The organism is Klebsiella sp. CN_Kp073 (genome assembly GCF_040065495.2).
Taxonomy (GTDB): Bacteria; Pseudomonadota; Gammaproteobacteria; order Enterobacterales; family Enterobacteriaceae; genus Klebsiella; species Klebsiella aerogenes.
This window is the reverse complement of sequence record NZ_CM198051.1, coordinates 4,346,394-4,404,064: the sequence shown is the minus strand read 5'-3', so window position 1 is coordinate 4,404,064 and position 57,671 is coordinate 4,346,394. Positions and strand designations below refer to the sequence as shown.

47 protein-coding genes (2 of these 47 cut by a window edge) are annotated in these 57,671 nt (G+C 56.6%); 26 read left to right on the top strand and 21 right to left on the bottom strand.

Annotation, left to right across the window (positions count from 1 at the left end; genetic code table 11):
• On the bottom strand, positions 1-1,326 hold the 5' portion of the coding sequence (locus ABLV66_RS21235) for an ATP-binding protein (RefSeq protein ID WP_045397299.1). The gene continues 300 nt to the left of window position 1, outside the view; the window shows 1,326 of its 1,626 coding nt (coding positions 1-1,326); its start codon is at positions 1,324-1,326; its stop codon lies off the left edge, out of view.
• Positions 1,327-1,800: 474 nt separating this feature from the next.
• On the opposite strand from ABLV66_RS21235, the gene ABLV66_RS21230 reads away from it, so the two are divergent.
• Both ABLV66_RS21230 and citX read left to right on the top strand, forming a co-directional pair.
• Entirely contained in the window at positions 1,801-3,165 is a 1,365-nt protein-coding gene (locus tag ABLV66_RS21230) for a 2-hydroxycarboxylate transporter family protein (protein ID WP_015368284.1), read from the top strand.
• Positions 3,166-3,334: 169 nt separating this feature from the next.
• Entirely contained in the window at positions 3,335-3,874 is a 540-nt protein-coding gene (gene citX, locus ABLV66_RS21225) for a citrate lyase holo-[acyl-carrier protein] synthase (RefSeq protein WP_015368283.1), read from the top strand.
• A gap of 62 nt (positions 3,875-3,936) precedes the next feature.
• Here the strand turns inward: citX and rluA are convergent, their stop codons facing one another.
• From rluA to araB, 6 genes are all read right to left on the bottom strand, one after another.
• The gene (gene rluA, locus ABLV66_RS21220; RefSeq protein ID WP_063413970.1) at positions 3,937-4,596 is read right to left on the bottom strand and encodes a bifunctional tRNA pseudouridine(32) synthase/23S rRNA pseudouridine(746) synthase RluA; all 660 of its coding nucleotides are present in this window, start codon (positions 4,594-4,596) and stop codon (positions 3,937-3,939) included.
• Positions 4,597-4,608: 12 nt separating this feature from the next.
• A complete protein-coding gene (rapA, locus tag ABLV66_RS21215) occupies positions 4,609-7,515 on the bottom strand; it encodes an RNA polymerase-associated protein RapA (RefSeq protein ID WP_045376408.1) in 2,907 nt (968 codons plus the stop codon).
• Positions 7,516-7,646: 131 nt separating this feature from the next.
• On the bottom strand, positions 7,647-10,004 hold the full coding sequence (gene polB, locus ABLV66_RS21210; protein WP_348876878.1) for a DNA polymerase II: 2,358 nt from the start codon (positions 10,002-10,004) through the stop codon (positions 7,647-7,649).
• A gap of 79 nt (positions 10,005-10,083) precedes the next feature.
• Positions 10,084-10,779 (bottom strand): L-ribulose-5-phosphate 4-epimerase, encoded by a 696-nt coding sequence (araD, locus tag ABLV66_RS21205; RefSeq protein WP_047078147.1) that lies wholly within the window; start codon positions 10,777-10,779, stop codon positions 10,084-10,086.
• A gap of 184 nt (positions 10,780-10,963) precedes the next feature.
• Positions 10,964-12,466 carry an L-arabinose isomerase gene (araA, locus tag ABLV66_RS21200; RefSeq protein WP_015368279.1) on the bottom strand — a complete coding sequence of 501 codons (1,503 nt, stop codon included), beginning with the start codon at positions 12,464-12,466 and terminating at the stop codon, positions 10,964-10,966.
• Positions 12,467-12,476: 10 nt separating this feature from the next.
• Positions 12,477-14,186 (bottom strand): ribulokinase, encoded by a 1,710-nt coding sequence (araB, locus tag ABLV66_RS21195; protein ID WP_063447206.1) that lies wholly within the window; start codon positions 14,184-14,186, stop codon positions 12,477-12,479.
• A 336-nt stretch (positions 14,187-14,522) separates the two neighbouring features.
• On the opposite strand from araB, the gene araC reads away from it, so the two are divergent.
• Positions 14,523-15,368: an arabinose operon transcriptional regulator AraC gene (gene araC, locus ABLV66_RS21190; protein ID WP_045389966.1), complete on the top strand. Its 846-nt coding sequence runs from the start codon at positions 14,523-14,525 to the stop codon at positions 15,366-15,368.
• A gap of 128 nt (positions 15,369-15,496) precedes the next feature.
• A complete protein-coding gene (locus ABLV66_RS21185; protein ID WP_047042724.1) occupies positions 15,497-16,264 on the top strand; it encodes a DedA family protein in 768 nt (255 codons plus the stop codon).
• Here the strand turns inward: ABLV66_RS21185 and thiQ are convergent.
• From thiQ to sgrR, 4 genes are all read right to left on the bottom strand, one after another.
• Complete coding sequence (thiQ, locus tag ABLV66_RS21180) at positions 16,251-16,952, bottom strand: thiamine ABC transporter ATP-binding protein ThiQ (protein ID WP_047065227.1); 702 nt, start codon at positions 16,950-16,952, stop codon at positions 16,251-16,253. The two genes, ABLV66_RS21185 and thiQ, sit on opposite strands and share 14 nt — an antisense overlap.
• Positions 16,936-18,546: a thiamine/thiamine pyrophosphate ABC transporter permease ThiP gene (gene thiP / locus ABLV66_RS21175; RefSeq protein WP_047042718.1), complete on the bottom strand. Its 1,611-nt coding sequence runs from the start codon at positions 18,544-18,546 to the stop codon at positions 16,936-16,938. The genes thiQ and thiP overlap by 17 nt, the downstream gene beginning before the upstream one ends.
• Positions 18,522-19,505, bottom strand: a complete 984-nt coding sequence (thiB, locus tag ABLV66_RS21170; protein ID WP_348876877.1) for a thiamine ABC transporter substrate binding subunit — start codon at positions 19,503-19,505, stop codon at positions 18,522-18,524. The genes thiP and thiB overlap by 25 nt, the downstream gene beginning before the upstream one ends.
• A gap of 288 nt (positions 19,506-19,793) precedes the next feature.
• Positions 19,794-21,449 (bottom strand): HTH-type transcriptional regulator SgrR, encoded by a 1,656-nt coding sequence (sgrR, locus tag ABLV66_RS21165; protein WP_289576187.1) that lies wholly within the window; start codon positions 21,447-21,449, stop codon positions 19,794-19,796.
• Between the two features lie 87 nt (positions 21,450-21,536).
• On the opposite strand from sgrR, the gene sgrT reads away from it, so the two are divergent.
• Positions 21,537-21,689, top strand: coding sequence for a glucose uptake inhibitor SgrT (gene sgrT, locus ABLV66_RS21160; protein ID WP_015704385.1), 153 nt, complete (start codon positions 21,537-21,539; stop codon positions 21,687-21,689).
• 163 nt (positions 21,690-21,852) lie between these two features.
• Positions 21,853-23,037 carry a sugar efflux transporter gene (locus ABLV66_RS21155; RefSeq protein ID WP_047042711.1) on the top strand — a complete coding sequence of 395 codons (1,185 nt, stop codon included), beginning with the start codon at positions 21,853-21,855 and terminating at the stop codon, positions 23,035-23,037.
• 45 nt (positions 23,038-23,082) lie between these two features.
• Here ABLV66_RS21155 and ABLV66_RS21150 read toward each other — a convergent pair whose 3' ends face one another.
• Positions 23,083-24,393 carry an MFS transporter gene (locus tag ABLV66_RS21150; protein WP_047042710.1) on the bottom strand — a complete coding sequence of 437 codons (1,311 nt, stop codon included), beginning with the start codon at positions 24,391-24,393 and terminating at the stop codon, positions 23,083-23,085.
• Between the two features lie 230 nt (positions 24,394-24,623).
• Here ABLV66_RS21150 and ABLV66_RS21145 point away from each other — a divergent pair, with 230 nt between their 5' ends.
• Positions 24,624-25,520, top strand: a complete 897-nt coding sequence (locus ABLV66_RS21145) for a LysR family transcriptional regulator (protein ID WP_045389984.1) — start codon at positions 24,624-24,626, stop codon at positions 25,518-25,520.
• 37 nt (positions 25,521-25,557) lie between these two features.
• Here the strand turns inward: ABLV66_RS21145 and aroD are convergent, their stop codons facing one another.
• The 9 genes from aroD to leuL all read right to left on the bottom strand — a co-directional run bounded on the left by aroD (position 25,558) and on the right by leuL (position 35,708).
• Positions 25,558-26,313 (bottom strand): type I 3-dehydroquinate dehydratase, encoded by a 756-nt coding sequence (gene aroD, locus ABLV66_RS21140; RefSeq protein WP_045389987.1) that lies wholly within the window; start codon positions 26,311-26,313, stop codon positions 25,558-25,560.
• A 30-nt stretch (positions 26,314-26,343) separates the two neighbouring features.
• The gene (locus ABLV66_RS21135; protein ID WP_047078143.1) at positions 26,344-27,558 is read right to left on the bottom strand and encodes an MFS transporter; all 1,215 of its coding nucleotides are present in this window, start codon (positions 27,556-27,558) and stop codon (positions 26,344-26,346) included.
• Positions 27,559-27,568: 10 nt separating this feature from the next.
• Positions 27,569-28,432, bottom strand: a complete 864-nt coding sequence (locus ABLV66_RS21130) for a shikimate dehydrogenase (protein ID WP_047042700.1) — start codon at positions 28,430-28,432, stop codon at positions 27,569-27,571.
• An 11-nt stretch (positions 28,433-28,443) separates the two neighbouring features.
• Positions 28,444-30,477, bottom strand: coding sequence for an oxidoreductase (locus ABLV66_RS21125; RefSeq protein ID WP_063413976.1), 2,034 nt, complete (start codon positions 30,475-30,477; stop codon positions 28,444-28,446).
• Positions 30,478-30,846: 369 nt separating this feature from the next.
• On the bottom strand, positions 30,847-31,452 hold the full coding sequence (leuD, locus tag ABLV66_RS21120; protein WP_045389996.1) for a 3-isopropylmalate dehydratase small subunit: 606 nt from the start codon (positions 31,450-31,452) through the stop codon (positions 30,847-30,849).
• Positions 31,453-31,462: 10 nt separating this feature from the next.
• Complete coding sequence (leuC, locus tag ABLV66_RS21115) at positions 31,463-32,863, bottom strand: 3-isopropylmalate dehydratase large subunit (protein ID WP_047078141.1); 1,401 nt, start codon at positions 32,861-32,863, stop codon at positions 31,463-31,465.
• A 2-nt stretch (positions 32,864-32,865) separates the two neighbouring features.
• Positions 32,866-33,957, bottom strand: a complete 1,092-nt coding sequence (leuB, locus tag ABLV66_RS21110) for a 3-isopropylmalate dehydrogenase (RefSeq protein WP_015368262.1) — start codon at positions 33,955-33,957, stop codon at positions 32,866-32,868.
• Complete coding sequence (leuA, locus tag ABLV66_RS21105; RefSeq protein ID WP_015368261.1) at positions 33,957-35,528, bottom strand: 2-isopropylmalate synthase; 1,572 nt, start codon at positions 35,526-35,528, stop codon at positions 33,957-33,959. The genes leuB and leuA overlap by 1 nt, the downstream gene beginning before the upstream one ends.
• A 93-nt stretch (positions 35,529-35,621) precedes the next feature.
• Entirely contained in the window at positions 35,622-35,708 is an 87-nt protein-coding gene (gene leuL / locus ABLV66_RS21100; RefSeq protein WP_020079614.1) for a leu operon leader peptide, read from the bottom strand.
• Between the two features lie 603 nt (positions 35,709-36,311).
• On the opposite strand from leuL, the gene leuO reads away from it, so the two are divergent.
• The 19 genes from leuO to ftsZ all read left to right on the top strand — a co-directional run.
• The gene (gene leuO, locus ABLV66_RS21095; protein ID WP_015368259.1) at positions 36,312-37,280 is read left to right on the top strand and encodes a transcriptional regulator LeuO; all 969 of its coding nucleotides are present in this window, start codon (positions 36,312-36,314) and stop codon (positions 37,278-37,280) included.
• 389 nt (positions 37,281-37,669) lie between these two features.
• On the top strand, positions 37,670-39,394 hold the full coding sequence (gene ilvI / locus ABLV66_RS21090; protein WP_032706640.1) for an acetolactate synthase 3 large subunit: 1,725 nt from the start codon (positions 37,670-37,672) through the stop codon (positions 39,392-39,394).
• 2 nt (positions 39,395-39,396) lie between these two features.
• On the top strand, positions 39,397-39,888 hold the full coding sequence (gene ilvN, locus ABLV66_RS21085; RefSeq protein ID WP_015368257.1) for an acetolactate synthase small subunit: 492 nt from the start codon (positions 39,397-39,399) through the stop codon (positions 39,886-39,888).
• 197 nt (positions 39,889-40,085) lie between these two features.
• On the top strand, positions 40,086-41,090 hold the full coding sequence (cra, locus tag ABLV66_RS21080; protein WP_045390003.1) for a catabolite repressor/activator: 1,005 nt from the start codon (positions 40,086-40,088) through the stop codon (positions 41,088-41,090).
• 638 nt (positions 41,091-41,728) lie between these two features.
• Positions 41,729-42,187 carry a division/cell wall cluster transcriptional repressor MraZ gene (gene mraZ / locus ABLV66_RS21075; RefSeq protein WP_015368255.1) on the top strand — a complete coding sequence of 153 codons (459 nt, stop codon included), beginning with the start codon at positions 41,729-41,731 and terminating at the stop codon, positions 42,185-42,187.
• A gap of 1 nt (position 42,188) precedes the next feature.
• Positions 42,189-43,130, top strand: a complete 942-nt coding sequence (gene rsmH, locus ABLV66_RS21070) for a 16S rRNA (cytosine(1402)-N(4))-methyltransferase RsmH (RefSeq protein WP_063413978.1) — start codon at positions 42,189-42,191, stop codon at positions 43,128-43,130.
• Positions 43,127-43,492 carry a cell division protein FtsL gene (ftsL, locus tag ABLV66_RS21065; RefSeq protein ID WP_015704398.1) on the top strand — a complete coding sequence of 122 codons (366 nt, stop codon included), beginning with the start codon at positions 43,127-43,129 and terminating at the stop codon, positions 43,490-43,492. Before rsmH ends, ftsL begins: the two co-directional genes overlap by 4 nt.
• 15 nt (positions 43,493-43,507) lie before the next feature.
• Entirely contained in the window at positions 43,508-45,274 is a 1,767-nt protein-coding gene (gene ftsI, locus ABLV66_RS21060) for a peptidoglycan DD-transpeptidase PBP3 (RefSeq protein ID WP_045390005.1), read from the top strand.
• The gene (murE, locus tag ABLV66_RS21055) at positions 45,261-46,748 is read left to right on the top strand and encodes a UDP-N-acetylmuramoyl-L-alanyl-D-glutamate--2,6-diaminopimelate ligase (RefSeq protein WP_045376465.1); all 1,488 of its coding nucleotides are present in this window, start codon (positions 45,261-45,263) and stop codon (positions 46,746-46,748) included. The genes ftsI and murE overlap by 14 nt, the downstream gene beginning before the upstream one ends.
• Positions 46,745-48,103, top strand: coding sequence for a UDP-N-acetylmuramoyl-tripeptide--D-alanyl-D-alanine ligase (gene murF, locus ABLV66_RS21050; RefSeq protein WP_045390007.1), 1,359 nt, complete (start codon positions 46,745-46,747; stop codon positions 48,101-48,103). Before murE ends, murF begins: the two co-directional genes overlap by 4 nt.
• A complete protein-coding gene (gene mraY, locus ABLV66_RS21045) occupies positions 48,097-49,179 on the top strand; it encodes a phospho-N-acetylmuramoyl-pentapeptide-transferase (RefSeq protein ID WP_004204335.1) in 1,083 nt (360 codons plus the stop codon). Before murF ends, mraY begins: the two co-directional genes overlap by 7 nt.
• Before the next feature lie 2 nt (positions 49,180-49,181).
• Complete coding sequence (gene murD, locus ABLV66_RS21040) at positions 49,182-50,498, top strand: UDP-N-acetylmuramoyl-L-alanine--D-glutamate ligase (protein WP_063413984.1); 1,317 nt, start codon at positions 49,182-49,184, stop codon at positions 50,496-50,498.
• The gene (gene ftsW / locus ABLV66_RS21035; RefSeq protein WP_045390013.1) at positions 50,498-51,772 is read left to right on the top strand and encodes a cell division protein FtsW; all 1,275 of its coding nucleotides are present in this window, start codon (positions 50,498-50,500) and stop codon (positions 51,770-51,772) included. Before murD ends, ftsW begins: the two co-directional genes overlap by 1 nt.
• Positions 51,769-52,839, top strand: a complete 1,071-nt coding sequence (gene murG / locus ABLV66_RS21030; protein ID WP_047065207.1) for an undecaprenyldiphospho-muramoylpentapeptide beta-N-acetylglucosaminyltransferase — start codon at positions 51,769-51,771, stop codon at positions 52,837-52,839. The genes ftsW and murG overlap by 4 nt, the downstream gene beginning before the upstream one ends.
• Positions 52,840-52,886: 47 nt before the next feature.
• Complete coding sequence (gene murC, locus ABLV66_RS21025; protein WP_020079611.1) at positions 52,887-54,362, top strand: UDP-N-acetylmuramate--L-alanine ligase; 1,476 nt, start codon at positions 52,887-52,889, stop codon at positions 54,360-54,362.
• Positions 54,355-55,275, top strand: coding sequence for a D-alanine--D-alanine ligase (locus ABLV66_RS21020; RefSeq protein WP_348876874.1), 921 nt, complete (start codon positions 54,355-54,357; stop codon positions 55,273-55,275). Before murC ends, ABLV66_RS21020 begins: the two co-directional genes overlap by 8 nt.
• A gap of 1 nt (position 55,276) precedes the next feature.
• Positions 55,277-56,110, top strand: coding sequence for a cell division protein FtsQ (ftsQ, locus tag ABLV66_RS21015; RefSeq protein WP_015368242.1), 834 nt, complete (start codon positions 55,277-55,279; stop codon positions 56,108-56,110).
• Positions 56,107-57,369 (top strand): cell division protein FtsA, encoded by a 1,263-nt coding sequence (gene ftsA / locus ABLV66_RS21010; RefSeq protein WP_002888625.1) that lies wholly within the window; start codon positions 56,107-56,109, stop codon positions 57,367-57,369. The genes ftsQ and ftsA overlap by 4 nt, the downstream gene beginning before the upstream one ends.
• Before the next feature lie 62 nt (positions 57,370-57,431).
• Positions 57,432-57,671 carry the 5' portion of a cell division protein FtsZ gene (gene ftsZ, locus ABLV66_RS21005; RefSeq protein ID WP_004857884.1) on the top strand. 912 nt of this gene lie beyond the right edge of the window, so the window shows 240 of its 1,152 coding nt (coding positions 1-240); its start codon is at positions 57,432-57,434; its stop codon lies beyond the right edge, outside the window.

Below are 57,671 nucleotides of genomic sequence, written 5' to 3'. Positions count from 1 at the left end.
TTCAGCGCGCTGCGTCGCTTCAATGGCGTTATCCAGCAGGTTGCCGATGATCGAGATAAGTTCCGACTCCATCAGCGACGACAGCGGGCGATCGATACGACAGGCCGGATCAAAGCTCAGTTCAACGCCTTTTTCATAAGCGCGGGTGGCTTTACCCAGCAGCAGGCCGCATAGCGTCGGCGAGCGGAAGCGCGAGGAGATGAAGTCCAGCAGCTCCTGGGCATGTTCCGATTGCGCCTGTATATAGCGAATAGCTTCGTCGTAGTGGCCCATATGCAGCAGGCCGGAGAGCGTGGTCATGCGGTTGAGCTGCTCGTGGCGCATAATGCGCAGGTTATCGACATAGCGTTTCACCTGGCTGAGCTGGGCGGTGAGGGCGTTAATTTCATCGCGGTCGCGGAAGGTGATCACCCAGCCCTGCAGCGAGTTTTCCAGCATGATGCGCACCCGGCTGGCGAGTACCGTCAGCTGGTTGAAGCGACACAGTTCATCGTGCGTATCGTTCGCCAGCATCGCGCCGCTGGCGAAGAACGGCTGCGGCGCGATCACGCTATCAATCGATTTGCCGCGCAGCAGATGCGCGGGCTGCTTAAGCCCCAGCAGGCTGCGGGCGGCGTGGTTAATCACTTCAATCCGTCGCTGGCTGTCGATAACGATAACCCCTTCGAAAATCGATTCCATCATCGCTTTTTGCTGGCGAACCAGCAGGCCAATTTCGCGCGGCTCCAGCGAAAAAATCTGCTTTTTAATACTGCGGGTAAAATACCAGGAGAAGATAAACAAGGCGATCAGCAACAGGATGGCGGCGACAAAAATATTCACTACCTTTTGCACGGTGATGCTGTCGAGATAGCTGGTCAGATAGCCGACGGAGACGATGCCGATCACCCGCCCGTTGTCATCGACAATGGGCGTTTTACTGCGTAGCGAGATGCCCAAACCGCCTTTACGGATGGTAGTGATAGTTTTGCCTTCCAGCACCGCCTGGTTATCGCCGCCCACTAAGCGGGTGCCGACCCATTCCGGGTGCACGGAATGAAACAGATGTACGCCTTTATCATCGCCGATGACGATAAAGCTGGCATCGCTGTGGGCGGCGATTTGCCTCATGAAGGCGCCGATAGCCTGCGGGTCGTGCAGACTGACCTGCTGGCGTAGATTGGGCATCAGCGCAATCTCTTCGGCCTGAATTTTCGCCCTGGCGCTCATTTCCTGATACAGCTGGCGGCTGGCGTCGAGATAATAATAAACGCCAAGCAGAGCGAATAAGATGGAGAAAAAGGCCACCAGGGAGATGAACAGCTTAAATTGAAATGAAACTTTCATAGTTATGCGCACAGTATTTGAGATGCGGCAACGATATCGTCAGCGGCCAGAAGAACAATTTATCTACTGGCGCCTATTTATAAAGGGTAATTATCCGGTTAATAAAAAAACCATAAAAACCACGTTTAGAAATCAGATATGTATCACGCTGATTAATATACCCGTCATACTTCAAGTTGCATGGGCGTTGGCAATAACTCGGCCCATCCCTGGGCCTCGCCCTTACGGGCGCAGTGAACTGCGTTCAAATTCGTTCCTGACGAATTTGTCCTCACTCACCCCAGTCACTTACTGGAGTAAGCTCCTGGGGATTCGCTGCGTCGCCGCCTTCCTGCAACTCGAATTATTTAGGGTATAGAAACCATAAAAACCATAATGACCATTAAAACTTCTTTTTTAATCTGCCTTTTCTCACATTAACGCCGTGCCAGCCCCTCTACCCTGAACAGGAATAATAACTACAGGGCTGAATTTATGAGCACCACAGACAACGCATTCTCTGCAACCCTTGAACCTATTAACAAACCGAAAGCCTCGTTGAAGCAGCGCTGGTGGCACGTGATGGATAGCTGGAAAGTGGGGATTATCCCGCTGCCGCTATTTTTGCTGGCCGGTGGTCTTATCGCGCTGGACTGCCTTGGCGGCAAGCTGCCGAGCGATATCGTGGTGATGGTGGCGACGCTGGCCTTCTTCGGTTTTGCCTGCGGCGAGTTCGGCAAGCGTCTGCCGGTACTCGGTAAGCTTGGCGCGGCGGCGATTTGCGCCACCTTTATTCCTTCGGCGCTAGTCCATTACGGCCTGCTGCCGGATGTGGTGGTTGAATCCACCACCAAATTCTATAAATCGACCAATATTCTTTATCTCTACATCTGCTGCATTATCGTTGGCAGCATTATGAGCATGAACCGCACCACGCTGATTCAGGGGTTCCTTAAGATCTTCCTGCCGATGCTGTGCGGCGAAGTTGTCGGCATGCTGGTAGGCGTCGGCGTGGGTAGCCTGTTGGGAATGGATCCGTTCCAGGTCTTCTTCTTTATCGTGTTGCCGATTATGGCCGGCGGCGTGGGCGAAGGGGCGATCCCGCTGTCGATTGGCTATGCGGCGCTGATGCATATGGATCAGGGGGTTGCGCTGGGACGCGTGCTGCCGATGGTGATGCTGGGCAGCCTGACGGCGATCGTCATTGCTGGCTGTCTGAACCAGCTTGGCAAACGCTTCCCGCATCTGACCGGCGAAGGCCAGCTAATGCCGAACCGCAGTAATGAAACCCGCAGCCTGAGCGAAAGCGAAGGATTTGGCGGTAAAACTGATGTGGCGACGCTGGCCTCCGGCGCGCTGCTGGCGGTGCTGCTGTATATGATGGGCATGCTCGGACATAAATTGATTGGCCTGCCGGCGCCGGTTGGCATGCTGTTCCTCGCGGTGCTGCTGAAGCTGGCGAATGTGGTTTCGCCGCGCCTGCAGGAGGGCTCGCAGGTGGTGTATAAATTCTTCCGCACCGCGGTGACTTATCCGATTCTGTTTGCCGTCGGCGTGGCGATTACCCCGTGGCAGGAGCTGGTAAACGCCTTCACGCTCACCAACCTGCTGGTCATTGTCTGCACCGTCTCGGCGCTGGTGGCCACCGGGTTCTTCGTTGGTAAAAAAATGGGGATGCATCCGGTCGATGTGGCGATTGTCTCCTGTTGCCAGAGTGGGCAGGGCGGTACCGGCGACGTCGCCATCCTGACTTCCGGCAACCGTATGAACCTGATGCCGTTTGCTCAGATAGCTACCCGTATCGGCGGCGCGATTAATGTGTCGTTAGGGCTGCTGTTCTTAAGTCATTTCTTATCGTGATTTAGTTCTGCGCTAACAGCAAAAACTGCCATTTCCCTCCGCAGGACGAAGAAAATTTCTTTGTCCTGCGTCCTAAATTCTGTGCAATTAGCGATACAATAGGCGGCGTTATCCGCGATAGCGACGGCAGCCCCGAGCTGCCTTTTTGATCATTAAAGGAGAGGAAAGAATGTCAGTGCATACTCCCGCCCGGGCGGGCGTCAGCATGGAAAATCTGCTGGCGGCGAAAGAGCAGCGCGCAGCCCGTCAACAAGACTGGCTCAACCATTATCAACAACCGGTCATTTCTCTCACTCTGGTAACGCCAGGGGCGGTAAAAGACAGTATTCGCTATCGCAATATGATGGGTGTTGCGCTGCAGGCCTGTGACCAACTTTTGTGGCAGCAGCGTTGGAAAACGCTCGACCGCCAGGTGTTGTGGCTCCCTACCGGCCCGGAAGCGATGTGGTGCGTTGAGCACTCCGCGGAAGAGATCAAAGCGCTATGCAGCGAACTGGAACAGAATCATCCGCTGGGACGTCTGTGGGATATCGACGTCATTTGTCCGCAAGCGGGGCTGATTAGCCGCCAGGCGCAGGGCGAAGCGATGCGCCGCTGCCTGCTGTGCGATGAGCCGGCCCACGCCTGCGCGCGCAGCCGTCGTCACGACACCGGGCTGGTGGTCGCTCGCGTTGAACAGATGATTGATGCGTGGTTTGCCCGCGATTAATCGCGTTAGCGTTAGAGATTTCCCCGGCGGCGTAGCGCAACCGGGGGCGTCCGGGTAATGACTTAAAAGTCGATCGGCGCGCGGAAGGTCATCGCGTTGCCGTAGGCGGGATGAGTGATGGTTAACGTTTCGGCATGCAGCAGCAGGCGCGGGGCCATTGCCAGCGCCTCCGGCGTGGCGTAAAAGCGGTCGCCGAGGATCGGATGCCCTAACGCCAGCATATGCACGCGAAGCTGATGCGAGCGCCCGGTAATCGGCTTCAGGCGCACGCGGGCGGTGTTGTCCTCCGCGTACTCCAGCACCTCATATTCGGTTTGCGCCGCTTTGCCGGTTTCATAACACACCTTCTGCTTTGGCCGGTTCGGCCAGTCGCAAATCAGCGGTAAATCCACCAGACCTTCCGCAGGCTGCGGATGGCCCCAGACGCGGGCGATGTACTGCTTCTTCGGCTCGCGCTCGCGGAACTGACGCTTCAGTTCACGCTCGGCGGCCTTATTCAGCGCCACCACAATCACGCCGCTGGTGGCCATATCCAGGCGATGCACCGATTCGGCCTGCGGGAAATCGCGCTGGATACGCGTCATCACGCTATCCTTATGCTCTTCCAGCCTGCCGGGCACGGACAACAAGCCGCTCGGCTTGTTGACCACCATAATGTGCTCATCCTGATACAGAATCACCAGCCAGGGATCCTGCGGCGGATTGTAGTTTTCCATCGCCATTTTCGCGTTCCGTTACTGGTGAGTGACGACGATCAGACGCAGCGCGTCCAGACGCCATCCGGCCTGCGCCAGCGCATCCATCACCTGCTGGCGGTTGCTTTCGATCGCCGCCAGTTCGTCGTCACGGATGTTCGGGTTCACCGCCTTCAGCGCTTCGAGACGCGACAGTTCCGCCGTCAGTTTATCATCGGCTTCGTTACGCGCCGCGTCGATCAGCGCCTGCGCCGCTTTGGCGATCTGCGCTTCGCCCTGTTGCAGAATCGCGTGAACGTCCTGCTGCACCGCATTGACCAGCTTGCTACCAGTGTGGCGGTTGACCGCGCTCAGCTGGCGGTTGAAGCTTTCGAACTCCACCTGCGCGGCGAGGTTGTTGCCGTTTTTATCCAGCAGCATGCGAACCGGGGTCGCCGGCAGGAAGCGGTTAAGCTGTAATTGCTTCGGCGCCTGCGCTTCGACGACGTAGATAAGCTCCAGCAGCAGCGTGCCGACCGGCAGCGCCTTGTTCTTCAGCAGCGAAATCGTGCTGCTGCCGGTATCGCCGGAGAGGATCAGATCCAGACCGTTGCGAATCAGCGGGTGTTCCCAGGTGATGAACTGCGCGTCTTCACGCGACAGCGCCACGTCACGCTCGAAGGTGATGGTGCAGCCATCTTCCGGCAGGCCCGGGAAATCCGGCACCAGCATATGATCGGACGGGGTCAGGACGATCAGGTTTTCGCCGCGGTCATCCTGGTTGATGCCGACGATATCGAACAGGTTCATCGAGAAGGCGATCAGGCTGGTATCGTCATCCTGCTCTTCGATGCTCTCAGCCAGAGCCTGCGCTTTTTCGCCGCCGTTGGAGTGGATCTCCAGCAGACGGTCGCGGCCCTGTTCCAGCTGCGCTTTCAGCGCTTCATGCTGCTGGCGGCAGGATTTGATCAGATCGTCGAAGCCATCGGTGGATTCCGGCGCGGCAAGGTAGTTAATCAGGTCGTCGTGAACGCTATCGTAGACGGTACGGCCGGTCGGGCAGGTATGTTCGAAGGCGTCGAGGCCTTCGTGATACCAGCGCACCAGCACCGACTGCGCGGTTTTCTCCAGATACGGCACGTGGATCTGGATATCGTGCGCCTGGCCGATACGGTCGAGACGGCCGATACGCTGCTCCAGCAGATCCGGGTTAAACGGCAGGTCGAACATCACCAGGTTGCTGGCGAACTGGAAGTTACGCCCTTCGGAGCCGATTTCGGAACACAGCAGCACCTGCGCGCCGGTGTCTTCTTCGGCAAACCACGCTGCGGCGCGGTCGCGTTCGATAATCGACATGCCTTCATGGAATACCGCGGCGCGAATACCTTCGCGCTCGCGCAGCACCTGCTCCAGCTGCAGCGCGGTGGCGGCTTTGGCGCAAATCACCAGTACCTTCTGCGAGCGATGGCTGGTCAGGTAGCCCATCAGCCATTCGACGCGCGGGTCGAAGTTCCACCAGGTGCCGGTATCGCCTTCAAACTCCTGATAGATCTGCTCCGGATAGAGCATGTCGCGCGCGCGCTCTTCCGCGGTTTTGCGCGCGCCCATAATACCGGAGACCTTGATAGCCGTCTGGTACTGGGTCGGCAGCGGCAGGCGAATAGTGTGCAGCTCGCGTTTCGGGAAACCTTTCACGCCGTTACGGGTGTTACGGAACAGCACCCGGCTGGTGCCATGGCGGTCCATCAGCATTGAAACCAGCTCCTGGCGCGCGGCCTGAGCATCTTCACGATCGCTGTTAGCGGCTTGCAGCAGCGGCTCGATGTCTTGTTCGCCGATCAGATCGCCAAGGGTATTGAGTTCATTATCGTTGAGCTTGTTGCCTGCCAGCAGCAGGGCGACGGCGTCGGCGACCGGACGGTAATTTTGCTGTTCTTCAACAAACTGTTCAAAATCGTGGAAGCGGTTTGGATCCAGCAGACGCAGGCGCGCAAAGTGGCTCTCCATGCCCAGCTGTTCCGGCGTCGCGGTCAGCAACAGAATCCCCGGCACGCGTTCGGCGAGCTGTTCAATGGCCTGATATTCACGGCTCGGCGCCTCTTCGCTCCACACCAGGTGGTGCGCTTCATCGACCACCATCAGGTCCCATTCGGCGTCGCACAGGTGCTCCAGGCGCTGCTTGCTGCGGCGCACGAAGTCTAAGGAGCAGATAACCAGCTGTTCGGTTTCGAACGGGTTGTAGGCGTCGTGCTGCGCTTCGGCGTAGCGTTCGTCGTCGAACAGCGAGAAACGCAGGTTGAAGCGGCGCAGCATTTCCACCAGCCACTGGTGCTGGAGGGTTTCCGGGACCACGATCAGCACGCGCTCGGCGGCGCCGGAGAGCAGCTGCTGGTGCAGGATCATCCCGGCTTCGATGGTTTTACCTAAGCCCACTTCATCGGCCAGCAGAACGCGCGGCGCGTGACGACGGCCCACGTCGTGGGCGATGTTCAACTGATGCGGGATCAGGCTGGTGCGCTGGCCGCGCAGGCCGCTCCACGGCATGCGGTACTGTTCGCTCTGGAACTTACGCGCGCGGTAGCGCAGGGCAAAGCGGTCCATCCGGTCGATTTGCCCGGCGAACAGGCGGTCCTGCGGCTTGCTGAAGGCGAGCTTACTGTCGAGCAGGACTTCGCGCAGGGTAACATGTTCTTCTTGCGTATCCAGGCGGGTGCCGGTGTAGGACAGCAGCCCATTCTCTTCATTTACTTCGTCAACGTGGAGCTGCCAGCCTTCGTGGCTGGTAATGGTATCACCCGGGTTAAACATCACGCGGGTAATTGGGGAATCGTTGCGAGAGTACAGACGGTTTTCGCCGATGGCGGGGAAAAGGAGAGTGACCATGCGCGCATCCAGCGCTACCACTGTCCCTAGTCCTAGTTCGCTCTCTGTATCGCTAATCCAGCGTTGACCAAGTGTAAAAGGCATATGTGTTCGGCTCTTTGTTCTTTAATTGCAGGCAATAGTGCATCCTCAGCATAGTTACGCTGAGGAATCAAAATTGGGTCCAGGAATGGAAAGGGCGCTATGGTACTGGATGCCGCGGTGTTAGTCACCTGTCAAAATAGCCCCAGTTGCCCTGTCACTATTGTAGCAAAGTCGTCGTTGACGAAGGGAAGGATTCCTTCCGCCACCGGCTGCAATTGCTTTGACAGATAGTGATCGTAATCGAGCGGCGACTGCTGGTAATCCACCGGCTCCGGGCCGCCGGTAGTCCAGACGTATTTAATGGTGCCGCGCTGCTGATACTGCTGCGCCCGCCCAAGCTTCGCGTTGTGTTCATCGGCAAGCCTCGCGGCGCGCACGTGCGGCGGCACGTTACGCTGGTACTCCGCCAGCGGTCGGCGCAGGCGCTTGCGATAAACCAGCTGCTCGTCGAGCTCGCCGTTCATTAGTCTTGCGATAGTCTCCCGTACATAATCCTGATACGGCTGATGGCGGAAGATGCGCAGATACAGCTCCTGTTGAAACTGCTGGGCCAGCGGCGTCCAGTCGGTGCGTACCGTCTCCAGCCCCTTGAACACCATGCGCTGGGCATCGCCCTCCTGAATCATTCCGGCATAACGCTTTTTACTGCCGGTATCGGCGCCGCGGATCGTCGGCATTAAAAAGCGGCAAAAGTGGGTTTCATACTCCAGCTCCAGCGCGCTGGTCAGCTGGCTTTTGCCCATTTCCTGCGCCCACCAGTCGTTAACATAGGCAACAAGTTTGCGGCCGATTTCCGCCGCCTGCGCTTCGCTATGCGGGCGTTTGAGCCAGACGAAGGTGGAGTCGGTATCGCCGTAGATAACGTCATAGCCCTGGGCTTCAATCAGCGCTTTGGTCTGGCGCATGATCGCGTGGCCGCGCATGGTGATCGACGACGCCAGCCGTGGATCGAAAAAGCGGCAGGCGCTGGTCCCCAGCACGCCGTAAAAGGCGTTCATGATGATCTTCAGCGCCTGCGACAGCGGCTTATTATGCTGACGCTTAGCTTCATCGCGGCCGTGCCAGATCTGCCCGACGATGCCTGGCAGGCAGTGCTTTTCGCGCGAGAAGCGGGCGCCGAGAAACCCTTCGGTGCTGTGGCGGTCATCGGGCTGTGCCAGCCCTTCAACCAGACCGACCGGATCGATTAAAAAGGTGCGGATGATCGACGGATACAGGCTTTTGTAGTCCAGCACCAGCACTGAGTCATACAGGCCGGGGCGGGAGTCCATGACGTAGCCGCCGGGACTGGCCTGCGGGGGAACTTCGCCGAGATTCGGCGCCACGTAGCCCAGCCGGTGCATGCGCGGGAAATAGAGATGGCTGAAGGCGGCGACCGATCCGCCGTGGCGATCGGCGGGCAGGCCGTTGACCGTCGCCCGTTCGAGCAGAAACGGCATGATCTCTGTCTTATGAAAGATCCGCGTCACCAGCTCGCAATCCTGTAGGTTATAGGTGGCCAGCGCCGGTTTATCTTCATGGAAACGGCGATCGATTTCGTCCATCCGATCCCACGGGTTGTCGATAGCTTTACCTTCGCCGAGCAGTTCGCGGGCGACGGCCTCGAGTGAAAATGAGGAGAAGTTCCAGAACGCCGATTTTAGCGCTTCAATGCCGTCGATAATCAGCCGGCCGTTGGCCTGGGCGAAAAAGACGCCGTTCTTAAAACCGTGCTCGCGCCACTCCAGCTCGCTATTGCCGCGGCCGAGCTGCAGCGGGATGCGGTAGCGCTCGGCGTGTTTTTGCAGGACCCGCAGATCGAACTGCACCACGTTCCAGCCGATCAGCACGTCGGGGTCGTGTTCGGCAAACCAGGCGTTGAGCTTTTCCAGCAACAGCGGGCGGCTGGCGACATAGACCAGGCTGAAGCCCACATCCGGCGGCGTAGCGGGCTCGGGGCCTAACATGTAGACCACCCGCTGGCCGCAGCCTTCCAGGCCGATGCAGTAGAGCTCGCCGTGGCGGCTGGTTTCGATATCCAACGAGACCCATTTCAGCGGCGGGCGGTAATCCGGATTAGGTTTCATGCGCGCGTTAACCAACTGCGAACCGCGCGTTTCGCCTTCCACCCAGACCGGGGCGGTGATAAAGCGCTCCATCAGGTAGCGCTCCGGCGGGCGGATATCGCCTTCGTAAACGGTGACGCCGTTTTCACGCAGCTTTTTTTCCAGCCGCATCAGCTGGCGATGGGCGCGGCAGTACAGGCCGAAAACCGGCTGGCGGTGGAAATCTTTTAACGCAAGCGGGGACAGGCGATAGCCGTTTTCACCTTGCAATAGGCTTTCAGCCTGCTGCCGCTGCGCTTCGGGGATAAACGCGACGGATTCCTGCGGCGGCAGCGTGACCTGCAGCGGGCCGTTATCGGTCGCCAGCCAGAAGGCCAGTTCCGTTCCCTGCGGGGTATCCCGCCAGTGGCGGGTGAGTAAAAATCCTGCTTGCGGCTGCGTCACGCGTGCTCTCAACGATAAAAAACCAGGCCTGATTATAGCCTGGTTTCACGATAGGTGCTGGGGTTTTATACAGGGGTGATTACTGGCCGTAGTAGGCTTTGGCCCCGTGTTTACGCAGATAGTGTTTATCGAGCAGCGTCTGCTGCATAGCAGGCAGTTGCGGCGCCAGCTGGCGGCAGAAAATTCCCATATAGGCGATCTCCTCCAGCACGATGGCATTATGCACCGCGTCTTCGGCATTTTTTCCCCAGGCGAACGGGCCGTGGGAATGCACCAGCACGCCGGGCATTTGCGCCGGGTTGATGCCCTGCTGACGGAAGGTTTCGACAATCACGTTGCCGGTTTCCCACTCATATTCGCCGTTGATCTCCGCATCGGTCATCAACCGGGTGCAGGGGACCGGGCCATAAAAATAGTCAGCGTGGGTGGTGCCGGTCGCCGGGATAGATTGCCCGGCCTGCGCCCAGATGGTGGCGTGGCGCGAATGGGTATGCACAATCCCGCCAAGCGTCGGGAATGCCTGATACAGCAGGCGATGGGTCGGCGTATCGGAAGAGGGCTTCTTGTTGCCTTCCACCACTTCACCGGTCTCCAGACTGACGACGACCATGTCGTTAGCGGTCATCACTGCGTAATCCACGCCGGAGGGTTTAATAACCAATACCCCTTTGTCACGATCGACGGCGCTGACGTTGCCCCAGGTTAAGGTCACCAGATTATGCTGCGGTAGCGCTAAGTTGGCCTCCAGCACCTGGCGTTTGAGATCTTCTAACATAGTGTGCTCCGAATAGCAGGTGAGTTGGGTTCCCCTCACCCCGACCCTCTCCCAAAGGGAGAGGGAGAAAGATGACACCGCGCCGGTTGGTTCCTTCTCCCAAAGGGAGTGGGATAAAGGCGACACCGCGCTCGGTCGGTTCCCTCTCCCCGCTGGGGAGAGGGTTAGGGTGAGGGGCGGCCTCTTAGCGTTTTGAACCGTAATAGACTTCATTCCAGCGCAGCGCGTCTTTGAACGACGGCAGGCGGGTATCGTTGTCGATGACGGTCAGCTCAATATCCTGCAGCTCGGCAAACTGGCGCATATCGTCGAGGGTTAGCGCATGGCTGAAGACGGTATGGTGCGCGCCGCCGGCGATGATCCAGGCTTCCGACGCGGTACGCAGATCCGGCTGTGCCTGCCACAGCGCGTTGGCCACCGGCAGCTTCGGCAGATCGTGCGGCGTCGCGACGGTTTCGATGGTGTTGACCAGCAGGCGGAAGCGATCGCCTAAATCAATCAGGCTGGCGACGATCGCCGGGCCGGTTTGGGTGTTGAAGATCAGACGCGCCGGATCGGCCTTACCGCCAATTCCCAGCGGCTGGACGTCGAGGATCGGTTTCTCGGCGGTAGCGATAGTCGGGCACACTTCCAGCATGTGCGAGCCCAGCACCAGATCGTTGCCGTTGTCGAAGTGATAGGTGTAATCCTCCATAAAAGAGGTGCCGCCCTGCAGACCGGTCGACATCACTTTCATGATGCGTAGCAGAGCGGCGGTTTTCCAATCGCCTTCGCCGGCAAAGCCGTAGCCCTGCTGCATCAGGCGCTGTACGGCGAGACCCGGCAGCTGCTTCAGGCCGTGAAGATCTTCAAAGGTGGTGGTAAAGGCGTGGAAACCGCCTTGCTCAAGGAAGCGCTTCATCCCCAGTTCGATGCGCGCGGCGTCCAGTACGTTCTGGCGTTTATCGCCGTGCACCTGCGCCGCTGGCGTCAGGCGGTAGCTGCTTTCATACTCATCGACCAGCGCGTTGATATCGCCGTCGCTGATGCTATTCACCACCTGCACCAGATCGCCGACCGCCCAGGTGTTGACCGAGAAGCCGAACTTAATCTGCGCCGCCACTTTATCGCCATCGGTTACCGCCACTTCGCGCATGTTATCGCCGAAGCGGCACACTTTCAGATGACGGGTATCCTGCTTCGAAACCGCCTGACGCATCCACGCGCCGATGCGCTGGTGCGCTTCTTTATCCTGCCAGTGGCCGGTGACGACGCTGTGCTGCTGGCGCATGCGCGCGCCGATAAAGCCGAATTCGCGGCCGCCGTGCGCGGTCTGGTTGAGGTTCATAAAGTCCATATCAATGCTGTCCCACGGCAGGGAGGCGTTGAATTGGGTATGGAATTGCAGCAGCGGCTTGTTGAGGAGCGTCAGGCCGTTAATCCACATTTTCGCCGGTGAGAAGGTATGCAGCCAGACCACTAATCCGGCGCATTTATCATCGTAGTTGGCGTCGCGGCAAATATGCGTGATTTCATCCGGCGTGGTGCCGAGCGGTTTCAGCACCAGCTTGCACGGCAGTTTTGCTTCCGCATTCAGGCTATTCACCACATGTTCGGCATGTTTCGTCACCTGGCGTAGGGTCTCCTGGCCATACAGGTGCTGGCTGCCAATTACGAACCACACTTCATAGTTATCAAAAATCGTCATTTTCGTATCCTTAATGGGTGAGCGCTGCCGGAGATTGCGGGGCGTTTTCCGCCTTTGCAGCCGAAGGGAGATAGTGTTGTTCCGCGCTAGCCGACCACTGCTGGTAGCGCTGATACAGTTGTTCGAAACGTTGCGCCTGCTGCGCGCGCGGCTGCAGGGTGTTTTCCACCTCGCTTGCCATGTTGCGCTGCGCGGCGGGGATATCCGGATAGACGCCAGCGGCGACGGCGGCGAAGATGGCGGCGCCCAACGCGCAGCACTGATCGGAGGCGACAATCTGCAGCGGGCGGTTCAGGACGTCGCAGCAGGCCTGCATGATGACCTGGTTCTTACGCGCAATGCCGCCGAGCGCCATCACGTTATTGACCGGAATGCCCTGATCGGTGAAGCACTCCATAATGGCGCGGGCGCCGAAGGCGGTGGCGGCAATGAGCCCGCCAAACAGCGCCGGGGCGTCGGTGGCCAGATTTAAATCGGTAATAACGCCTTTCAGCCGCTGGTTGGCGTTCGGCGTGCGGCGGCCGTTGAACCAGTCCAGTACCACCGGCAGGTGATCGAGGGACGGATTATTGGCCCAGGCTTCGGTGAGCGCAGGCAGCAGCTGTTTTTGACTGGCTTTGATTGGCTCGCGCAATTCAGGGTGCTGTTGGGCCAGCTGTTCCAGCGGCCAGCCGAGGATACGGCCAAACCAGGCATAGATATCGCCGAAGGCGGACTGACCGGCCTCCATACCGATGAAATCCGGCACCACGCTGCCGTCCACCTGGCCGCAGATACCTTTCACCGTGCGGTTGCCCACGCTCTGTTTATCGGCGATCAGGATGTCGCAGGTGGAGGTGCCGATAACTTTAACCAATGCGTTAGGCTGTGCGCCGGCGCCGACCGCGCCCATATGGCAATCGAAGGCGCCGCCGGAAATCACCACTGTCTCCGGCAGGCCGAGGCGCTGCGCCCATTCGGCGGTCAGGTTGCCGACGGGGAGATCCGCAGTCCAGGTGTCGCGGAATAGCGGCCAGGCAAGGTGGCGGTTGATAATCGGGTCGAGTTCGTCGAAGAAGCTGGCGGGCGGCAGTCCGCCCCAGCTCTCGTGCCACAACGATTTGTGCCCGGCGCTGCAGCGACCGCGGCGGATATCCTGCGGGCGGGTGGTGCCGGAAAGCAGGGCGGGCACCCAGTCACAAAGCTCAATCCACGATGCCGCGGCCTGCGCGACGGCGCTATCTTCGCGAGTGACGTGGAGGATCTTGGCCCAGAACCATTCGCTGGAGTAGATGCCGCCGATATAGCGCGAGTAATCTTCTTTACCCGGCGTGTGGCACAGGCGGGTGATGGCTTCCGCCTCTTCCACCGCGGTATGGTCTTTCCACAGTACGAACATGGCGTTCGGGTTGTCGGCGAACTCTTCGCGCAGCGCCAGCACGTTACCGTCAGCATCAATCGGCGCCGGGGTTGAACCGGTGCTGTCGACGCCGATACCGACCACCATCGCTCGTTGTTCTGCGCTTAATGCCGCCAGGACGCTTTTTAGCGCCGATTCCATCGATTCAATATAATCGCGCGGGTGATGGCGGAAGCGGTTATTCGGCCCATCGCAGAACAGCCCTTCCTGCCAGCGTGGATACCACTCTACGCTCGCGGCCAGCTCCGCGCCGGTAGCGCATTCCACCGCCAGCGCGCGTACTGAGTCACTACCAAAATCGAGGCCAATCGCAATTGCCATCTTGTTACTCCATGCTGAAATCATTCATGCAGCAACAGTAGATATCCCCGGCCAAATCCGTCAGGCCGTATTCGCTAATCTTATGGACTATATTGCTGTCACCTCGCAAAGTGTGACGCCGTGCAAATATTCGATGTGGACTTTCCTGCCGTATTTATAGACACTTTTGTTATGCGCTGGATCAACGCGAAATGCGTGCTGGTAGCGCTTTTTTCGCTCACTGTGCGGGTTTTTGTCTAAATTCCCACCGGTATCGCAGTCGCAACGGCGCGGATGGCGATAAAATGATGAATATGGACAATTGGTGTCAAAAATACCTCGTGGAGAACGACGCTTATGGCCGAAACGCAAAACGATCCGCTGCTGCCGGGCTATTCCTTTAACGCTCATCTGGTCACCGGCCTGACGCCGATTGAGGCGCAGGGTTATCTCGATTTCTTTATCGACCGCCCGCTGGGCATGAAAGGCTATATTCTCAACCTGACGATCCGCGGCGAGGGGGTGATTAACAACCACGGCGAACAGTTCGTTTGTCGCCCCGGCGATATGCTGCTGTTTCCGCCGGGGGAGATTCATCACTATGGCCGCCATCCCGACGCCAGCGAGTGGTATCACCAGTGGGTCTATTTCCGCCCACGCGCCTACTGGCACGAATGGCTCAACTGGCCGACGATCTTCGCCCAGACCGGTTTCTTCCGCCCGGATGAACAATGGCAAGCGCGGTTTGGCGAGCTCTTCGGGCAGATTGTCGATGCCGGTCAGGGGGCGGGGCGTTATTCCGAACTGCTGGCGATTAACCTGCTGGAACAGTTGCTACTGCGGCGCATGGAGGCGATTAACGAATCGCTGCATCCGCCGCTCGATAACCGGGTGCGCGATGCCTGCCAGTACATCAGCGACCATCTGGCGGACAGCCATTTCGATATCGCCAGCGTCGCCCAGCACGTCTGTCTGTCGCCTTCGCGTCTGTCGCACCTGTTTCGCCAGCAGTTGGGGATAAGCGTACTTGGCTGGCGGGAAGATCAGCGAATTAGCCAGGCCAAACTGCTGTTGAGTACTACCCGGATGCCAATTGCCAGCGTCGGCCGCAACGTTGGCTTCGAAGATCAGCTCTATTTTTCGCGGGTCTTCAAAAAATGTACCGGCGCCAGCCCCAGTGAATTTCGCGCAGGATGTGAATAAAAAGTAAAGAAAGTGAAATGATGACCCGCTTAAATGTCACAGCCAGTAAACTATTAAGACAATTGGTGGCTTGACGACGACGTGACGGCTCCGGAGAATCCGGGCTTCGTTTTTTAACCGGGTACATTATGCAGGCATTGCTGGAACACTTTATCACCCAATCCACGGTCTACTCGTTGATAGCCGTGATGCTGGTGGCATTTCTTGAGTCGCTGGCGCTGGTGGGGCTTATTTTACCCGGCACGGTCATGATGGCTGGCCTGGGGGCGCTCATCGGCAGCGGCGAAGTTAACTTCTGGCAGGCGTGGCTGGCGGGGATTGTCGGCTGCCTGTTGGGAGACTGGATCTCATTCTGGCTCGGCTGGCGCTTTAAAAAGCCGTTACACCGCTGGTCGTTTATGAAAAAAAATCGCGCGCTGCTGGAGAAAACCGAACACGCGCTGCACCAGCACAGCATGGTGACGATTCTGATTGGCCGCTTTGTCGGGCCGACGCGGCCGCTGGTGCCAATGGTCGCCGGGATGCTCGACCTGCCGGTGGCGAAGTTCGTGCTGCCGAATATTATTGGCTGCCTGCTCTGGCCGCCGCTCTATTTCCTCCCCGGTATTCTGGCGGGGGCGGCGATTGATATTCCTGCCGATGAAAACAGCGCCAGCTTTAAGTGGCTGCTGCTGGGCGCGGCGCTGCTGGCGTGGCTGGCGGGTTGGCTGTGCTGGCGACTGTGGCGGAGCGCGAAAACCTCCGGCGATCGCCTGACCCGTTGGTTACCGCGCGGACGCCTGCTGTGGCTGGCGCCGTTGATGGCGGCGCTGGCGGTAGCGGCGCTAACATTTGTTTTTCGCCATCCCCTGATGCCGGTCTACCTTGAGATCCTGCATAAGGTCATTTCGCGCTAATTCCCAACAGCGCCGAGGCGCTGCTGTTGCCGCTTAACAGATCGTCAGTGGCGCCGTCCCAGGCAATGCGCCCTTCGGCCACCACGATGGAGCGAGGCGCAATGCGCGCCGCATCCTCCACGCTGTGCGACACCATCAACAGCGTCAACTGTTGCCGCTGACAGACATCGGCGACCAGCGTCAGCATCTCCTGACGCAGCGCCGGGTCGAGCGCCGAGAAGGGTTCATCAAGCAGCAGCACCGGCTGTTGGCGTATCAGACAGCGGGCCAGCGCCGCTCGCTGCCGCTGACCGCCGGAAAGCTCGCCCGGTAGACGATCCAGCAGCGTATCCATTCCCATCTGCCCGGCTATCGCCGTGACCTGCGCGTGCTGCTCGCGGTTCAGCTTCAGGCCGGGGTGGATGCCTAGGCCAATATTCTGCCGGACGGTGAGATGGTTAAACAGGTTGTGCTCCTGAAACAGCATGGAAACCGGACGCTGCGCCGGCGGCGTGGCGTTATGCTTCTCGCCGTCGATCAGCAGGCTGCCGCTGGCCGGCGGCAGAAAACCGGCGATCAGATTCAGCAGCGTGCTTTTGCCGGCGCCGCTGGGACCGAGCACGGCGATGCGTTCTCCGCGCTCGACGCTGAGCGTAAAGCGCATCGGCAAATGCTGATACAGCCAGGTGACATCATTGAGTTTTAGCATCGCGTCCCGGTAGTTTCTCGATCAAGGTAAAAAGGATAAAGCACAGCAACAGTAGCAGGAGCGCGGTGACCGCGCCGTCCTGGCTGCGATAGGAGCCTATTTGTTGATACAAATAGAAAGGCAGCGTGCGGAAGGATTCATTGCCGAACAGCGCCACCACGCCGAAGTCGCCGATAGACAGCACGCAGGCGAAAGCCAAAGCCTGCGCCAGCGGCCGTTTCAGCGCCCGTAGCTCCACTACCCGCAGCCGGTTAAAACCTTGTAGCCCCAACGACTGACACAAAGCGCCGTAGCGGGCGGCAATATCGCGCATCGGGTTTTCCAGCACCTTCAGGGCATAGGGGATTGCCATCAGCGCGTTGGTAAAGATGACGATGCCGTCGGCGGATTCCGGCAGGCCGACGCTGTTATTGAGCAGCAGGAAAAATCCGGTTGCCAGCACAATCCCCGGCATGGCGAGGATGAGCATGCCGCTGAGCTCCAGCGTCTGCCCGGCCAGCGGCAGATTGCGGGCCCGCAGTTCGCGGCTGCTCCATAGCAGCATCATGGTCAGGATAACGCTAAGCAGACCGGCGGCGAGGGCGATACGCAGCGATGTCCACAGCGCCTGCCATAGCGCGGCTTGGCCGAGCACCTTCGGCAGATTGACGTTGAGGCCATCGACGATTACCGCTAACAGCGGCGGCAGCAACAACAATAGAGCAAGCGCGATCAGCGCGCAATCGCACAGGCGGCTATGCAGACGGTCATCGGGGTCGCGCCAGCCCTGCAGTTGGTTGGCGCCGATCGCCACGGCTTTGCTCAGGCGCTGGCTCAGCAGCACCAGCCCAAGACAGCAGACCATTTGAATAATCGCTAATAGCGCCGCCCGCGCCGGGTCGTAATCAAAGCTTAGCGCCTGATAGATAGCCAGCTCAATGGTGGTGGCCCGCGGCCCGCCGCCAAGTGACAGCACGGTGGCGAAGCTTGCGAAGCACAACATAAAAATCAGCGTAGCCACCGGCAGGATCTGCCGACGCAGCCACGGCCATTCCACCAGCCGGAAGAAGACGAAACCGCGCATGCCGAGCTGTGCGGCGATCTGCCGCTGTTCGCCGGGAATGTTTTCCAGCGCCTGCAGCAGCAGGCGGGTCGCCATCGGCATATTAAAGAACACATGGGCCAACAGGATGCCCTGTAAGCCGTATGGCGAGAAATCCCATTGCCAGCCGAGCGCGTGGAACAGCGCGGCGAGCCAACCCTGGCGGCCATAGACGCTGAGGATGCCGAACACCGCCACCAGAACCGGCAGGATCAACGTCATCGCGCACAGGCGCAGCAGCAGCGTGCGCCCCGGAAAGCGGCGGCGATACAGGGCGCGGGCGAGGAATATCGCCGGCACCACCGAAAATAGCGCCGACAAAAAAGCCTGCCAGAAAGAGAAACGAACGACGTGCCAGAGATAGCTATCGCTGAGGATCGTCTGCCAGGGGGCCTGCGGCGCTTCCAGCCACAGCGCCAGAAACGCCGCCAGCGCCACGATGACCAGTAAGCAGGCCGCCGCGGCGCCGGGGATCAGCCAGCCGAAACTTAGCGGCTGACGGCGCGTTGCCATGAACCGATCCAGTTTTGACGTTCCGCGGTGACCTGCTGCGGGGTGAACTGCAGCGTGGTTTGCGGTTTGGTTAGCGTGTTGAAGCCGGCCGGCAGCACCACCTGAGTTACCGGGTACATCCAGTTGCCGGTGGGGATCGCGTTCTGGAAGCCTGGCGAGACCATAAATTTCAGGAACTTCTCCGCCAGTTCCGGCTGCTTGCTGGCGGCGGTACGCGCGGCGACTTCAACCTGCAGATAGTGGCCTTCGGTAAAGTCCGCCGCGGCGTAATTATCTTTTTTCTCTTCGATGAGGTGATAAGCCGGCGAGGTGGTGTAGCTCAACACCAGGTCGCTTTCGCCTTTCAGGAACAGGCCGTAGGCTTCGCTCCAGCCCTTGGTGACGGTGACGGTTTTGGCCGCCAGCTTCTGCCAGGCTTCCGGCGCCTTATCGCCATACACCTTTTGCATCCACAGCAGCAGGCCGAGCCCCGGCGTACTGGTGCGCGGGTCTTCATAAATCACGCGCCATTTCTGCGGGCTCTCGACCAGCTCTTTCAGGCTTTTCGGCGGGTTTTTCAGCTTGTTTTTGTCATACACGAAGGCGAAGTAGCCGTAGTCGTAAGGCACGAAGGTGTCGTTATCCCAGCCGCCAGGTACAGTGACCGCGCTGCCCGGAACGCCGCTTTTGGCAAACAGTTTGCTCTGCGCCGCGGCTGCCAGCAGATTGTTATCAAGGCCGAGCACGATATCAGCTTTGCTGTTTTTGCCTTCCATTCGCAACCGGTTAAGCAGCGATACGCCATCTTCGAGGGCGACGTATTTCAGCTCGCAGCCGCAGTCGGCCTCGAAGGCCTTTTTCACCGCCGGGCCAGGACCCCAATCGGCGGAGAACGAATCGTAGGTGTAAACGGTCAGGATCGGTTTAGCAAAGACCGGGGCGGCGACCAGCGCCAGCAGGGGAAGCAGTTTTTTCAACACTTTGCACCTCAGTATATGGGGAGGCAAAGGATTTTGAGTAGGCCTCAAATCCCTTCGCCGGCGTTATCCGGATCAGGTTCGACGGGTATTTTCTCAGCCCATACGCTTCATCCTTCAAGCCGCATCTGCGTTAGCTTCGCGCGTTCACCCCAGTCACATAGTTATCTATGTTCCAGGGGATTCACCCGCTTGCTGCCTTGATGCAACTTGAATGATATTGCGTATGTTTATTAGCACCCCGTTGAGAACGGCGATAGTGTAATGATTTTGTTAGTTGACGCAAAGCATTCAGGGCTCCGGCGGGGCGAACCAGGCCGATTTAAAGTCAAACCAGCCGAGGGTGTTCATGCGCACGCCGCGCATACTGCGCTGGCCCTGAATCATCAGCCAGTGGTGGATCAGTGGGACAATATGCTGCTTCTCCAGCAGTTGCTGGCTCCAGGTCGCCGGGTTGAACTCCCCTGCGCGCCAGCGGTTGGCGTCTGCCTCCCAGTCGATGGGAATGCAGTGATGCATCAGCGGCACTTCATATAAATAGGCGAACAGGGAAAAATCGATCGGCAACGTGAAATTGACGCTGTTGAGCCAGATATCGCTCACCGTTTCGCCGCGATGCCAGTCATCGTACTCCAGCTCCTGAATGTTCAGCTTTACCTGATGTTCCGCCAGCAGCGCCCGCATGATCCCGCCAATGACCCGATGTTCCACATGATCGCGGTAGTAGGTGAGGGTGACTGACTCGAGGCCGGCTGGTTTTTCACAGGCATGGCTGCGGGCGTGGTGCCAGCGCGGCAGCAGACCGTAGGCCGGAAACCAGTTGCCTTGATAGTGTTCACCGGCGTGATACAGCAGGTTGGCGGGCTGGAACAGATAACTTAACCAGCGGCGCACGTCATCATTACCGCCCAGCGGGCTGCGGCTATCAAAGAGCAGGTAATAGCACCCCTCTTCCAGGCGGCTCTCTACGGCTTTTTCGCTTTCGGTATTCCCCTGCAGGGTTAAACCGCCGTTGGGTTCTTCGCTAATTTCCGGTAGCACCCAGACGTTAACCTCATCGATTAGCGCCCGGTAGCCGAAGTATTCTTCGAAGGCATGGATTTTCAACTGATTTTGATTATTGCGCGCGACCGCGTAAGGTCCGGTACCGATGGGCATACTGGAAAAATTATCCATCGTGCGCCATTCCTGCGGCAGCACCATTGCCGGGACCTGCCCTAACAGCCAGGGCAGCCAGCGGTCCGGCTGGCTGAGGTGAATATCCAGCGTCCAGGCGGTCGGCGAGACGATGCGCTCAATATGGGAAAATAGCGGCAGTTCGCTGCTGCGCTGTAGCGAAGAGATAACGTCGGCCATCTCCAGCTCGCGGCCATGATGGAAATGAATGCCGGGACGCAGGAAAAAGCGCCAGTGATTAGGCAAAATTTGTTGCCAGTGGTGGGCAATATCGGCCTCCAGTTCCCCATTTTCCTCATTTACCCGCGTCAAAGCGCTAAAAATTTGCCGCGCGATATGGGTCTCCGAACGGCGCAACGCGCTGCCGGGCAGCAGATTTTTCATCGGCCGATAGTAGAGCACGCGCAGGATGTGGCGCCCCTGGCGGAAGCTGCGTCCCAGATGGGAGATCAACATTTGCCTGACCGCCGTTTTATCACCTACCAGTTGTACCAGCTGATCGATGCGATCCTGCTCCAGCAGATCTTCGGCGCGCTGCTGCTGTAGCGCCAGACCGGTATAAAGGAAGGTCAACCTGGAGCGCTTGCCACGCCCGGCTTCAGATTCCCACGCCAGCCAGCCGCGCGCTTCCATCAGATTGAGCAAGGTGCGCATATGGCGGCGCGAACAGCTGAGCATTTCCGCCAGTTCGTTGAGGGTGGTCTGCTGCGACCTGCCATCGCAGCATTGCCACAGGCGGATGAACTGTTGTTGCAGACGGCTGGAAGGCATAAAAGAGGAACTCCTGACGAAAACTCAGCAATTTATGAGTTCCTATATTAAGCCAATAATGAACCTCGATGAAGTAAGGAGATGAATATGACGAGGTCAACCACTAAGCAGTTCTATCAACGGTACTTTTCTGCGACGCAGGGCGCGTCCTGGCTGGCCCGCCAGTTAGCAGGAAGGCAGCAGAAAATGCTGGAGGAATTGATGCAGTGGGGAGTTACGTCGCCGACCTCCGATCGTTGACTTGCCGACATCATGTGTGACTGAGTATTGGTGTTATACTCGCCGTCTTTCAGGCTGCAAGCGCATTGGCTGCAACTCGAAATCTACAGAGTATAGAATCACCCGCCAGCAGATTGCTTCTGCTGGCTTTTTTCGTTTACTTCGCGTGTGTTAAGGATATTTCATGCTGTGGTTGATGACGATGGGGCGACGGTTAAACGGCGTCTACGCCGCCTTTATGCTGGTGGCTTTTATGATGGGCGTGGCCGGGGCGCTGCAGGCGCCGACGCTCAGTCTATTTCTAAGTCGTGAAGTCGGCGCGCAGCCGTTCTGGGTCGGCCTGTTTTATACGGTGAATGCGATTGCCGGTATCCTGGTGAGCCTGGCGCTGGCCAAACGATCCGATAGCCGCGGCGATCGTCGGCGGTTAATTATGTTCTGCTGCCTGATGGCGGTGGGTAACGCGCTGCTGTTCGCTTTCAACCGCCATTATCTGACGCTTATCACCTGTGGCGTCATGCTGGCGTCGGTCGCCAATGCGGCAATGCCGCAGCTGTTTGCTCTTGCCCGCGAATACGCTGATAGCTCTGCTCGCGAAGTGGTGATGTTCAGCTCGGTGATGCGCGCCCAGCTGTCGCTGGCGTGGGTCATTGGCCCGCCGCTGGCTTTTATGCTGGCGTTAAATTATGGCTTTACGACCATGTTTTCCATCGCCGCCGGGATTTTTGTCATCAGCCTGGCGCTGATTGCCTTTAAGCTGCCTTCGGTGGCGCGAGTGACGCAACTGCGGGAAGGCAGCAGCCTGCCGGAACTGGAAGGCGGCTGGCGCGATAAAAACGTCCGCATGCTATTTATCGCCTCAACGCTGATGTGGACCTGCAACACCATGTATATCATCGATATGCCGTTGTGGATCAGTAGCGATCTTGGCCTGCCGGATAGCCTGGCGGGGATACTGATGGGCACGGCCGCCGGTCTTGAAATTCCGGCGATGATCCTGGCCGGCTACTACGTTAAGCGTTGGGGTAAACGCAAAATGATGGTGGCGGCAGTCGCCGCCGGCGTGTTGTTCTATGTGGGGCTGATTATGTTCCATGGCCGCACGGCGCTGCTGGCGCTGCAGCTATTCAACGCCATCTTTATTGGTATCATCGCGGGGATCGGCATGTTGTGGTTCCAGGACCTGATGCCGGGGCGCGCCGGGGCGGCGACCACGCTGTTTACCAACAGTATCTCCACCGGGGTTATTCTGGCCGGGGTGATTCAGGGGGCGCTGTCGCAAAGCTATGGTCACGCCAGCGTCTACTGGACAATCGCGGCGATTTCGCTGCTGACGCTGTTTTTGACCAGCCGGGTGAAAGATATTTAAGTCAATCTCCCGCGCCGGCCATGCTGGCCCGGCGCGGAGAGAGCGTTACTTCAGTACGATTCGCTTGATGTCGCCGATGATAAAGATGTAGGCAATTACCCCGATCAGGGCGGTCACTCCAACGTAAATGAGGGCGTAAAAGAAGTTACCGGTGGCTGATATAATCACGCCAATGATGAGTGGCGCGATAATTGATGCCAGGTTGGCGCAGAAATTAAATATACCGCCGGTCAACCCAGCCATATTATCTGGGGCAATATCAGATATTAACGTCCAGCCCAGACCAACCATTCCCTGACCAAAGAAAGCGATCGACATAATAATAATTACCGTCGAATTCGCGCTCACCCAATTGGCGGCGATAATGCAACTGGAAAGCAATAATCCAGAAATTATTGGAAGTTTTCGGCTTATATTGGCTGAGCCCGTACGCTTAAGTAGCCTATCGGAAAGCCAGCCGCCGAAGATGATGCCAACCGCGGCGGCCAGGAATGGCCAGGTGGCGAAAAAGCCCACGTGAAGCCACGGCAAGTGGCGTTCGTTGGCCAGATAAGTAGGGAACCAGGTAAGGAAAAAGACCAGCGTAGTGTTACCAGCAAACTGCCCCAGACTGGCGCCGATAATTTGCCGACAGCAGAGTAATCGTTTGGCATCACGCCAGTTAAATGGAATGTTTTCACTCTTATTGGCAACCTGGTCGGCGCCAATATAATCCAGTTCTGCTTTATTTGCCGTTTTCGATTCATGCGGCTCATGATAAAAACGCCACCATACGAAAGTGAATAAAATTCCTAGCCCGCCGGTTAGAAAAAATAAGGTGCGCCAGCCATGATGTTCCAGGATTAAAAATAACAATGGCGAGAAGGCGGCTAACCCAATATATTCGCCTACTGTATAGGTAGCGGTGGCTCTGGCCCGTTCATGCTGGGGGAACCATTTGCTGACGATGCGGCTATTGGCCGGAAAGCAGGGTGCCTCGCTGACGCCTAGCCCCAGACGCAGAAGGAGCAATGATTTCAGCCCCAGCGAGAAGCTTTGCAGCAGGGTAAACAGCGACCAAAAGAAGATGGACAGGGCGTAGGTCAATTTATTACCGAAACGGTCTAAAAACATGCCGCCAGGAATTTGCGCCAGCGCATAAGTCCAGGCAAAAGCGGAAAAAACAATGCCCATCATCGCCGGGTCGATATGGATTTCAGTGGTTAATTTTGGAGCAACGATTCCAAGAATGGTACGATCGAGATAATTAATCATCGTACCCAGCGATAAGAGCGATAAAATAAAAATACGCGTTCTGCTTCTTTTTAGCGCGCCGGGCGATGACGCCAGGCTACCCTGAGAGTCAGGTATACACATATAGATTTCCTTTAAAGTTTAAAATATTTTTGCATGTATTAATGCATGCAGAAATACTCTAATGATTCATAGACTGTGTCTATGAATGGCAACGCCTTGTTACGCACAAAAGAAAATATCAAATAATATTTGATGGGAATCTGATATTGGCTCGTTGTAGCGTATTATCCACCTGCCGCATGGTATATTAGGCGCAGTGGTTTTATTCTTATATTATACGGACAAAAATAATGAACCTGAAGCAACTTTATTATTTTAAGCGATTGAGCGAGACGGAACATTACACCGAGGCGGCATCCAGCCTGTTCATCACTCAACCCTCGTTAAGCCACGCCATATCTGAGCTGGAGAAGGAGTTGGGTGTGGCGCTGTTCGCCAGAAAAGGCCGCAACGTCAAAATTACGCAAAGCGGTAAACGTTTTTTACCCTATGTGGAAGATGCGCTCGCTTCTTTAGAGAATGGGCGCCTGACGCTGCAAAACAATGATAGTGAAAAGAAAGAGAATATTCGTATCGCCTTTATTTATACGATGGGTGAATTTGTTGTTCCGCAGTTAATTAATAAATACACTAATTCACCATCCAGTCACAAGGTGACTTTTTCCTTCACGCAAGGCACTTCACTTTCGTTATTACAAGCATTAAAGGCAGGAAAAACCGATCTGGCGATTTGCTCATATATTGCCGATGAACCAGACATCGATTTTATTCCCATCATTCAGCAGGAGCTGGTGGTGGTGACGGCGAAAGATCACCCGCTTGCCCGATTGTATGAAAATGAGGTCGATTTGGTTGAGACGATTCACTATCCCTATATCTACTTCTCAGAAAACAGCGGTCTGCGGCCTTTTATTGATAATGTCTTCATGCAGCAAAAACTGGTGCCGGATATCGCCTGCTACGTCGATGAAGATACCGCGATGGCGGGGTTAGTTAGCATCGATTATGGCATTGCGATTATGCCGAGGATCTCCGCGCTGGCAAATTATAACGTGCACATTCTGAAAATAAAAAATGAGATTCCCCCTCGTTATATCTACCTGGCAACGATGAAGGAAAGGGTACTTTCCTCAGCGATTCAATCATTTAAAAACGTCATTATTAATGATAGCCAGAGAATCAACTGAGTAAGCGCCCGGAGACTGGCTCCGGGCGGCATGGTTATCAGGACAGTATGTCCATCAGCTCACGCAGCTTTGCAATGGCAATCTGGCCCGGCGCGGAGGCCTGGCCGACGGTGCCAAAGGTCATCGCTGAACCGAACAAGCGACCGGTTACCCGGCTCACGCCGCCGGATTTGCCCATCGACATGGTGATCAGCGGGCGCGTCGCATATTTCTCTTTCATGGTCAGCGTGGCGGAAAGCAGAGTGAGTACGTCCTGAGGCGACTGCGGCATCACCGCGATCTTCGGCAGATCGGCACCCAGATCCTGCATTCGACGCAGGCGATAGATAATATCTTCCTGTGCCGGCGTTTTATGGAAATCATGGTTGCTCATGATCACTTTTACGCCGGCCTGATGGGCGTCGTTCACCAGCGCGCGAATTTGCGCTTCATCGTTAAACAGCTCGATGTCGATAACATCGGCGAATCCGCTTAGCGCCGCCTGGCGGTTAAGTTCAAAGTACGCTTCGTCACTGATTTCCGTTTCGCCGCCTTCTTTCTTACTGCGGAAGGTGAACAGCAGCGGCAGAGCTTTCAGCGTATGGCGGATTTCCGCCAGCGCGGCCAGCACCTGGGGGATTTCCCGGACGTGGGTAAAATGGTCAACGCGCCATTCGATAATATCAGCGCCGGCGTCAACCAGGCCCTGAGCATTAGTCAGCAGCTCATCCAGCGTTTTTCCGATCAGCGGTACGCAAATTAAGGTTTCGCCTTCCTTGAAGGTGATGTTCTTTACGGTTACTGCAGTTGTCATGTAGGTATCCATTATTGTTGTCGTTGAACCTCAGGCGGTGACGGTGGTGCGGGACACTCTTTGCGCCGCGCGCGCCTGAAGTTGACGATAGCCGATGTACAGGGCGATCACAAAGCCGATGACGGCGATCAGGAAATCAAACCACATAATGCTGGCAATGCTAATCTGCGAAAGCCTGGCGGTGATAAGCGGGATCGTGAAGCTCGCGATGCTGCCAGCGGTGTAGAAGATCCCCGTCGCCTTGCCTTTGCCATTCGGAAAGCTCATCGCCATGATGGTCGCTCCCAACTGCAGTACCCCGCCGGCAGCGGCAAAGCCGATGACGAAGGCGAAGCCGGTCACCATCACCGGTGTCGGGAACAGGCACACTAACAGCAGCGAGACCATCGACAGACAGGTATAGATGATCATGGCCACCGCTGAGCTGAACACCTCTTTGACAAAGGCGGCGGTCACGAAGACGCAGACCAGCGAACCGACGGTGTAGATGCTCAGCAGCTTGATCGCCGAGGCATAAGGCATGCCGACCACGAACTGACCATATTGCGCCAGCCATTGACTGACCAGGTAAAAGGTTGCCATGCCGATATAGCCGTACAGGGTAAAGACAACCATATCCAGTTTGTTGGCTTGCGGCTTAGCGGAAGCTTCTGTCTGCGCCGTTGGAGTCTCTTCCTTTTTGGCCGCCTGGCTGTCGGGGAACGGCATCTTGAGCAGATAAATTGCGCTCAGTACAAACAGAGCCGCCGCGATCACAAACGACCAACCGAACCACAGATTCGCCCATATCAGCAGGCTGATAATGAACGGCAGCAGGAACTGCCCTGCGGAAACGAAGGCTTTGATGAGTACGTTAGCGCGGCTGGCGGAGTGCGGGAACGACTCCATCAGCGCCGGATAGGTTCCGGAGTCGAGGAAGCTGTTCGCCAGACCGGCCATGATGCCAAACACGTAGGCCAGATAGATATTTTTGGTCAGCAGAATGCCGACGAAAAAGATCAGGTAGCTGAGGATCCCAAGATAGATAAAGGGCTTACGACCAAAGCGATCCGACAAAAAGCCGGTCACGATCGTCGCCAGCTTACCGATACCTAATGAGGAGATAACGATCGATACGCCAGCGGCGTCTGTTCCCCACTGTTCCTGAAGATGGGCCATGTTGAGGGTGATTAAAAGCACCCCCATGCCGTGGATCAGGTAGTTGAGATACAGCCCTGCCGCAGTAGGGATGTATTTGTTTTTCATCTCTTGCCTCTTAGAACAGAATGCTCTTGACGTAGTCAACCGGCATCTCTTTGCCCGTCCAAATTTCGAACGCGCGCGCGCCTTGCCACAGCATCATTCCCAGGCCGTTGAGGGTCCGGCAGCCTTTTTTCTCCGCCACTTCCAGCAGATGGGTTTTACGCGGGTTATAGACGACGTCGGAGACAATCAGGTCCGGGCGCAGGAAGCTGTCGTTTGGCAGCAGCATCTGGCCTTCGAATGGTTTCATACCGACGCCGGTGGCGTTGGTGAGGATCACGCTGCTGTCGATTTCGGCGTGCAGCTTGTCATGATCGTCGAGATCGAAGAGATGGATCTCGCAGTCGGTGTTGTCGCGGATCTTGGCGACGGTCTGCTCGGCATTGGCGAAGAACTTGTCTTTACGGTTGAAGATCGAGATGGCCTTCACGCCGTCGAGCGCGGCCTGTACGCTGATGGCGGTAGCCGCGCCGCCTGCGCCGAGGATGGTCATCTTCTTGCCAATGATATCGATACCGGCTTCTGACAGCGCGCGCATATAGCCGGTGCCGTCGGTAATGTGGCCGGTTAACACGCCATTATCGTTGACGACGGTATTGACCGCGCCGACCAGCTGCGCCGCCGGCGAAAGCTTGTCGAGATACTGGCAAATTTCGGTTTTATTCGGCATCGAGACGTTGTAACCACGCAGTTTTAGCGCGCGGAAACCCTGCACGACATCTTTTAGCTCCTGGTTATCGACCTCGAACGCCAGGTAGGCGTAATCGAGGCCAAGATGGGCAAAGGCTTCGTTGTGCATGGTCGGCGACATGCTGTGACGAATCGGGGTAGCGATTAGGCCAATCAGTTCGGTATGACCGGTAAGACGTTCTGCCATGATTAATATCCTCAATATGTTAAAAATGGAATCTGTTGCGCTTCGCGATTGCCGAGTACGCCCATGTCTTCGAGTATCTCCAGCACGTTGCGGCCTTCGCGCACGCCGTCGATAATTCTCCGGGCCGACAGGCTGTCGCCGATATTCATGATTTTTACGTTGTTGGCGGCGGCCCACTGGGCGATATCGTCGAGACCTGCGCGGTTGGCGCGCATTCCCAGGCATACAAAGCCATAGTCGAAGGGAATGTCGAACGTGCCGTTGACGGTATTAACGGTGAAATGGTCTGGAGCGACGGCGGTTAATCGGGTCTGCATGTGTTGCTCCACCTGGTGTTCTTCCAGCATGGTCAACATCGCGTTTTTGGTAATAATGTCGAGGTCCTGTCCCGGCGCGTCCTGCATTTCAATCAGCACCGTCTCGGCGCCGCGCGCTGAGAAGTATTCAATGACGTCCAGGCCGACGGCGCCGCCGCCAACCACGACGATGCGTTTACCTGCGGCATCGGCAAAGGCGTCAAGGTGTTCAATCATGCCGGTTATTGAAAACAGGCGGCCACCTTCGGCGTCAATGTTCTCGCGCAGGCCTTCGATAGGCGGCAGCAGAGGAACCGAGCCGGTGGCGTTGACGATGAGCTGTGGATGCAGCGCGGCGACTGAAGCGACATCGGCGCGTTTACCGACCTGCAGCATCAGATTACTGAGCCCGGAAAGGCGGTTTTTCATAAACTGCGGGAAATCGGCGATGCGCTTTTTCTCCGGCAGCAGCGCAATGGTGCTGGCCAGTCCGCCGACGTGGCTTTTCTCTTCCAGCAGCCAGGTGTTACAGCCGACTTCCGCGGCGGTGCAGGCGGCTTCCATTCCTGCAGTGCCGGCGCCGATTACCACAACGTTGGTTTCGCGCGAAACACGCTGCTGCTTGTAAGCGTCGCCGTGGATGATGTCCGGGTTGATCGAGCAGCGCAGCGGACGAGAACGGGCGATGCGGTGATCCGCGCAGCCGATATTGCAGGAGATGCATTTACGCATCAGACGCTCATTGCCGCTTTGTACTTTCTGTACCCATTCAGGCTCGGCAATCAAACCACGACCAATGGCGATCAGATCGGCATCGCCGCTGGCGAGGATATCTTCGGCGATTTTTGGCGAACGAATGTTGCCGGCGATGACCGTCGGCTTATGGAATTTATCGCGTACCGCGCGAGAGAGGTAGCGCTTCCAGCCGTCTTCCAGCGACATCTGGTCGATTTGTAAATTCAGGTTATCGTTCTGCGCGGCAGAGACGTTAATAATGTCGACCTTATCCTGGCACAGCTCGAGGATGCGCAGCGAATCTTCCAGCGTGTTGCCGCCCTTTAAGAAATCGTCGGCGCTGATGCGCAGGCTTATCGGGAAACGTGGTCCAACGCAGGCGCGAACCTTATCGATAATCAGGCTTAATATGCGGGTGCGGTTTTCGATACTGCCGCCGAATTCGTCGGTACGTTTATTAAATAGCGGCGACAAAAACTGGCTAATTAAATAGGAATGGCCGCCATGAATTTCTACGCAGTCAAAACCGGCGCGGCGTACGCGCTCAGCGGCGTCGCCAAATTTGTCTACCGCGTGATAAATTTCCTCGTGAGTCATTGGCCGCGGAATATTACCGTGCTTTTTCGACGGCGTGCTGGATGCCGAAAGCGGCGTCTGCCCATTCAGGCGATAAGCATAAGCCGAAGCGCCCGCGTGATTCAGCTGAATCGCTACGCAGGCGCCGTGTTTATGGAGGGTTTCGGTTAATTTAAACAGGCGCGGAATATATTGATCGTTATCGATACGTAACTGCGTCGTGCCATTGGAGGCGAAGGGAAAATCAATGCAGATATTTTCCACGGTAATGAGCCCGGTGCCGCCTTTCGCCCGCAGTTCGTAGTATTCAAGCTGCTCCTGCGAGACTTCGCCATTCAGAGTGGCCATATTGGTACCCATCGGCGGCATGATAATGCGATTTTTTATGGTCATCCCGTTGATGGTTAGCGGGCTGAATAGATGAGGATAGTGGCTCATTTAGGCTCTCCACAAGAACGGCAGGCGGCCCACGATGTGAGGCAGGCGACGTGACGTATCTAAAGTTAATATTTCTCTGTCAGGAAAGATAACGAGCCGGGGAGGGGAAAAATAATGCTTTTTTTTGTGCTGAGCTATAGGGGTTTTCTATGGAGTTAACTGTTAATTCACATATTAGGCGGTTTGTTTTAAATACTTCTGCTGATTATTTACTTGTCATTGTGGATATAAACAAAAATAGCCCGCTTACGCCGGTATAAATGCATGATAAAGGACGGGAAGAATAAATTTATCTATAAATTATACGTAGTCATGTGCGCCAGAGAGGAGCACAAAGAGAAAGCCCGGCTTGCTCGCCGGGCTTAAAGGTTAGTTCATAAAGGCGGGCTGTTGACGCTCGTAGGCGGAAATCGCCTCTTCATGCTGCAGCGTCAGGCCGATGCTATCCAGACCGTTGAGCATGCAGTGGCGGCGGAAGTCGTCGATTTTAAAGCTGTAGGTTTTATCCCCGGCTTTAACCACCTGCGCTTCAAGATCTACTTCAAAGCTGATGCCCGGGCTCGCCTGTACCAGCTTGAACAGCTCGTCCACCTGCTCATCGCTGAGCGTCACCGGCAGCAGTTGGTTATTAAAGCTGTTGCCGTAAAAGATATCGGCAAAGCTTGGCGCAATCACCACTTTGAAACCGTAATCGGTCAACGCCCACGGCGCGTGCTCGCGCGAGGAGCCGCAGCCGAAGTTTTCACGCGCCAGCAGGATAGACGCCCCTTTATATTGCGGGAAGTTCAGCACGAACTCCGGGTTCGGTTGCTGCCCCTGGTCGTCGAGGAAACGCCAGTCGTTAAACAGGTGCGCGCCAAAGCCGGTACGCGTCACTTTCTGCAGGAACTGCTTAGGAATGATCGCATCGGTATCGACGTTTGCGGCATCCAGCGGAACCACCAGGCCAGTATGTTGGGTAAATTTCTCTGCCATGATGGTCTCCTTATTTCAAGTTACGGATATCGGCGAAATGGCCGGTCACCGCTGCCGCCGCGGCCATCGCCGGGCTGACTAAATGGGTGCGTCCACCGCGGCCTTGACGGCCTTCAAAGTTACGGTTGCTGGTAGAGGCGCAACGTTCGCCGGGATTCAGGCGGTCGTTGTTCATCGCCAGGCACATGGAGCAGCCCGGTAAGCGCCATTCAAAACCGGCGTCGATGAAAATCTTATCCAGACCTTCGGCTTCCGCCTGCGCTTTCACCGGGCCGGAGCCGGGAACCACCAGCGCCTGTACGCCCGGCGCCACTTTACGCCCTTTGGCGATTTCCGCCGCCGCGCGTAAATCTTCGATTCGCGAGTTAGTGCAGGAACCGATAAAGACTTTATCGATCGCGACCTCGGTCAACGGCACGCCGGATTTCAGCCCCATATAGGTCAGCGCTTTCTCGGCGCTGGCGCGTTCGACCGGATCGCTGAACGATGCCGGATCCGGGATAATATCGGTGACCGAGATGACCTGGCCTGGATTGGTGCCCCAGGTAACCTGCGGCGCAATCTCTTCCGCCTGCAGCGTGACTACGGTATCGAAGGTGGCGTCATCGTCGGTTTTCAGCGTTTTCCAGTATTCCACCGCGTCGGCGAAATCCTGGCCCTTCGGCGCGTGCAGGCGGCCCTGCACGTAATTGAAGGTCGTCTCGTCCGGTGCGACCAGACCCGCTTTGGCGCCCATTTCGATTGCCATATTGCACAGGGTCATACGGCCTTCCATGCTCAGGTCGCGAATGGCTTCGCCGCAGAATTCGACCACGTGACCGGTACCGCCGGCGCTACCGGTTTTGCCGATGATCGCCAGCACAATGTCTTTGGCGGTAATGCCCGGCGCCGCTTTGCCACGAACCTCGATTTTCATGGTCTTCGCGCGACCCTGTTTCAGGGTCTGGGTTGCCAAGACGTGTTCCACTTCGGATGTGCCGATACCGAACGCCAGCGCGCCGAATGCGCCGTGTGTGGCGGTATGGGAATCGCCGCACACGATGGTCATCCCCGGCAGGGTGACGCCCTGTTCCGGGCCCATGACGTGTACGATGCCCTGGAACGGGTGATTTAAGTCATACAGCTCAACGCCAAACTCTTTGCAGTTCTTAATCAGCTCCTGCATCTGAATACGGGCCATTTCGCCGGAGGCGTTGATATCTTTGGTCTGCGTTGAGACGTTGTGATCCATGGTGGCGAACGTTTTGCCCGGCTGGCGCACCGGACGACCGTGCGCGCGCAGGCCGTCAAACGCCTGCGGAGAGGTGACTTCGTGCACCAGATGGCGGTCAATATACAGCAGCGGGGTTTCGTTCTGCGCTTCGTATACCACATGCGCATCAAACAATTTTTCGTATAACGTCTTCGCCATGATTACACCCCTTCCGCGACATAGCGGGCAATGATATCGCCCATTTCATCTGTACTGACCGCCGCCGTACCGCGCGCTAAGTCGCCGGTACGAATGCCTTCTTCTAACGCGCGGTTGATAGCGCGTTCAATGGCGCTCGCCGCGTCGCCGGCATCCAGGCTATAGCGCAGCAGCAGCGCCAGCGACAGGATTTGCGCAATCGGGTTGGCGATATTTTTGCCCGCGATGTCCGGCGCCGAGCCGCCCGCTGGTTCATACAGGCCAAAACCTTGCTCGTTGAGGCTGGCGGACGGCAACATGCCCATAGAGCCGGTGATCATCGCGCACTCGTCGGACAGGATGTCGCCAAACAGGTTCGAGCACAGCAGGACGTCGAACTGCGACGGATCTTTGATAAGCTGCATGGTGGCATTATCGATATACATATGCGCCAGCTCGACATCCGGATACTCTTTGCCAATCTCGTTGACGATTTCGCGCCACAAGATAGAAGACTGCAGGACGTTGGCTTTATCGATTGACGTCACTTTATGACGACGCTTGCGCGCTGATTCAAAGGCAATACGCGCGATACGCTCGATTTCAAAGCGGTGGTATACCTCAGTATCGAAAGCTTTTTCATGCTGGCCGCTGCCTTCGCGGCCCTTCGGCTGACCGAAGTAGATGCCGCCGGTCAGTTCGCGCACGCACAGAATGTCGAAGCCGTTGGCGGCGATATCGGCGCGCAGCGGGCAGAACGCTTCCAGCCCCTGATACAGTTTAGCCGGGCGCAGGTTGCTGAATAATTTGAAGTGCTTACGCAGCGGCAGCAGCGCGCCGCGTTCCGGCTGTTCGGCCGGCGGCAGATGTTCCCACTTCGGACCGCCGACGGAACCGAACAGAATCGCGTCTGCCTGCTCGCAGCCATCAACGGTGGCTTGCGGCAGCGGCATGCCCTGACGGTCGATGGCGATGCCGCCAACGTCGTACTGGCTGGTGGTGATACGCATTGAAAAACGGTTACGAACGGCTTCCAGTACTTTCATCGCCTGGTTCATCACTTCCGGGCCAATTCCATCACCCGGCAAAACGGCAATATGATAATTCTTCGACATTACACGGTTTCCTTGTTGTTCTCTTTATTCTGAGCTTGGCGTTGCAATTCTTTTTCGACTTCGGCGGCGCGCCAGATGTTGTTCAGCACGTGTACCATCGCTTTTGCTGACGATTCGACGATATCGGTCGCCAGGCCGACGCCGTGGAAGCGGCGACCGTTGTATTCCACGACGATATCAACCTGACCCAGCGCATCTTTGCCGTGACCTTTGGCGCTTAAGCCATACTTCACTAAGTCGATGTTGTAGTCCGTCACGCGGTTAATAGCCTGGTAGATAGCGTCAACCGGGCCGTTGCCGTTGGCGGCTTCGGTTTTGATGTCATCACCGCATGCCAGCTTGATAGAGGCGGTAGCGATATCGCTCGAGCCAGACTGGACGCTGAAGTAGTCGAGACGGAAATGCTCTGGCTCTTCCTGCTGCTTATTGATGAACGCCAGCGCTTCCAGGTCGTAGTCGAAGACCTGGCCTTTTTTATCCGCCAGCTTCAGGAACGCGTCATACAGATGATCCAGGTTGTAGTCGCTCTCTTTATAGCCCATCTCTTCCATACGGTGTTTCACCGCCGCGCGACCGGAGCGTGAAGTCAGGTTCAGCTGTACCTGGTTCAGGCCGATGGATTCCGGGGTCATGATTTCGTAGTTTTCGCGGTTCTTCAGCACGCCATCCTGATGAATACCGGAAGAGTGGGCGAAGGCGCCGGTGCCGACGATGGCTTTGTTAGCCGGGATAGGCATATTGCAGATTTGGCTGACGGTCTGGCTGGTACGCCAGATTTCGTGGTGATTGATGTTGGTGTGCACGTTCATAATGTCTTTGCGCACTTTGATCGCCATGATCACCTCTTCCAGCGCGCAGTTACCGGCGCGTTCGCCGATACCGTTCATCGCGCCTTCTACCTGACGCGCGCCAGCGTGGACGGCGGCGAGGGCGTTACCGACGGCGATGCCTAAATCATCATGGGTGTGGACTGAAATAATCGCTTTATCAATGTTTGGTACGCGTTCATACAGACCGCTGATGATGTTGGCGTATTCGAACGGCATGGTGTAGCCGACGGTATCCGGGATATTAATAGTCGTGGCGCCGGCGCGGATAGCCGCTTCGACGACGCGAGCCAGATCGTCGATCGGCGTACGACCTGCGTCTTCACAGGAAAATTCGACGTCATCGGTATAGTTACGTGCGCGTTTCACCATGTAAATAGCGCGCTCAATGACTTCATCCAGCGTACTGCGCAACTTGGTGGCGATATGCATCGGAGACGTTGCGATGAAGGTGTGGATGCGGAACGCTTCGGCCACTTTTAAGGATTCCGCCGCCACGTCGATATCTTTCTCAACGCAGCGAGCCAGCGCGCACACGCGGCTATTTTTGATGGTGCGCGCGATGGTCTGCACCGATTCAAAATCGCCTGGGGAAGAAACCGGGAAACCGACTTCCATCACATCGACGCCCATACGTTCGAGGGCCATGGCTATCTGCAGCTTCTCTTTCACGCTCAGGCTGGCCTGTAACGCTTGTTCCCCATCACGTAAGGTCGTATCGAAAATAATGACTTGCTGGCTCATGGTTTAGATCCTTAATCTGTTGCCTGGCGCCTTGCTTCGAGCATAAAAAAACCCGCGCAATGGCGCGGGTTTAGTGTCTTGCTGGAAGATGACTTAACGCTGAACGTCGCCCAACAGCCTACCGCGCACAATGGATGCGTTTAGTAGTAGTAGGCTGGTGAAACGAGTGGTGCGAATCATGCGTCATACTCCAGTTGAAATCGATATGCTTTTAGAGTTACTGGATAGCGGTTTTGATGTCAACCCCAGGCAAGATAAAAACTGTTTTTCACCAGCCTGGTGAATTAGCTAATTGTGCTGGATTATCCCTTGTTTTACCGACGATCCTATTTGAGACATTCATATGCCCCTGGAAAAATAAAACAATTAGAAAAATTTTTTATCATAAAGGGGATGAAAAATATGAGAGAGGGTTCCATTGTTATCTTAATGAAAGATAAGAGATTAATGGTATTCTCATCGCTGATTTTGAGGGGTTTAGACAAAAGGAAGGATAACAAAGTGTTAATTAATCGCAGGGATAAACTAGATAGTTAATTGATACTTAAATTGCAATTAACTAATAGTGGTGTTGTTTATTCCTGTGATCTATGGGTACACTTTATATCATCAAGTAAATGATATGTTTTAGGCGGGTTCCGGTGATGTCCTGTGAGGTTTTTCGTCGCTACTCATAACCTTGATATATTCCTAAAATTCCATTTTGCCCTTTTGCAGATTTAATATGCATGATAAATGATATTGTCTTAATTAATTACTGCACTTTGGTAAAAGGAATTTAGCGTGACGGTGGAGTTAGATATGTTAATTGAAAATACTGAATATAAATCAGCCCCGGGACAGGAAGTCGTTAAACCACAACTGCGGATGGTGGATCTCAACCTGCTGACCGTGTTTGATGCGGTGATGCAGGAACAAAATATTACCCGTGCGGCCCACACTCTCGGGATGTCCCAACCGGCGGTGAGTAACGCGGTCTCTCGCCTTAAGGTGATGTTTAATGATGAACTGTTTGTTCGCTATGGGCGCGGCATTCAGCCAACGGCGCGGGCCTATCAGCTGTTCGGCTCGGTACGCCAGGCATTGCAACTGGTGCAAAATGAGCTGCCGGGTTCCGGCTTTGAACCGCTGAGCAGCGAGCGCGTATTTAACCTCTGCGTTTGTAGCCCATTGGATAATTACTTAACCTCGCTAATATTTAATAAAGTTGGTGAAATCGCGCCAAATATTCATCTGGTCTTTAAATCAGCGCTACATCAAAACACCGAACATCAGCTGCGTTATCAGGAAATTGAATTTGTTATCGGCTATGAAGAGTTCCGTCGTCCGGAGTTCGCCTGCATACCTTTATTCAAAGATGAAATGGTTTTGGTTGCCAGCCGTAAACATCCGCGTATTTCCGGGCCGTTAACGGAAGCGGATATTTATCAGGAAGAGCACGCGGTCGTCGCATTGGATCGTTATGCTTCATTTAGCCAGCCGTGGTATGACTCCGTGGATAAACAATCCTGCATTGCCTATCAGGGTAATGCCATGGTTAGCGTATTAAACGTGGTTTCGCAAACCCACATGGTGGCGATAGCGCCACGCTGGTTAGCCAATGAATTCGCGGATAAATTAGACCTGCAGATATTACCGCTGCCGCTGAAGGTAAATAGCCGCACCTGCTTCCTTTCATGGCACGAAGCGGCCGGTCGTGATAAAGGCCATCAATGGATGGAAGAGTTACTGGCGAATATCTGCCAGCGCTAATTGTCCTCATCCACAAAGGGGAGCGGAAGTTCCATCTTATCTGAGTAAACATTAAAAAGCAGAATATTATTCTGTTTATCACCGCGGGTTCTCGCAACCCGACGGTGAAAAATGGATGATTTTCTGCCGTAAGCCATTTTCCCCGAGTATTGGCTGTCTCATTTTTCTATTCCTGAAGCAATCCTCCATATATTTCTCCATATGCTTTCTTTTCTGCTTTTGAGACGCGCTCCAGACGCCGCCAGGCGAATTGCCTGCCTGTTGGCGAGCAGTTATGGTAATGCACAGCAAGTTGTTCACTTCAATGCGCTGCCGATGGCGGCGCATCATACGACGCGCGCGGAAAATGACTTCCGCCGTCGTGAAAACAAAAAGCCTGGAGGCAAACCATGGAGATGTTGTCAGGAGCCGAGATGGTCGTCCAATCGCTTGTCGATCAGGGCGTCAAGCAAGTATTCGGCTATCCCGGAGGCGCGGTCCTCGATATCTACGATGCATTACATACCCTCGGTGGCATAGACCATGTGCTGGTGCGCCATGAGCAGGCGGCGGTGCATATGGCTGACGGGCTGGCGCGCGCGACCGGCGAAGTCGGGGTGGTGTTGGTGACCTCCGGCCCGGGAGCGACTAACGCTATTACCGGTATCGCAACGGCTTACATGGATTCTATTCCGCTGGTCATTCTTTCCGGGCAGGTCGCCACCTCGCTGATTGGCTACGATGCCTTCCAGGAGTGCGATATGGTCGGTATCTCGCGCCCGGTGGTCAAACACAGCTTCCTGGTGAAACAGACTGAAGATATTCCCGGCATTTTAAAGAAAGCGTTCTGGCTGGCGGCCAGCGGCCGACCGGGGCCGGTGGTGGTCGATTTGCCGAAGGATATTCTCAATCCGGCGAAAAAGCTGCCTTACGTTTGGCCGGATGCGGTTAGCATGCGTTCTTATAACCCGACAACCAGCGGGCATAAAGGTCAGATCAAACGTGCGTTGCAAACGCTGGTGGCGGCGAAAAAACCGGTCGTATACGTCGGTGGCGGGGCGATCAATTCGCAGTGCGAAGCACAGCTGCGTACCTTGGTCGAAAAGCTGAAGTTACCGGTAGTCTCTTCATTAATGGGCTTAGGCGCTTTTCCGGCGACTCATCAGCAGGCGCTTGGCATGCTGGGGATGCACGGCACCTATGAAGCCAACATGACCATGCATCATTCCGACGTTATTTTTGCAGTCGGCGTACGCTTTGACGATCGCACCACCAACAATTTGGCTAAGTATTGCCCGAACGCCACGGTGCTGCATATTGATATCGATCCTACGTCGATCTCCAAGACCGTCCCTGCGGATGTGCCGATCGTTGGCGACGCGCGGCAGGTGCTCGACCAGATGTTTGATCTGCTTGAGCAGGAAGAGAGCCAGCAGCCGCTGGATGAGATCCGCGACTGGTGGCAGCAGATCGAACAGTGGCGTTCCCGTCATTGTCTGCAATACGACACGCAAAGCGGCAAGATTAAACCACAGGCGGTAATCGAGGCTATCTGGCGCCTGACCAACGGTGATGCTTACGTGACCTCCGACGTTGGCCAGCATCAAATGTTCGCCGCGCTCTATTATCCATTCGATAAACCAAGACGTTGGATTAATTCCGGCGGCCTCGGCACGATGGGCTTTGGCCTGCCTGCGGCGCTGGGCGTGAAGATGGCGCTACCGCAAGAAACCGTCATCTGCGTGACCGGGGACGGCAGCATCCAGATGAACATTCAGGAGCTTTCCACCGCCCTGCAGTATGAACTACCTGTGCTGGTGTTGAACCTGAATAACCGTTACCTCGGGATGGTGAAGCAGTGGCAGGATATGCTCTATTCCGGCCGCCATTCGCAGTCGTATATGGAATCGCTGCCGGACTTCGTGCGCGTCGCCGAGGCGTATGGCCACGTCGGTATTCGCATCAGCGAGCCGCAAGAGCTGGAAGCTAAACTGGCGGAAGCGCTGGAGCAGGTACGTAATAACCGTCTGGTGTTCGTTGATGTTACGGTTGATGGTAGCGAGCATGTTTACCCCATGCAGATCCGCGGCGGCGGCATGGACGAAATGTGGTTGAGCAAAACGGAGAGAACCTGATTATGCGCCGGATATTATCTGTATTACTGGAGAACGAATCGGGGGCATTATCCCGGGTGATCGGCCTGTTTTCCCAACGCGGCTACAATATTGAAAGCCTGACGGTAGCGCCAACCGACGATCCGACGCTGTCCCGCATGACCATCCAGACGGTGGGCGACGAGAAAGCGATTGAGCAGATCGAAAAGCAGTTACATAAGCTGGTGGATGTGCTGCGGGTCAGCGAACTGGGCCAGGGCTCCCACGTCGAGCGTGAAATCATGCTGGTTAAAGTGCAGGCCAGCGGTTATGGCCGTGAAGAGGTGAAACGCAACACCGAGATATTTCGCGGGCAGATTATTGATGTGACGCCTTCTATCTATACCGTGCAGCTGGCAGGAACCAGCGATAAGCTGGATGCCTTCCTGGCCTCCTTGCGCGACGTCGCGCGCATTGTTGAAGTGGCGCGCTCCGGTGTCGTCGGCCTGTCGCGTGGCGATAAAATTATGCGCTAAACGCTGAAAAAATGACGTAAAAATAGCCCGACACAAACTGTCGGGTTATTTTTTTGCGAATTCCGTAGGAACTGTGGACGAAAGCGGTTGCCGCGCTAACTATTCTGCGTTTAGATGTTATAAAAATGGATCTCTATACTCTAATGAGTATATCTATTTAATGGTTGTTTTTTGTACTTCTTACCCAAGGGGCAATTGTGAAACTGGATGAAATCGCCCGGCTGGCCGGTGTTTCAAGAACCACCGCGAGCTATGTGATTAATGGCAAAGCGAAGCAGTATCGCGTCAGCGATAAAACGGTCGAGAAGGTGATGGCGGTGGTGCGCGAGCATAACTACCACCCGAATGCGGTCGCTGCTGGCCTGCGCGCAGGACGCACGCGTTCAATTGGTCTGGTAATCCCGGATCTCGAAAATACCAGTTATACCCGTATTGCGAACTACCTGGAGCGTCAGGCGCGTCAGCGCGGCTACCAGTTGCTGATCGCCTGCTCGGAAGATCAGCCGGACAACGAAATGCGCTGCATTGAGCATCTGTTGCAGCGTCAGGTGGACGCGATTATTGTATCGACTTCGCTGCCGCCGGAGCACCCGTTTTATCAGCGCTGGGCGAACGATCCCTTCCCAATTGTCGCGCTTGACCGCGCGCTCGATCGTGAACACTTTACCAGCGTCGTCGGCGCCGATCAGGACGACGCCGAAATGCTCGCTGCCGAGCTGCGCAAATTCCCCGGCGACAATGTGCTGTATCTGGGAGCGCTGCCGGAGCTGTCGGTGAGTTTCCTGCGTGAGCAGGGGTTCCGTTCGGCGTGGAAGGATGACCCGCGGGAAGTGAACTTCCTGTATGCCAACAGCTACGAACGCGAAGCTGCAGCCCATCTTTTCGAGAAATGGCTGGAAACGCATCCGATGCCGCAACTGCTGTTCACCACCTCTTTCCCGCTGCTGCAGGGAGTGATGGACGTCACGCTGCGCCGTGAAGGCAAACTGCCATCCGAACTCGCCATCGCCACCTTCGGCGATAACGAACTGCTCGATTTCCTGCAGTGTCCGGTGCTGGCGGTCGCGCAGCGTCACCGCGACGTTGCCGAGCGTGTTTTAGAGATTGTACTGGCAAGCCTGGATGAACCGCGTAAGCCAAAACCAGGCTTAAGCCGTATTCGTCGTAACCTTTATCATCGCGGAAGTTTGAATCGCCGCTGATCCATTAGCGAAAAAAGGTTAAGATTCTTCGTAGGTTATTCGCCAGATGGATTAGCATCTGGCGATATTCCATACAATTTACGTAGAGATTCGTAAATCTATTCGCTTTCAGACAAATCCCTAAACTTCTTTACGCCTTATTTTGTTTTATTCCTGAGAAAGATTTTTTTGTATCCAAATGGTGCAAGAAAATGCGCAATACCCTTTGTTAGTATTATTTTGTTACATTCATCGGAATAATTGCTGAATTAACAATCGCTTTATCCTACCTTCATCGCATCTGAGAGCGTCAGGCCGCGGCACAAGTGCTTCTCCGTCCACAACAGGCACTGTTAACGGACATCAGAATGGCCTAAAATGCCGCTCGCGTCGCAAACTGACACTTTATATTTTCCCGCTGAAGATATTTTGTCGCTTTTAACTGTTACGAGTTTGTTGGTTATTTTCTTACACGTATTCATAACGTTAATTTGCCTCGTTTGTTGGTGATTTATTCATCAGGGCTAATATCGGCTGTAAATAATGGGTTTTTGCGCTCCGTTGGCATTAGTGCTGGCTTGACAAGCTTTTCCTCCGCTCCGTAAACTCCTTTAGGTGGGAATTTGTGGGGTAAAGTGGCGAAAAGGGGTGAGGCTGGCATGTTCCGTGGAGCAACGTTAGTCAATCTCGACAGTAAAGGCCGTTTGGCCGTACCGACGCGCTACCGCGACGGGCTGATCGAGGATGCTTCTGGTCAAATGGTGTGCACCATTGACATTCATCACCCGTGCCTGCTGCTTTATCCTTTGCCTGAATGGGAAATCATCGAGCAAAAATTGTCGCGTTTGTCGAGCATGAATCCCGTTGAGCGGCGCGTACAGCGCCTGCTTTTGGGGCATGCCAGCGAATGTCAGATGGATAGCGCCGGACGATTGCTAATCGCGCCGGTGCTGCGGCAACATGCCGGGCTGACAAAAGAAGTGATGCTGGTCGGACAGTTTAATAAATTTGAACTGTGGGATGAAACGACCTGGTATCAACGGGTCAAGGAAGATATCGACGCTGAGCAGTCCGCTACCGGTGAACTGTCGGAGCGCCTGCAGGATTTGTCTTTATAAAATGATGGAAAATTTTAAACACACTACGGTACTTCTGGATGAAGCCGTTAACGGCCTGAATATTCGTCCAAATGGTATCTACATTGATGGAACCTTTGGCCGCGGTGGTCACTCGCGTCTGATCCTCTCCCAACTGGGGGCGGAAGGGCGCCTGCTGGCAATCGATCGCGACCCGACGGCTATTGCCGTTGCGCAAACCATCGATGACCCACGCTTTTCCATCGTACATGGTCCTTTCTCGCAGCTGGCTGACTACGTCGCCGAGCGCAATCTTACCGGCAAGATCGACGGTATTCTTCTCGATCTTGGCGTTTCTTCACCGCAGCTGGACGACGCGGAACGCGGGTTCTCCTTTATGCGCGATGGTCCGCTGGACATGCGCATGGATCCGACTCGCGGTCAGTCCGCCGCCGAATGGTTACAGACTGCCGAAGAAGCCGATATCGCTTGGGTCATCAAAACCTTTGGCGAGGAGCGTTTCGGTAAACGTATCGCGCGCGCGATCGTTGAGCGTAACCGCATTGAGCCGATGACCCGTACCAAAGAGCTGGCGGAAGTTATCGCGGCGGCAACGCCGGTGAAAGATAAGCACAAACATCCCGCGACCCGTACCTTCCAGGCGGTGCGCATCTGGGTGAACAGTGAACTGGAGGAGATAGAGCAGGCGCTAAAAAGCTCGCTCGGCGTGCTGGCCCCCGGTGGTCGGCTGTCGATTATCAGTTTCCATTCGCTGGAAGACCGCATTGTGAAGCGTTTTATGCGTGAGCAAAGCCGCGGTCCGCAGGTTCCAGCAGGGATCCCGATGACTGAAGATCAGCTCAGGAAACTGGGCGGCCGTCAGTTGCGAGCACTAGGCAAGTTGATGCCGGGCGAAGAAGAGGTGGCAGAGAATCCACGCGCCCGTAGTTCAGTGCTGCGTATCGCAGAGAGGACGAACGCATGATCGGCAGAGTGACAGTAGCCTTAAGCAAAGTTAAAGGATCGTTAGGAAGCAACGAGCGCCATGCCTTGCCTGGCGTCATCGGGGACGATCTTCTGCGGTTTGGGAAGCTGCCACTCTGCCTGTTCATTTGCATCATCATAACGGCAGTGACCGTGGTGACGACGGCGCACCATACCCGTCTGTTAACCGCGCAGCGTGAACAATTAGTTCTGGAGCGTGACGCTCTGGATATTGAATGGCGCAACCTGATCCTCGAAGAGAACGCCCTTGGCGATCACAGTCGGGTTGAACGGATCGCGACAGAGAAGTTGCAGATGCAACACGTTGATCCATCACAAGAAAATATAGTGGTACAGAAATAAGGATTATTGCGACGCATGAAAGCAGCGCCGAAAACGCCAAAAGCAAAACGTCAGGAAGAACAGGCCAACTTTATCAGTTGGCGTTTTGCGTTGCTGTGCGGATGTATTTTAATCGCTCTCGCCTTCCTGCTTGGCCGCGTCGCGTGGCTGCAGGTTGTCAGCCCGGACATGCTGGTGCGTCAGGGGGATATGCGTTCCCTGCGCGTACAGGAAGTCTCCACCGCGCGCGGCATGATTACCGACCGCTCCGGCCGCCCGCTGGCGGTCAGCGTTCCGGTAAAAGCGATTTGGGCCGACCCGAAAGAGCTGCATGATGCGGGCGGTGTGACGCTCGATAACCGCTGGAAAGCGCTAGCCGATGCGCTGAATATGCCGCTGGATCAGCTGGCATCGCGCATCAACAGCAACCCGCGGATGCGTTTTATCTATCTGGCGCGTCAGGTGAACCCTGACATGGCCGACTACATCAGAAAACTGAAGCTGCCGGGGATCCATCTGCGCGAGGAGTCTCGCCGTTATTATCCTTCAGGTGAAGTAACCGCTCACCTCATTGGCTTCACCAACGTCGATAGCCAGGGGATTGAAGGGGTTGAGAAAAGCTTTGATAAATGGCTGACCGGTCAGCCGGGCGAACGTATCGTGCGTAAAGACCGCTATGGCCGCGTGATTGAAGACATTTCTTCCACCGACAGCCAGGCGGCGCATAACCTCGCGTTGAGCATCGACGAGCGCCTGCAGGCGCTGGTATATCGCGAACTGAATAATGCGGTGGCGTTCAACAAAGCGGAATCAGGCACCGCCGTTTTGGTTGACGTCAACACCGGTGAAGTGCTGGCGATGGCGAATAGCCCGTCGTACAACCCAAATAATTTCGCGGGTACCTCCAAAGATACCATGCGTAACCGCGCCATCACCGACGTATTTGAACCGGGTTCAACGGTGAAGCCGATGGTGGTGATGACGGCGCTGCAGCGCGGCATCGTCAATGAAAATACCGTGCTGAATACCATTCCATATCGAATTAACGGCCACGAAATCAAAGACGTGGCGCGCTACAGCGAATTGACCCTGACCGGGGTGCTACAGAAGTCGAGTAACGTCGGCGTTTCTAAGCTGGCGTTAGCGATGCCGTCCTCAGCGTTAGTAGATACTTACTCACGTTTTGGGCTTGGAAAGGCGACCAATTTGGGGTTGGTCGGAGAACGCAGTGGCTTATATCCTCAAAAACAACGGTGGTCTGACATAGAGAGGGCCACCTTTTCTTTCGGCTACGGGCTAATGGTAACTCCGTTACAGTTAGCGCGAGTCTACGCAACGATTGGCAGCTATGGCATCTATCGCCCGCTGTCGATTACCAAAGTTGATCCACCGGTTCCGGGCGAGCGCGTGTTCCCGGACTCGCTCGTTCGTACCGTCGTTCACATGATGGAAAGCGTAGCGCTTCCCGGCGGCGGCGGCGTGAAAGCGGCGATTAAAGGCTATCGCATCGCCATTAAAACCGGTACGGCGAAAAAAGTGGGGCCGGATGGCCGCTACATCAACAAATATATTGCTTACACCGCAGGCGTTGCGCCCGCCAGCCACCCGCGTTTCGCGCTGGTGGTGGTGATCAACGACCCGCAGGCAGGTAAATACTACGGTGGCGCCGTTTCCGCGCCGGTATTCGGTGCCATCATGGGCGGCGTACTGCGCACCATGAACATCGAACCGGATGCGCTGGCAACGGGCGAAAAAAGTGAATTTGTGATTAATCAAGGCGAGGGAACAGGTGGCAGATCGTAATTTGCGCGACCTTCTCGCTCCGTGGGTGCCAAATGCGCCGGAGCGAATTCTGCGAGAGATGACGCTGGACAGCCGCGTGGCGGCGTCCGGCGACCTCTTTGTCGCGGTACAGGGTCATCAGGCGGACGGGCGTCGTTATATCCCGCAGGCGATAGCGCAAGGTGTTGCTGCCATTATTGCTGAGGCGCAGGGCGAGGCCGCAGACGGCGAAGTTCGCGAGATGCACGGCGTGCCGGTCATCTACCTTAGCCAACTGAACGAGCGGTTATCCGCGCTGGCCGGGCGTTTTTATCATCAACCTTCGCAGCAGATGCGCCTGGTGGGCGTTACCGGCACTAACGGTAAGACCACCACGACTCAACTGCTTGCGCAGTGGGCGAAACTGCTCGGCGAAACCAGCGCGGTGATGGGTACCGTCGGTAACGGCCTGCTGGATAAAGTGGTGCCAACCGAAAACACCACCGGCTCTGCGGTTGATGTTCAGCACGTGCTTTCCGGTCTGGTAGGGCAGGGGGCGACTTTCGGCGCGATGGAAGTCTCTTCTCACGGGCTGGTTCAGCACCGCGTGGCGGCGCTGCAGTTTGCCGCCTCGGTGTTTACCAACCTGAGCCGTGACCACCTCGACTACCATGGCGACATGGAACATTACGAAGCGGCGAAATGGCTGCTCTATTCCACCCACCATTGCGGCCAGGCCATCGTCAACGCCGACGATGAAGTGGGGCGTCGCTGGCTGGCGAAACTGCCGGATGCGGTGGCGGTGTCGATGGAAGATCATATCAATCCGAACTGCCACGGCCGCTGGCTGAAGGCGACCGCGGTCAACTATCACGACAGCGGCGCGACCATTCAGTTTGACTCGAGCTGGGGCAAGGGCGAAATCGAAAGCCGCCTGATGGGCGCCTTTAACGTCAGCAACCTGCTGCTGGCGCTGGCGACGCTGCTGGCGCTGGGCTATCCGCTGGCGGACCTATTGAAAACCTCTTCGCGTTTACAGCCGGTGTGCGGCCGCATGGAAGTGTTCAGCGCGCCGGGCAAACCGACCGTGGTGGTCGATTACGCCCATACGCCTGACGCGCTGGAAAAAGCGCTGCAGGCCGCGCGTCTGCACTGTAGCGGCAAGCTGTGGTGCGTCTTCGGCTGCGGCGGCGACCGCGACAAGGGCAAACGCCCGCTGATGGGCGCTATCGCGGAAGAGTTTGCCGATATCGTGGTCGTTACCGACGATAACCCGCGTACCGAAGAGCCGCGGGCGATTATTAACGACATTCTGGCCGGCATGCTTGATGCCGGGCAGGTGAAGGTGATGGAAGGCCGCGCGGAAGCGGTGACCAGCGCGGTGATGCAGGCGAAAGCGAACGACGTTGTGCTGGTCGCGGGCAAAGGCCACGAAGACTATCAGATAGTCGGCAACCGCCGTCTGGATTACTCCGACCGCGTGACTGTCGCGCGTCTGCTGGGAGCGGTAGCATGATTCGCTTTACATTAAGCCAGCTCGCCGATATCACCCGCGGCGAACTGCAGGGTAGCGATATCGCTATCGATGACGTGACGTCCGATACCCGCAAAGTCACGGCGGGTTGCCTGTTTGTGGCGCTGAAAGGCGAGCGTTTCGACGCGCATGATTTTGCCGAACAAGCGAAAGCGGCGGGCGCAGGCGCCCTGCTGGTTAGCCGCCAACTGGCCTGCGATTTACCGCAGGTCGTAGTGAAAGATACCCGCCTGGCTTTTGGCGAGTTAGCGGCCTGGGTGCGTCAGCAGGTGCCGACCCGCGTGGTGGCGCTCACCGGTTCTTCCGGTAAGACCTCGGTCAAAGAGATGACCGCGGCGATCCTCAGCCAGTGCGGTAATACGCTGTATACCGCCGGTAACCTGAATAACGATATCGGGGTACCGATGACGCTGCTGCGTCTGAACAAAGATCACCAGTATGCGGTGATTGAACTTGGCGCCAACCACCAGGGCGAAATCGCCTGGACCGTCAGCCTGACGCGTCCGGAAGCGGCGCTGGTCAACAACCTCGCCGCCGCGCACCTCGAAGGCTTCGGCTCGCTGGCGGGCGTGGCAAAAGCCAAGGGCGAAATCTTCACCGGCCTGCCGCAAAACGGCATCGCGATTTTGAATGCCGACAATAACGACTGGCTGAACTGGCAGAGCGTGATTGGCGATCGCAAAGTGTGGCGCTTCTCGCCGAACGCGGCGAACAGCGACTTCACGGCGACCAATGTTCATATCACCAGTCATGGCACCGAATTTACGCTGCAGACCCCGTTCGGCAACGTCGACGTACTGCTGCCGCTGCCGGGGCGCCATAACATCGCTAACGCGCTGGCTGCAACTTCGCTGGCGATGGCGGTAGGCGCCGATCTGGCCGCGGTGAAAGCTGGGCTGGCGCAGCTGCAAGCGGTGCCGGGACGTCTGTTCCCGATCCAACTGGCGGAAAACCAGCTGCTGCTGGATGACTCCTACAACGCCAACGTCGGTTCGATGACCGCCGCGGTACAGGTGCTGGCGGAAATGCCGGGCTTCCGGGCGATGGTGGTCGGCGATATGGCTGAACTCGGCGCGGAAAGCGCGGCCTGTCATCGCGAAGTGGGCGAAGCGGCGAAAGCGGCGGGCCTGGATTGCGTGCTCAGCGTCGGTTCACTGAGCGCGGATATCAGCAGCGCCAGCGGCGTGGGCGAACATTTTAACGATAAAGCCGCCGTGGTAGCTCGCCTGCGCGAGCTGCTGGCAGAGCATAAAATCATGACCATTTTAGTGAAGGGTTCACGTAGTGCCGCTATGGAAGAGGTAGTACGCGCATTACAGGAGATTGCGACATGTTAGTATGGCTGGCCGAACATCTGGTCAAATATTATTCCGGCTTTAACGTCTTTTCCTATCTGACGTTTCGCGCCATCGTCAGCCTGCTGACCGCGCTGTTCATCTCGTTGTGGATGGGCCCGCGTATGATCGCCCGTCTGCAAAAACTGTCCTTCGGTCAGGTCGTTCGTAACGACGGCCCGGAGTCCCACTTCAGCAAACGCGGGACCCCGACCATGGGCGGGATTATGATCCTCACCGCGATTACCGTTTCCGTCCTGCTGTGGGCTTATCCGTCAAATCCATACGTCTGGTGCGTGCTGACGGTATTAATCGGCTACGGCATCATCGGGTTTGTCGATGATTACCGTAAAGTCGTGCGTAAAGACACCAAGGGCCTGATTGCCCGCTGGAAGTATTTCTGGATGTCGGTAATCGCGCTGGGCGTGGCGTTCGCGCTGTATCTGGCGGGGAAAGACACCCCGGCGACCGAGCTGGTAGTGCCGTTCTTTAAAGATGTGATGCCGCAGCTGGGACTGTTCTACATCCTGCTGGCTTACTTCGTTATCGTCGGTACCGGCAATGCGGTCAACCTCACCGACGGCCTCGACGGCCTGGCGATTATGCCGACCGTCTTCGTCGCCGCCGGCTTTGCGCTGGTAGCGTGGGCCACCGGTAACATGAACTTCGCCAACTACCTGCATATTCCTTATCTGCGTCACGCCGGCGAGCTGGTTATCGTCTGCACGGCGATTGTCGGCGCGGGCCTGGGCTTCTTGTGGTTCAACACCTACCCGGCGCAGGTCTTTATGGGCGACGTCGGTTCACTGGCGCTCGGCGGCGCGCTGGGCATTATCGCCGTACTGCTGCGTCAGGAGTTCCTGCTGGTGATTATGGGCGGCGTTTTCGTCGTGGAAACCTTGTCGGTTATCCTGCAGGTCGGCTCGTTCAAGCTGCGCGGCCAGCGCATCTTCCGTATGGCGCCGATTCACCACCACTATGAACTGAAAGGCTGGCCGGAACCGCGCGTTATCGTGCGCTTCTGGATTATTTCGCTGATGCTGGTGCTGATTGGCCTGGCGACGCTGAAGGTACGTTAATCATGGCAGATTATCAGGGTAAAAAAGTCGTCATTATTGGGCTGGGCATGACCGGCCTGTCATGCGTGGACTTTTTCATGGCGCGCGGCGTAACCCCGCGCGTGATGGATACCCGCGTCGCCCCTGCCGGGCTTGATAAGCTGCCGGAAGCCGTTGAGCGCCACGTGGGCGGCCTTAACGACGACTGGCTGCTGGCGGCGGATCTGATTGTCGCAAGCCCGGGGATTGCTCTGGCGCACCCTTCACTGAGCGCGGCGGCGGACGCTGGCGTGGAAATCGTCGGCGATATCGAGCTGTTTTGCCGCGAGGCGCAGGCGCCGATTATCGCCATTACCGGCTCTAACGGAAAAAGCACCGTTACTACCCTGGTGGGCGAGATGGCGAAGGCGGCGGGCGTGAATGTCGGCGTTGGCGGCAATATCGGCCTGCCAGCGCTGATGCTGCTGGATCCGGCGCGCGAACTGTACGTGCTTGAACTTTCCAGCTTCCAGCTGGAGACCACCTCCAGCCTGAAAGCCGTCGCGGCCACCATCCTCAACGTGACTGAGGATCATATGGACCGCTATCCGCTGGGGCTGCAGCAGTACCGCGCGGCGAAACTGCGGGTCTATGAAAATGCTAAAACCTGCGTGGTGAATGCCGATGATGCGCTGACCATGCCGGTACGCGGCGCTGACGAACGCTGCGTCAGCTTCGGCGTCGATGTCGGCGACTATCACCTTAACCGCCAGCAGGGCGAAACCTGGCTGCGGGTGAAGGGTGAGAAAGTGCTGAACGTGAAAGAAATGACCATCAGCGGCCAGCACAACTACAGCAATGCCCTGGCGGCGCTGGCGCTGGCGGATGCCGCGGGCTTGCCGCGCGCCAGTAGCCTGAAGGCGCTGACTACCTTCACCGGTCTGGCGCACCGCTTCCAGCTGGCGCTGGAGCATAACGGCGTGCGTTGGATCAATGACTCCAAGGCGACCAACGTCGGCAGTACCGAGGCGGCGCTGAACGGCCTGCATCTCGACGGTACGCTGTATCTGCTGTTGGGCGGCGACGGTAAATCCGCCGACTTCACGCCGCTGAAACGCTATCTTGGCGGCGAGAACGTTCGTCTGTACTGCTTCGGCCGCGACGGCGCTCAACTGGCGTCGCTGCGTCCGGAAATCGCGGTACAAACCGAAACCATGGAACAGGCGATGCGGCAAATCGCTTCGCAGGTTAAAACAGGCGATATGGTCTTACTGTCGCCGGCCTGCGCGAGCCTGGACCAGTTTAAAAACTTTGAACAACGGGGTGATGTCTTTACCCGTCTGGCGAAGGAGTTAGGTTGATGCGTTTCTCTCTCCCACGCCTGAGAATGCCACAGCTGGGCCTGCCCCGGTTGAAGCTGCCGCGACTGCCGGGGATGTTTATTTTCGCCTGGCTGTTCGCCGCGCTGAAAGGTTGGGTGATGGGCTCGCGCCCGAAAGATAACGATAGCCTGGTCATGTATGACCGGATGCTGCTGTGGCTGACCTTCGGCCTGGCGGCTATCGGTTTTATCATGGTGACCTCGGCCTCGATGCCGGTCGGACAGCGCCTGGCGAACGATCCGTTCCTGTTTGCTAAGCGTGATGGTTTGTATATTGTGCTGGCTTTCGCGCTGGCGATGATTACGCTCCGTCTGCCGATGGAGTTCTGGCAGCGCCACAGTACCGCGATGCTGATCGCCTCGATTGTGATGCTGCTGATCGTACTGGTGGTGGGGAGCTCGGTTAACGGCGCCTCGCGTTGGATCGCGCTCGGGCCGCTGCGTATTCAGCCGGCGGAGTTTACCAAGCTATCGCTGTTCTGCTACATCGCCAACTATCTGGTGCGTAAAGCGGATGAGGTGCGTAACAACCTGCGCGGCTTCTTAAAGCCGATGGGCGTGATTTTCGTGCTGGCGATTCTGCTGCTGGCGCAGCCTGACCTCGGTACGGTGGTTGTACTGTTCGTGACTACGCTGGCGATGTTGTTCCTGGCCGGCGCGAAACTCTGGCAGTTCATCGCTATTATCGGCATGGGGATCTCGGCGGTGGTGCTGCTGATCCTCGCCGAACCGTATCGTATTCGCCGCGTCACCTCCTTCTGGAACCCGTGGGAAGACCCGTTTGGTAGCGGCTATCAGCTGACCCAATCGCTGATGGCCTTTGGCCGCGGCGAGATGTGGGGGCAGGGCCTCGGCAACTCGGTGCAGAAACTGGAGTATTTGCCGGAAGCGCATACCGACTTTATCTTCGCCATTATCGGCGAAGAACTCGGTTATATCGGTGTGGTACTCGCGCTTTTAATGGTATTCTTCGTCGCCTTTCGCGCCATGTCGATTGGCCGCAAGGCGCTGGAGATTGACCACCGCTTCTCCGGCTTTTTGGCCTGTGCTATCGGCGTGTGGTTTAGCTTCCAGGCGTTGGTTAACGTCGGGGCGGCGGCGGGAATGCTGCCGACTAAGGGGTTGACCTTGCCATTGATTAGTTATGGTGGCTCCAGTCTGCTGATTATGTCGACGGCCATTATGTTTTTATTGCGAATAGATTATGAAACGCGCCTCGAGAAAGCGCAGGCGTTTACACGGGGTGTTCGATGAGCGGTCAGGAAAAGCGGTTAATGGTGATGGCGGGCGGCACTGGCGGACATGTGTTCCCGGGGCTGGCGGTCGCGCACCATTTAATGGACCAGGGCTGGCAGGTTCGCTGGCTTGGCACCGCCGATCGTATGGAAGCGGATTTAGTGCCGAAACACGGCATTGATATCGATTTTATTCGCATCTCCGGCCTGCGCGGCAAAGGGATAAAAGCGCAACTGTTAGCGCCGGTGCGGATCTTCAACGCCTGGCGGCAGGCGCGGGCGATCATGAAGCGTTTCCAGCCGGATGTGGTGCTGGGCATGGGCGGTTATGTTTCCGGACCTGGCGGTCTGGCGGCATGGTCGCTCGGGATCCCTGTGGTGCTGCATGAACAAAACGGGATTGCCGGCCTGACCAATAAATGGCTGGCGAAGATTGCGAAGAAAGTGATGCAGGCGTTTCCCGGCGCCTTCCCGCACGCAGATGTCGTGGGGAATCCGGTGCGTACCGACGTTCTCGCGCTACCGCTGCCGGGACAGCGTCTGGTGGGCCGGCAGGGGCCGATTCGCGTGCTGGTGGTCGGCGGCTCTCAGGGCGCGCGCGTGCTGAACCAGACTATGCCGCAGGTGGCCGCGAAGCTCGGCGATGCGGTGACCATCTGGCATCAGAGCGGGAAAGGCGGCATGGATACCGTGCGCCAGGCGTACGCCGCCGCCGGTCAGCCGCAGCATAAAGTGACTGAGTTTATTGATGATATGGCGGCAGCCTATGCGTGGGCCGATGTGGTTGTTTGTCGTTCCGGCGCGCTGACGGTCAGCGAAATCGCTGCCGCAGGTTTACCGGCATTGTTCGTCCCGTTCCAGCACAAAGATCGTCAGCAGTACTGGAATGCGCTGCCGCTGGAAAAAGCCGGCGCGGCGAAAATTCTCGAACAACCCGAGTTCACGGCGGATGCCGTGGCGGCCACTCTGGCCGGTTGGGATCGGGAAACCCTGATGGATATGGCGGAACGAGCGCGTGGCGCTTCGATTCCGGATGCTACCGAGCGGGTAGCGGAAGAGGTCAGCGCCGTAGCTTTGGCGCGCTAATCGCGGTGATTATCACCGCCCGAATAAAGAAGTTGATGGCGTAAAGAATGAATACACAAGATTTGGCAAAACTGCGTTCCATAGTGCCCGAGATGCGTCGCGTCCGGCACATTCACTTTGTCGGCATCGGCGGTGCCGGTATGGGCGGTATTGCCGAAGTGTTGGCGAATGAAGGCTACCAGATTAGCGGCTCCGATCTTGCGCCGAATCCGGTGACTCAGCAGCTGTCGCAGCTTGGCGCCACCATTTATTTCAACCATCGCCCGGAAAACGTGCGCGATGCCAGCGTTGTCGTGGTGTCCAGCGCGATCTCCGCGGATAACCCGGAAATCGTCGCCGCGCACGAAGCGCGCATTCCGGTGATCCGCCGCGCGGAAATGCTGGCGGAACTCATGCGTTTCCGTCACGGGATTGCGATTGCCGGTACGCACGGCAAAACCACCACCACCGCGATGGTATCCAGCATTTACGCCGAGGCCGGCCTCGATCCGACCTTCGTCAACGGCGGGCTGGTGAAGGCGGCGGGCGTGCATGCCCGTCTTGGCCATAGCCGCTATCTGATTGCGGAAGCGGACGAGAGCGATGCGTCGTTCCTGCATCTGCAGCCGATGGTCGCCATTGTGACCAACATTGAAGCTGACCATATGGATACCTATCATGGCGACTTCGAGAACCTGAAGCAGACCTTTATTAACTTCCTGCACAACCTGCCGTTCTACGGGCGCGCGGTGATGTGCGTGGATGACCCGGTGATTCGTGAACTGCTGCCGCGCGTCGGCCGCCAAATCACCACCTATGGTTTTAGCGATGACGCCGACGTACGCATTGAAGAGTATCGTCAGGTCGGCGCGCAGGGCCATTTCCGCCTGGTACGCCAGGACAAAGAGGTCATGCAGGTGACGCTGAACGCGCCGGGTCGCCACAATGCGCTTAACGCTGCCGCGGCAGTTGCCGTCGCGACGGAAGAGGGCATTGAAGACGAGGCGATTCTGCGCGCGCTGGAAAGTTTCCAGGGCACCGGCCGCCGCTTCGACTTCCTTGGCGAATATCCGCTGGCGGAAGTCAACGGCAAGAGCGGTAGCGCGATGCTAATCGACGATTACGGTCATCACCCGACGGAAGTCGACGCCACTATCAAAGCGGCGCGTGCCGGCTGGCCGGATAAAAATCTGGTGATGGTATTCCAGCCGCACCGTTATACCCGTACTCGCGATCTGTACGATGATTTCGCCAACGTGCTGACCCAGGTCGATGCGCTGCTGATGCTGGATGTGTATCCGGCGGGCGAAGCGCCGATCCCTGGCGCCGATAGCCGCTCGCTGTGCCGTACGATCCGCGGTCGTGGCAAAGTTGACCCGATTCTGGTTTCCGATCCGGCGCAGGCCGCGGAGATGCTGGCGTCGGTATTGACCGGCGACGATCTGGTGCTGGTGCAGGGCGCCGGCAACATAGGAAAAATCGCACGTCACCTGGCTGAAATCAAACTGGTACCGCAAAAAACGGAGGAGGACCGCCATGGCTGATAAAATCGCGGTTCTCTTCGGCGGAACCTCCGCTGAACGTGAAGTCTCGCTGAATTCAGGCGCGGCGGTGTTGGCCGGGCTGCGTGAAGGCGGGGTGGATGCTCACCCGGTCGATCCGCGTGACGTTGATATCACCCAGTTGAAAAACATGGGCTTTCAGAAAGCGTTTATTGCCCTGCACGGGCGCGGCGGCGAAGATGGCACGCTGCAAGGCCTTCTTGAGCTCATTCAACTGCCGTACACCGGCAGCGGCGCAATGGCTTCCGCCATTTCGATGGATAAACTGCGCAGTAAATTACTGTGGCAGGGGGCGGGATTACCGGTCGCGCCGTGGGTTGCATTGACCCGCGCCCAGTTCAACGCAGGACTTTCTGCTGGCGTTAGTGAGCAGATTGCGGCGCTGGGGCTGCCGGTTATCATCAAGCCGAGTCGCGAAGGGTCCAGCGTCGGCATGTCGAAAGTTAGCGAAAGTTGTGCAATGCAGGATGCATTGGCGCTGGCTTTTCAGCATGATGATGAAGTTCTGATTGAGAAATGGCTTAGTGGCCCGGAATTTACCGTCGCTATCGTCGGTGAAGAAATTTTACCGTCAATTCGTATCCAGGCGGCTGGAACCTTCTATGATTATGAGGCGAAGTATCTCTCTGATGAGACGCAATATTTCTGCCCTGGTTTTGAGGAACCTGCCCGCGAGACAGAAATCCAGAGCCTGGTGCTTAAAGCCTGGAATGTTCTGGGTTGCAAAGGATGGGGACGTATTGACGTGATGCTGGACAGCGATGGCCAGTTTTATCTGCTGGAAGCGAACACCTCACCGGGGATGACCAGCCATAGTCTGGTGCCGATGGCGGCCCGCCAGGCGGGGATGAGCTTCTCGCAGCTTGTTGTACGAATTCTGGACCTGGCGGGGTGATATGTCGCAGGCGGCGCTGAATACGCGGAACCAGGAAGAAGAGTCGATTGCTTCTTCGCGTCGGAATAATGGAACCCGGCTGGCAGGTATCGTTTTCCTGCTGGCGGTGTTGTGTACCGTGTTGGTCAGCGGATGGATGGTTCTTGGATGGATGGAAGATGCGCAGCGTCTGCCGTTGTCGAAAATGGTCGTCACCGGCGAACGTCACTACACGCGTAACGATGATATCCGTCAGGCTATTCTGGCGTTGGGCTCGCCGGGCACTTTTATGACTCAGGACGTCAATATCATCCAGAGTCAAATTGAGCGCCTGCCGTGGATTAAACAGGCGAGCGTAAGAAAACAATGGCCCGATGAATTGAAGATTCATCTGGTTGAATATGTGCCGATTGCGCGCTGGAATGATCAACATATGGTAGACGTCGAAGGAAATTCTTTCAGCGTGCCGGCGGATCGTACCAGCAAACAGAACTTACCGATGTTATACGGCCCTGAAGGCAGCGAAAATGAAGTGCTGCAGGGATACCGCGACATGGGGCAGGTGCTGGCAAAGAATAAGTTCACGTTGAAAGTGGCGGCAATGACCGCGCGTCGCTCCTGGCAGTTGACGCTTAATAACGATATTAAGCTCAACCTTGGCCGCGGCGACACCATGAAACGGCTTCAGCGCTTTATGGAACTCTACCCGGTTCTTCAGCAGCAGGCACAGACCGACGGCAAACGGATAAGCTACGTTGATTTGCGCTATGACTCGGGTGCGGCGGTAGGTTGGGTACCTGCTCCCGTAGAGGAAAATAATCAACAACAGAATCAGGCACAGGCAGAACAACGATGATCAAGGCGACGGACAGAAAACTGGTAGTTGGACTGGAGATTGGCACCGCGAAGGTTGCCGCTTTAGTAGGGGAAGTTCTGCCCGACGGTATGATTAATATCATTGGCGTGGGCAGTTGCCCATCGCGCGGCATGGATAAAGGCGGGGTGAATGACCTCGAGTCGGTAGTGAAATGCGTACAGCGCGCTATCGACCAGGCTGAACTGATGGCCGATTGCCAGATCTCATCAGTGTATCTGGCGCTTTCAGGTAAGCATATTAGCTGTCAAAATGAGATTGGCATGGTGCCTATCTCCGAAGAAGAGGTGACGCAGGATGACGTGGAAAACGTCGTTCATACTGCGAAATCAGTACGCGTACGCGACGAGCATCGCGTACTGCACGTCATCCCGCAGGAATACGCCATCGACTACCAGGAAGGTATTAAAAACCCGGTAGGGTTATCCGGCGTGCGTATGCAGGCGAAGGTACATCTGATTACCTGCCATAACGATATGGCGAAAAACATTGTTAAAGCGGTTGAACGTTGTGGTCTGAAAGTTGACCAACTTATTTTCGCCGGTTTAGCGGCCAGTTATTCCGTATTAACGGAAGACGAACGTGAGCTGGGTGTCTGCGTAGTAGACATCGGCGGTGGTACAATGGATATCGCCGTGTATACCGGCGGCGCGCTGCGTCACACCAAAGTGATCCCTTACGCGGGCAACGTGGTGACCAGCGACATCGCCTATGCCTTCGGTACGCCGCCGAGCGACGCCGAAGCCATCAAGGTTCGTCACGGTTGCGCATTAGGTTCAATCGTCGGTAAAGACGAAAACGTGGAAGTACCGAGCGTGGGCGGACGTCCGCCGCGTAGCCTGCAGCGTCAGACGCTGGCAGAGGTGATTGAACCGCGTTATACCGAACTGCTCAATCTGGTTAATGAAGAAATCCTGCAGCTGCAGGAACAGCTCCGTCAGCAAGGGGTCAAACACCATCTGGCGGCGGGGATTGTTTTAACCGGCGGCGCCGCGCAAATCGAAGGCCTGGCGGCCTGCGCGCAGCGCGTGTTCCATACGCAGGTACGCATTGGCGCGCCGCTGAACATTACCGGTTTAACGGATTACGCTCAGGAGCCGTATTATTCGACGGCGGTTGGGCTGCTGCACTACGGAAAAGAGTCACATCTCAGTGGTGAAGCAGAAGTCGAAAAACGCGTGACGGCGTCAGTGGGCTCGTGGATTAAGCGACTCAACAGCTGGCTGCGAAAAGAGTTTTAATTTTTTAAGAGAACGCAGACAATTAGCGTTCTCAGGCGACAGGCACAAGACGGAGAGAAACTATGTTTGAACCTATGGAACTGACCAACGACGCGGTGATTAAAGTCATCGGCGTCGGTGGCGGCGGCGGTAATGCCGTTGAACACATGGTGCGCGAGCGCATTGAGGGTGTTGAATTCTTCGCGGTGAACACCGATGCGCAGGCGCTGCGTAAAACGGCTGTTGGCCAGACTATCCAGATCGGTAGCGGTATTACCAAAGGTCTGGGTGCAGGCGCGAACCCGGAAGTTGGCCGTAATGCG

Bases quoted from the DNA above. Each gene is read 5' to 3' on its own strand.
- leuA (WP_015368261.1), bottom strand. From the start codon at position 35,528: ATGAGCCAGCAAGTCATTATTTTCGATACGACCTTACGTGATGGGGAA.
- rsmH (WP_063413978.1), top strand. From the start codon at position 42,189: ATGATGGAAAATTTTAAACACACTACGGTACTTCTGGATGAAGCCGTT.
- ABLV66_RS21125 (WP_063413976.1), bottom strand. From the start codon at position 30,477: ATGAGCCACTATCCTCATCTATTCAGCCCGCTAACCATCAACGGGATG.
- ABLV66_RS21020 (WP_348876874.1), top strand. From the start codon at position 54,355: ATGGCTGATAAAATCGCGGTTCTCTTCGGCGGAACCTCCGCTGAACGT.
- thiQ (WP_047065227.1), bottom strand. From the start codon at position 16,952: ATGCTAAAACTCAATGATGTCACCTGGCTGTATCAGCATTTGCCGATG.
- murC (WP_020079611.1), top strand. From the start codon at position 52,887: ATGAATACACAAGATTTGGCAAAACTGCGTTCCATAGTGCCCGAGATG.
- ABLV66_RS21145 (WP_045389984.1), top strand. From the start codon at position 24,624: ATGAACCTGAAGCAACTTTATTATTTTAAGCGATTGAGCGAGACGGAA.
- citX (WP_015368283.1), top strand. From the start codon at position 3,335: ATGTCAGTGCATACTCCCGCCCGGGCGGGCGTCAGCATGGAAAATCTG.
- ftsW (WP_045390013.1), top strand. From the start codon at position 50,498: ATGCGTTTCTCTCTCCCACGCCTGAGAATGCCACAGCTGGGCCTGCCC.
- leuB (WP_015368262.1), bottom strand. From the start codon at position 33,957: ATGTCGAAGAATTATCATATTGCCGTTTTGCCGGGTGATGGAATTGGC.
- araA (WP_015368279.1), bottom strand. From the start codon at position 12,466: ATGACGATTTTTGATAACTATGAAGTGTGGTTCGTAATTGGCAGCCAG.
- ftsL (WP_015704398.1), top strand. From the start codon at position 43,127: ATGATCGGCAGAGTGACAGTAGCCTTAAGCAAAGTTAAAGGATCGTTA.
- mraZ (WP_015368255.1), top strand. From the start codon at position 41,729: ATGTTCCGTGGAGCAACGTTAGTCAATCTCGACAGTAAAGGCCGTTTG.
- rluA (WP_063413970.1), bottom strand. From the start codon at position 4,596: ATGGCGATGGAAAACTACAATCCGCCGCAGGATCCCTGGCTGGTGATT.
- ilvI (WP_032706640.1), top strand. From the start codon at position 37,670: ATGGAGATGTTGTCAGGAGCCGAGATGGTCGTCCAATCGCTTGTCGAT.
- araB (WP_063447206.1), bottom strand. From the start codon at position 14,186: ATGGCAATTGCGATTGGCCTCGATTTTGGTAGTGACTCAGTACGCGCG.
- araD (WP_047078147.1), bottom strand. From the start codon at position 10,779: ATGTTAGAAGATCTCAAACGCCAGGTGCTGGAGGCCAACTTAGCGCTA.
- murF (WP_045390007.1), top strand. From the start codon at position 46,745: ATGATTCGCTTTACATTAAGCCAGCTCGCCGATATCACCCGCGGCGAA.
- ABLV66_RS21135 (WP_047078143.1), bottom strand. From the start codon at position 27,558: ATGAAAAACAAATACATCCCTACTGCGGCAGGGCTGTATCTCAACTAC.
- ABLV66_RS21150 (WP_047042710.1), bottom strand. From the start codon at position 24,393: ATGTGTATACCTGACTCTCAGGGTAGCCTGGCGTCATCGCCCGGCGCG.
- ilvN (WP_015368257.1), top strand. From the start codon at position 39,397: ATGCGCCGGATATTATCTGTATTACTGGAGAACGAATCGGGGGCATTA.
- ABLV66_RS21230 (WP_015368284.1), top strand. From the start codon at position 1,801: ATGAGCACCACAGACAACGCATTCTCTGCAACCCTTGAACCTATTAAC.
- sgrT (WP_015704385.1), top strand. From the start codon at position 21,537: ATGACGAGGTCAACCACTAAGCAGTTCTATCAACGGTACTTTTCTGCG.
- ftsQ (WP_015368242.1), top strand. From the start codon at position 55,277: ATGTCGCAGGCGGCGCTGAATACGCGGAACCAGGAAGAAGAGTCGATT.
- ABLV66_RS21130 (WP_047042700.1), bottom strand. From the start codon at position 28,432: ATGGCAGAACGTCTTACCGGTCATACCGAACTGATTGGCCTAATCGCT.
- leuC (WP_047078141.1), bottom strand. From the start codon at position 32,863: ATGGCGAAGACGTTATACGAAAAATTGTTTGATGCGCATGTGGTATAC.
- thiP (WP_047042718.1), bottom strand. From the start codon at position 18,546: ATGGCAACGCGCCGTCAGCCGCTAAGTTTCGGCTGGCTGATCCCCGGC.
- murG (WP_047065207.1), top strand. From the start codon at position 51,769: ATGAGCGGTCAGGAAAAGCGGTTAATGGTGATGGCGGGCGGCACTGGC.
- leuD (WP_045389996.1), bottom strand. From the start codon at position 31,452: ATGGCAGAGAAATTTACCCAACATACTGGCCTGGTGGTTCCGCTGGAT.
- ftsI (WP_045390005.1), top strand. From the start codon at position 43,508: ATGAAAGCAGCGCCGAAAACGCCAAAAGCAAAACGTCAGGAAGAACAG.
- ftsA (WP_002888625.1), top strand. From the start codon at position 56,107: ATGATCAAGGCGACGGACAGAAAACTGGTAGTTGGACTGGAGATTGGC.
- mraY (WP_004204335.1), top strand. From the start codon at position 48,097: ATGTTAGTATGGCTGGCCGAACATCTGGTCAAATATTATTCCGGCTTT.
- rapA (WP_045376408.1), bottom strand. From the start codon at position 7,515: ATGCCTTTTACACTTGGTCAACGCTGGATTAGCGATACAGAGAGCGAA.
- sgrR (WP_289576187.1), bottom strand. From the start codon at position 21,449: ATGCCTTCCAGCCGTCTGCAACAACAGTTCATCCGCCTGTGGCAATGC.
- ABLV66_RS21155 (WP_047042711.1), top strand. From the start codon at position 21,853: ATGCTGTGGTTGATGACGATGGGGCGACGGTTAAACGGCGTCTACGCC.
- murD (WP_063413984.1), top strand. From the start codon at position 49,182: ATGGCAGATTATCAGGGTAAAAAAGTCGTCATTATTGGGCTGGGCATG.
- araC (WP_045389966.1), top strand. From the start codon at position 14,523: ATGGCCGAAACGCAAAACGATCCGCTGCTGCCGGGCTATTCCTTTAAC.
- leuL (WP_020079614.1), bottom strand. From the start codon at position 35,708: ATGATTCGCACCACTCGTTTCACCAGCCTACTACTACTAAACGCATCC.
- ABLV66_RS21185 (WP_047042724.1), top strand. From the start codon at position 15,497: ATGCAGGCATTGCTGGAACACTTTATCACCCAATCCACGGTCTACTCG.
- aroD (WP_045389987.1), bottom strand. From the start codon at position 26,313: ATGACAACTGCAGTAACCGTAAAGAACATCACCTTCAAGGAAGGCGAA.